The sequence below is a fragment of the Streptomyces sp. V3I8 genome (genome assembly GCF_030817535.1).
In the GTDB taxonomy this organism is placed as follows: domain Bacteria; phylum Actinomycetota; class Actinomycetes; order Streptomycetales; family Streptomycetaceae; genus Streptomyces.
The window spans coordinates 6,221,537-6,277,548 of sequence record NZ_JAUSZL010000002.1 but is presented as its reverse complement, the minus strand read 5'-3'; the positions used below and the strand labels follow the sequence as shown (position 1 = coordinate 6,277,548).

General features: G+C 71.7%; 50 protein-coding genes and 2 pseudogenes (2 of these 52 running past the window's edge). 24 read left to right on the top strand and 28 right to left on the bottom strand.

Translation table 11 applies throughout. From position 1 onward, the window contains the following. A protein-coding gene (locus tag QFZ75_RS27675; RefSeq protein WP_307541113.1) for a bifunctional [glutamine synthetase] adenylyltransferase/[glutamine synthetase]-adenylyl-L-tyrosine phosphorylase crosses the window boundary here: on the bottom strand, positions 1-1,646 show its 5' portion. 1,351 nt of this gene lie to the left of the window's left edge; 1,646 of the gene's 2,997 nt are visible here — the first part of the coding sequence; it begins with the start codon at positions 1,644-1,646; its stop codon lies off the left edge, out of view. Positions 1,647-1,816: 170 nt separating this feature from the next. Here QFZ75_RS27675 and QFZ75_RS27670 point away from each other — a divergent pair, with 170 nt between their 5' ends. Beyond that, entirely contained in the window at positions 1,817-2,254 is a 438-nt protein-coding gene (locus tag QFZ75_RS27670; RefSeq protein WP_307541110.1) for a VOC family protein, read from the top strand. A 70-nt stretch (positions 2,255-2,324) separates the two neighbouring features. On the opposite strand, the gene QFZ75_RS27665 is transcribed toward QFZ75_RS27670, so the two are convergent. The 4 genes from QFZ75_RS27665 to QFZ75_RS27650 form a co-directional block, all read right to left on the bottom strand. After that, positions 2,325-3,236: a hypothetical protein gene (locus QFZ75_RS27665; RefSeq protein WP_307541108.1), complete on the bottom strand. Its 912-nt coding sequence runs from the start codon at positions 3,234-3,236 to the stop codon at positions 2,325-2,327. Between the two features lie 94 nt (positions 3,237-3,330). Beyond that, positions 3,331-4,494, bottom strand: a complete 1,164-nt coding sequence (locus QFZ75_RS27660) for a C40 family peptidase (protein ID WP_307541106.1) — start codon at positions 4,492-4,494, stop codon at positions 3,331-3,333. 193 nt (positions 4,495-4,687) lie between these two features. After that, a complete protein-coding gene (locus QFZ75_RS27655) occupies positions 4,688-4,951 on the bottom strand; it encodes a DUF397 domain-containing protein (protein WP_307541104.1) in 264 nt (87 codons plus the stop codon). Further along, positions 4,948-5,823: a helix-turn-helix transcriptional regulator gene (locus QFZ75_RS27650; protein WP_307541102.1), complete on the bottom strand. Its 876-nt coding sequence runs from the start codon at positions 5,821-5,823 to the stop codon at positions 4,948-4,950. The genes QFZ75_RS27655 and QFZ75_RS27650 overlap by 4 nt, the downstream gene beginning before the upstream one ends. A gap of 436 nt (positions 5,824-6,259) precedes the next feature. Here QFZ75_RS27650 and QFZ75_RS27645 point away from each other — a divergent pair, with 436 nt between their 5' ends. Beyond that, positions 6,260-6,733: a hypothetical protein gene (locus tag QFZ75_RS27645; RefSeq protein ID WP_307541101.1), complete on the top strand. Its 474-nt coding sequence runs from the start codon at positions 6,260-6,262 to the stop codon at positions 6,731-6,733. 52 nt (positions 6,734-6,785) lie between these two features. Here the strand turns inward: QFZ75_RS27645 and QFZ75_RS27640 are convergent, their stop codons facing one another. Together QFZ75_RS27640 and QFZ75_RS27635 are read right to left on the bottom strand one after the other, a co-directional pair. Then, entirely contained in the window at positions 6,786-7,481 is a 696-nt protein-coding gene (locus QFZ75_RS27640) for a hypothetical protein (RefSeq protein ID WP_307541099.1), read from the bottom strand. 255 nt (positions 7,482-7,736) lie between these two features. Beyond that, positions 7,737-7,823: pseudogene (locus QFZ75_RS27635) on the bottom strand (glutamine synthetase); the annotation flags it as partial. 307 nt (positions 7,824-8,130) lie between these two features. On the opposite strand from QFZ75_RS27635, the gene QFZ75_RS27630 reads away from it, so the two are divergent. Beyond that, positions 8,131-9,501, top strand: coding sequence for a PIN-like domain-containing protein (locus QFZ75_RS27630; protein WP_307541095.1), 1,371 nt, complete (start codon positions 8,131-8,133; stop codon positions 9,499-9,501). 368 nt (positions 9,502-9,869) lie between these two features. Continuing rightward, positions 9,870-10,079 (top strand): annotated as a pseudogene (locus tag QFZ75_RS27625) (hypothetical protein); the annotation flags it as partial. Positions 10,080-10,197: 118 nt separating this feature from the next. Here the strand turns inward: QFZ75_RS27625 and QFZ75_RS27620 are convergent. After that, positions 10,198-11,559, bottom strand: a complete 1,362-nt coding sequence (locus tag QFZ75_RS27620) for a glutamine synthetase family protein (RefSeq protein WP_307541094.1) — start codon at positions 11,557-11,559, stop codon at positions 10,198-10,200. A gap of 356 nt (positions 11,560-11,915) precedes the next feature. Here QFZ75_RS27620 and QFZ75_RS27615 point away from each other — a divergent pair, with 356 nt between their 5' ends. Continuing rightward, positions 11,916-13,115 (top strand): globin domain-containing protein, encoded by a 1,200-nt coding sequence (locus tag QFZ75_RS27615; RefSeq protein WP_307541091.1) that lies wholly within the window; start codon positions 11,916-11,918, stop codon positions 13,113-13,115. A 73-nt stretch (positions 13,116-13,188) separates the two neighbouring features. On the opposite strand, the gene QFZ75_RS27610 is transcribed toward QFZ75_RS27615, so the two are convergent. Then, the gene (locus QFZ75_RS27610) at positions 13,189-13,623 is read right to left on the bottom strand and encodes an Rrf2 family transcriptional regulator (RefSeq protein WP_307541089.1); all 435 of its coding nucleotides are present in this window, start codon (positions 13,621-13,623) and stop codon (positions 13,189-13,191) included. 155 nt (positions 13,624-13,778) lie between these two features. Between QFZ75_RS27610 and QFZ75_RS27605 the strand changes: the two genes are divergently transcribed. After that, complete coding sequence (locus QFZ75_RS27605; RefSeq protein WP_307541087.1) at positions 13,779-14,450, top strand: DUF3105 domain-containing protein; 672 nt, start codon at positions 13,779-13,781, stop codon at positions 14,448-14,450. Beyond that, on the top strand, positions 14,447-15,079 hold the full coding sequence (locus QFZ75_RS27600; RefSeq protein WP_307541085.1) for a DUF305 domain-containing protein: 633 nt from the start codon (positions 14,447-14,449) through the stop codon (positions 15,077-15,079). Before QFZ75_RS27605 ends, QFZ75_RS27600 begins: the two co-directional genes overlap by 4 nt. A gap of 20 nt (positions 15,080-15,099) precedes the next feature. Here QFZ75_RS27600 and QFZ75_RS27595 read toward each other — a convergent pair whose 3' ends face one another. Further along, positions 15,100-16,023, bottom strand: coding sequence for an alpha/beta fold hydrolase (locus tag QFZ75_RS27595; protein WP_307541083.1), 924 nt, complete (start codon positions 16,021-16,023; stop codon positions 15,100-15,102). Further along, positions 16,020-16,796, bottom strand: a complete 777-nt coding sequence (locus QFZ75_RS27590) for a DUF998 domain-containing protein (protein ID WP_307541081.1) — start codon at positions 16,794-16,796, stop codon at positions 16,020-16,022. The genes QFZ75_RS27595 and QFZ75_RS27590 overlap by 4 nt, the downstream gene beginning before the upstream one ends. A 231-nt stretch (positions 16,797-17,027) precedes the next feature. On the opposite strand from QFZ75_RS27590, the gene QFZ75_RS27585 reads away from it, so the two are divergent. After that, complete coding sequence (locus QFZ75_RS27585; protein ID WP_307541079.1) at positions 17,028-18,782, top strand: NAD+ synthase; 1,755 nt, start codon at positions 17,028-17,030, stop codon at positions 18,780-18,782. A gap of 152 nt (positions 18,783-18,934) precedes the next feature. Here QFZ75_RS27585 and QFZ75_RS27580 read toward each other — a convergent pair whose 3' ends face one another. The 4 genes from QFZ75_RS27580 to QFZ75_RS27565 all read right to left on the bottom strand — a co-directional run bounded on the left by QFZ75_RS27580 (position 18,935) and on the right by QFZ75_RS27565 (position 23,920). Next, positions 18,935-20,167, bottom strand: a complete 1,233-nt coding sequence (locus QFZ75_RS27580) for an MFS transporter (RefSeq protein WP_307541077.1) — start codon at positions 20,165-20,167, stop codon at positions 18,935-18,937. 87 nt (positions 20,168-20,254) lie between these two features. Then, a complete protein-coding gene (locus tag QFZ75_RS27575) occupies positions 20,255-21,292 on the bottom strand; it encodes an endonuclease/exonuclease/phosphatase family protein (protein ID WP_307541076.1) in 1,038 nt (345 codons plus the stop codon). A gap of 223 nt (positions 21,293-21,515) precedes the next feature. Then, entirely contained in the window at positions 21,516-22,172 is a 657-nt protein-coding gene (locus QFZ75_RS27570) for a TetR/AcrR family transcriptional regulator (RefSeq protein ID WP_307544826.1), read from the bottom strand. A gap of 173 nt (positions 22,173-22,345) precedes the next feature. Then, positions 22,346-23,920, bottom strand: coding sequence for an MFS transporter (locus tag QFZ75_RS27565; RefSeq protein ID WP_307541074.1), 1,575 nt, complete (start codon positions 23,918-23,920; stop codon positions 22,346-22,348). A 259-nt stretch (positions 23,921-24,179) separates the two neighbouring features. On the opposite strand from QFZ75_RS27565, the gene panB reads away from it, so the two are divergent. From panB to QFZ75_RS27550, 3 genes are all read left to right on the top strand, one after another. Beyond that, on the top strand, positions 24,180-25,046 hold the full coding sequence (gene panB, locus QFZ75_RS27560; protein WP_307541072.1) for a 3-methyl-2-oxobutanoate hydroxymethyltransferase: 867 nt from the start codon (positions 24,180-24,182) through the stop codon (positions 25,044-25,046). A 180-nt stretch (positions 25,047-25,226) separates the two neighbouring features. Next, positions 25,227-26,273, top strand: a complete 1,047-nt coding sequence (locus QFZ75_RS27555) for an ATP-binding cassette domain-containing protein (RefSeq protein ID WP_307541070.1) — start codon at positions 25,227-25,229, stop codon at positions 26,271-26,273. After that, entirely contained in the window at positions 26,270-27,097 is an 828-nt protein-coding gene (locus QFZ75_RS27550) for an ABC transporter permease (protein WP_307541068.1), read from the top strand. The genes QFZ75_RS27555 and QFZ75_RS27550 overlap by 4 nt, the downstream gene beginning before the upstream one ends. 16 nt (positions 27,098-27,113) lie before the next feature. Here QFZ75_RS27550 and QFZ75_RS27545 read toward each other — a convergent pair whose 3' ends face one another. Continuing rightward, entirely contained in the window at positions 27,114-30,515 is a 3,402-nt protein-coding gene (locus QFZ75_RS27545) for a BTAD domain-containing putative transcriptional regulator (protein WP_307541066.1), read from the bottom strand. A 179-nt stretch (positions 30,516-30,694) separates the two neighbouring features. Here QFZ75_RS27545 and QFZ75_RS27540 point away from each other — a divergent pair, with 179 nt between their 5' ends. Beyond that, positions 30,695-31,495 carry a site-2 protease family protein gene (locus QFZ75_RS27540; RefSeq protein ID WP_307541064.1) on the top strand — a complete coding sequence of 267 codons (801 nt, stop codon included), beginning with the start codon at positions 30,695-30,697 and terminating at the stop codon, positions 31,493-31,495. Here QFZ75_RS27540 and QFZ75_RS27535 read toward each other — a convergent pair. The 3 genes from QFZ75_RS27535 to QFZ75_RS27525 all read right to left on the bottom strand — a co-directional run bounded on the left by QFZ75_RS27535 (position 31,485) and on the right by QFZ75_RS27525 (position 33,673). Then, the gene (locus tag QFZ75_RS27535) at positions 31,485-31,673 is read right to left on the bottom strand and encodes a hypothetical protein (protein WP_307541062.1); all 189 of its coding nucleotides are present in this window, start codon (positions 31,671-31,673) and stop codon (positions 31,485-31,487) included. The genes QFZ75_RS27540 and QFZ75_RS27535 overlap by 11 nt on opposite strands. 148 nt (positions 31,674-31,821) lie before the next feature. Beyond that, positions 31,822-32,526, bottom strand: coding sequence for an NADPH-dependent F420 reductase (npdG, locus tag QFZ75_RS27530; protein WP_307541061.1), 705 nt, complete (start codon positions 32,524-32,526; stop codon positions 31,822-31,824). 67 nt (positions 32,527-32,593) lie between these two features. Further along, positions 32,594-33,673 (bottom strand): exo-alpha-sialidase, encoded by a 1,080-nt coding sequence (locus tag QFZ75_RS27525; RefSeq protein WP_307541060.1) that lies wholly within the window; start codon positions 33,671-33,673, stop codon positions 32,594-32,596. A 118-nt stretch (positions 33,674-33,791) separates the two neighbouring features. On the opposite strand from QFZ75_RS27525, the gene QFZ75_RS27520 reads away from it, so the two are divergent. Together QFZ75_RS27520 and QFZ75_RS27515 are read left to right on the top strand one after the other, a co-directional pair. Then, positions 33,792-34,406, top strand: coding sequence for a hypothetical protein (locus QFZ75_RS27520; protein WP_307541058.1), 615 nt, complete (start codon positions 33,792-33,794; stop codon positions 34,404-34,406). 162 nt (positions 34,407-34,568) lie between these two features. After that, positions 34,569-35,846, top strand: coding sequence for an MFS transporter (locus QFZ75_RS27515; protein ID WP_307544824.1), 1,278 nt, complete (start codon positions 34,569-34,571; stop codon positions 35,844-35,846). A 110-nt stretch (positions 35,847-35,956) separates the two neighbouring features. Here the strand turns inward: QFZ75_RS27515 and QFZ75_RS27510 are convergent, their stop codons facing one another. Continuing rightward, positions 35,957-36,187 carry a hypothetical protein gene (locus QFZ75_RS27510; RefSeq protein WP_307541056.1) on the bottom strand — a complete coding sequence of 77 codons (231 nt, stop codon included), beginning with the start codon at positions 36,185-36,187 and terminating at the stop codon, positions 35,957-35,959. Between the two features lie 58 nt (positions 36,188-36,245). Between QFZ75_RS27510 and map the strand changes: the two genes are divergently transcribed. Both map and QFZ75_RS27500 read left to right on the top strand, forming a co-directional pair. Next, positions 36,246-37,103, top strand: a complete 858-nt coding sequence (gene map / locus QFZ75_RS27505) for a type I methionyl aminopeptidase (RefSeq protein WP_307541054.1) — start codon at positions 36,246-36,248, stop codon at positions 37,101-37,103. A 190-nt stretch (positions 37,104-37,293) separates the two neighbouring features. Further along, a complete protein-coding gene (locus QFZ75_RS27500) occupies positions 37,294-37,953 on the top strand; it encodes a heme oxygenase (biliverdin-producing) (RefSeq protein WP_307541052.1) in 660 nt (219 codons plus the stop codon). Between the two features lie 148 nt (positions 37,954-38,101). On the opposite strand, the gene QFZ75_RS27495 is transcribed toward QFZ75_RS27500, so the two are convergent. From QFZ75_RS27495 to QFZ75_RS27485, 3 genes are all read right to left on the bottom strand, one after another. Continuing rightward, entirely contained in the window at positions 38,102-38,746 is a 645-nt protein-coding gene (locus QFZ75_RS27495; RefSeq protein WP_307541050.1) for a PhzF family phenazine biosynthesis protein, read from the bottom strand. 96 nt (positions 38,747-38,842) lie between these two features. Further along, positions 38,843-40,354 (bottom strand): HtaA domain-containing protein, encoded by a 1,512-nt coding sequence (locus QFZ75_RS27490; RefSeq protein ID WP_307541048.1) that lies wholly within the window; start codon positions 40,352-40,354, stop codon positions 38,843-38,845. A gap of 70 nt (positions 40,355-40,424) precedes the next feature. Further along, on the bottom strand, positions 40,425-41,924 hold the full coding sequence (locus tag QFZ75_RS27485) for an HtaA domain-containing protein (RefSeq protein ID WP_307541046.1): 1,500 nt from the start codon (positions 41,922-41,924) through the stop codon (positions 40,425-40,427). 234 nt (positions 41,925-42,158) lie between these two features. Between QFZ75_RS27485 and QFZ75_RS27480 the strand changes: the two genes are divergently transcribed. The 7 genes from QFZ75_RS27480 to QFZ75_RS27450 all read left to right on the top strand — a co-directional run bounded on the left by QFZ75_RS27480 (position 42,159) and on the right by QFZ75_RS27450 (position 50,203). Next, positions 42,159-43,145: a hemin ABC transporter substrate-binding protein gene (locus tag QFZ75_RS27480; protein WP_373466064.1), complete on the top strand. Its 987-nt coding sequence runs from the start codon at positions 42,159-42,161 to the stop codon at positions 43,143-43,145. 428 nt (positions 43,146-43,573) lie between these two features. Further along, positions 43,574-44,584 carry an iron ABC transporter permease gene (locus QFZ75_RS27475; RefSeq protein WP_307544822.1) on the top strand — a complete coding sequence of 337 codons (1,011 nt, stop codon included), beginning with the start codon at positions 43,574-43,576 and terminating at the stop codon, positions 44,582-44,584. An 11-nt stretch (positions 44,585-44,595) separates the two neighbouring features. After that, the gene (locus QFZ75_RS27470) at positions 44,596-45,450 is read left to right on the top strand and encodes a heme ABC transporter ATP-binding protein (protein ID WP_373466063.1); all 855 of its coding nucleotides are present in this window, start codon (positions 44,596-44,598) and stop codon (positions 45,448-45,450) included. Positions 45,451-45,683: 233 nt separating this feature from the next. Next, positions 45,684-46,844, top strand: a complete 1,161-nt coding sequence (gene efeO / locus QFZ75_RS27465) for an iron uptake system protein EfeO (RefSeq protein ID WP_307541041.1) — start codon at positions 45,684-45,686, stop codon at positions 46,842-46,844. 8 nt (positions 46,845-46,852) lie between these two features. Continuing rightward, the gene (efeB, locus tag QFZ75_RS27460) at positions 46,853-48,265 is read left to right on the top strand and encodes an iron uptake transporter deferrochelatase/peroxidase subunit (protein ID WP_307541039.1); all 1,413 of its coding nucleotides are present in this window, start codon (positions 46,853-46,855) and stop codon (positions 48,263-48,265) included. A 3-nt stretch (positions 48,266-48,268) separates the two neighbouring features. After that, the gene (efeU, locus tag QFZ75_RS27455) at positions 48,269-49,123 is read left to right on the top strand and encodes an iron uptake transporter permease EfeU (RefSeq protein ID WP_307541037.1); all 855 of its coding nucleotides are present in this window, start codon (positions 48,269-48,271) and stop codon (positions 49,121-49,123) included. A gap of 156 nt (positions 49,124-49,279) precedes the next feature. After that, complete coding sequence (locus QFZ75_RS27450) at positions 49,280-50,203, top strand: hypothetical protein (protein ID WP_307541035.1); 924 nt, start codon at positions 49,280-49,282, stop codon at positions 50,201-50,203. A gap of 107 nt (positions 50,204-50,310) precedes the next feature. On the opposite strand, the gene QFZ75_RS27445 is transcribed toward QFZ75_RS27450, so the two are convergent. Next, on the bottom strand, positions 50,311-51,042 hold the full coding sequence (locus QFZ75_RS27445) for a bifunctional DNA primase/polymerase (RefSeq protein ID WP_307541033.1): 732 nt from the start codon (positions 51,040-51,042) through the stop codon (positions 50,311-50,313). A 169-nt stretch (positions 51,043-51,211) separates the two neighbouring features. Here QFZ75_RS27445 and QFZ75_RS27440 point away from each other — a divergent pair, with 169 nt between their 5' ends. Beyond that, positions 51,212-52,090 (top strand): glycerophosphodiester phosphodiesterase, encoded by an 879-nt coding sequence (locus tag QFZ75_RS27440; RefSeq protein WP_307541031.1) that lies wholly within the window; start codon positions 51,212-51,214, stop codon positions 52,088-52,090. Here QFZ75_RS27440 and QFZ75_RS27435 read toward each other — a convergent pair. From QFZ75_RS27435 to QFZ75_RS27420, 4 genes are all read right to left on the bottom strand, one after another. Further along, the gene (locus tag QFZ75_RS27435) at positions 52,069-52,683 is read right to left on the bottom strand and encodes a TetR/AcrR family transcriptional regulator (protein ID WP_307541029.1); all 615 of its coding nucleotides are present in this window, start codon (positions 52,681-52,683) and stop codon (positions 52,069-52,071) included. The genes QFZ75_RS27440 and QFZ75_RS27435 overlap by 22 nt on opposite strands. 240 nt (positions 52,684-52,923) lie before the next feature. Then, entirely contained in the window at positions 52,924-53,925 is a 1,002-nt protein-coding gene (locus tag QFZ75_RS27430) for a small ribosomal subunit Rsm22 family protein (protein ID WP_307541027.1), read from the bottom strand. An 83-nt stretch (positions 53,926-54,008) separates the two neighbouring features. After that, on the bottom strand, positions 54,009-55,187 hold the full coding sequence (locus QFZ75_RS27425; RefSeq protein ID WP_307541025.1) for a serine hydrolase: 1,179 nt from the start codon (positions 55,185-55,187) through the stop codon (positions 54,009-54,011). After that, on the bottom strand, positions 55,139-56,012 hold the 3' portion of the coding sequence (locus QFZ75_RS27420; RefSeq protein ID WP_307541023.1) for a multidrug effflux MFS transporter. 455 nt of this gene lie beyond the right edge of the window; the window shows 874 of its 1,329 coding nt (coding positions 456-1,329); its start codon lies beyond the right edge, outside the window; the stop codon is at positions 55,139-55,141. The genes QFZ75_RS27425 and QFZ75_RS27420 overlap by 49 nt, the downstream gene beginning before the upstream one ends.

Here is a 56,012-nt window from a genome sequence, read left to right as displayed (position 1 = left end):
TCGGCGGAGTCGGCGAACCAGCCCAGCAGGACGGGCAGCAGGGTCCGCTGGATGGCGGCCTTGCGGGAGACGCCGGAGGCCAGCGCCTCCAGGTGGCGCAACGCGGCGGCGGGGTCCGCGTAACCGAGCGCGACCAGCCGTTCCCGCGCCGCGCCGGGGCTCAGCCGGCTCTCGCCGGGCGCGAGCTGGGCGACGGCGTCGAGCAGCGGCCGGTAGAAGAGTTTCTCGTGCAGGCGCCGTACGACACCGGCGTGGCGCTTCCACTCCCGGTTCAGCGAGGTGACGGGATCGTTGCGCAGGCCGAGCGAGCGCCCCAGACGCCGCAGGTCCGCCCCGTCCTCGGGCACGAGGTGGGTGCGCCGCAGCCGGAAGAGCTGTATGCGGTGCTCCATGGACCGCAGGAACCGGTAGGCCTCGTCGAACTCGACGGCGTCGGCGCGTCCCACGTACCCGCCCGCGGCCAGTGCCTTCAGGGCGTCGAGCGTGGTCCCGCTGCGCAGTGACGTGTCGACGCGGCCGTGCACCAACTGCAGCATCTGCACCGCGAACTCGACGTCCCGCAGTCCACCGGGCCCGAGCTTCAGCTCCCGCTCGACCTCGGCGGGCGGAATGTTCTCGACCACGCGCCGCCGCATCCGCTGCACGTCGGTGACGAAGTTCTCCCGCTCGGCGACCTGCCACACGAGCGGCGCCAGCGTGTCGACGTACTCCTGGCCCAGCTCGGCGTCGCCCGCGACGGGCCGGGCCTTCAGCAGGGCCTGGAACTCCCAGGTCTTGGCCCACCGCCGGTAGTAGGCGAGGTGACTGCTGAGCGTCCGCACGAGCGGCCCGTTGCGTCCCTCGGGGCGCAGGTTGGCGTCGACGGGCCAGATGGATCCCTCGACGGTGGTCTCGGAGCAGATACGCATCAGATGGGCCGCGAGCCGGGTGGCGGCCCGCAGCGCCTTGGCCTCGTCGGCGCCGTCCACGGCCTCTCCGACGAAGATGACGTCGACGTCGGACACGTAGTTCAGCTCGTGGCCGCCGCACTTGCCCATCGCGATCACCGCGAGCCGGCACATCGCGGCGTCCTCGGGCGCGGCCGCCTGTGCGAGGGAGAGCGCGGCCCGCAGCGTGGCGGTCGCGAGGTCGGCGAGCTCCGCGGCGACCTGTGCGATGTCGGTGGTGCCGCACACGTCACGGGCGGAGATGGACAGCAGGCACCGCCGGTAGGCGACCCGCAGCGACACCGGGTCGCAGGCCTCGGCGAGCCCGCGCTCGAACTCCGCGACCCCGGGGTGCAGGTCCTGCGGCTCGTACGTCACGAGGGCCTGCCAGTCGAGCGGGTGGCGCGCGAGGTGGTCGCCGAGCGCGTCGGAGGCCCCCAGCACCCCGAGCAGCCGGTCGCGCAGCGGCTTCGACGCGATCAGCGTGTCGAGCAGTTCGCGCCGCCCCGCGTCGTCCTCCTGCGCCTCGACGATCCGGACGAGCCCGAGCAGCGCCAGGTCCGGGTCGGCGGTGGCGCCGAGCGCGTCGAGCAGCACCGGGTCGTTCGTCACCGCCGCGAGCTCCGGGCTGTCGAGCAGCCGCTCGGCGGCCGACGGATCGGTGAAACCGTGCCGCAGCAGCCGCGAGAAGGTACTGCTCCTGCGCCCCGGCACCGTCATCCCAGGCCTCCGTCGTCCCACGCGATCGATCAAGGTCGTACGGCCATGAGCCTAACCGGAGAGGGCGGGGGAAGCGCATGGACGGTCTTCGTCGACTCGGTGGCGCCCGGGGCCGTTTTCCGTTTCGGTGGGGGGAGCCGTTTGCTTCCTTACGACGAAGGAGTCGTTCCATGGACATGGCCCTTGAAGTGATCATGCTGCCGGTCACCGACATCGACCGGGCGAAGGCCTTCTACCAGGACAAGGTCGGTTTCCACGTCGACCTCGACTCGGAGGTGATGCCGGGCTCGCGCGTGGTGCAGCTCACACCGCCCGGCTCGGGGTGTTCGATCGCGCTCGCCCAGGGCGTGCCGAGCCCGACGGGGACATCGCAGCCGGGCACGTACCACGGTCTGCAGCTGGTGGTCGCGGACGCCAAGGCGGCGTACGAGGAGCTGACCGCGCGGGGTCTGGAGATCAGCGAGCCCGTCCAGTACGCGCCCCAGGACGGCGGCACGTTCATGCACTTCACCGACCCGGACGGCAACGGGTGGGCCGTCCAGGAGTACCGCGAACGCGCCGCGAAGCCCCTGCACCGGCTGATGGCCGAACTGGCGGCACAGCAGTAGCGGAGCGGGCCCGTCCGGACCGACGGGCCGGGGGCCGGGGTCGGGGGGCGGCGGGGTCGGCGGGGTCGGGCTAGGAAGCCGCCCCGGCGGACCGGCCGGGCCACCGGGTGAAGCGCCGCATCCCGCGTCGCGCGGGCCTGAGCGGCTGGTCCTCGGGAGCGAGCACACCCGGACCGGCGGTCGTCGGCGCCTGTCCCGTGCCCCGCCCCTGCCCCGGGGGCAGGGCGGGAACCGCGGACGGCGCCCGCACGGAACTCCCGCCCTGTGCGAGCCGGCCCTGGACGGCGCGGGCCATGGCCTGGTGGGACGGTTCCAGCAGCAGGCCGCCGGCCGACAGTTGCTCCCACATGCGCAGCAACTCCTGTCCCCGGGTGGCCACCTGTGCCTGGTCCTCCAGTCGCTGCCACGCCGCCGTGGCACGGGCCACGTCGGGCGCCGCCCGGTTCAGGTCGGTGCGGCAGCGGATGCGTGCGACGGTCAGCGCGAGGGTGATGGAGAGGGTGTAGTCACCGCGCAGGTACGCGAGGTACGCCTCGATCGCCCGTGCCTCCAGGGAGAGTTCGTCCTCCGCGCCCCTGCGCAGCGTGAGGTGCTCCCGCAGCGCGCTGGCGAGGACGAACGCCGCGTGCAGCTCCTCGCGCTGCGCGTGCTGGATGACCCGCTCGACCCGGGCGAGCGGGGGGAACGCCGCCTCCTCCGCGGCGGTGCGCTCGTGCCCGGGCGGCAGGTCGTCCTCGTCGGCGATGGTCCGGCTCGACCCGTCGGGGTACACCCGCACGCGGGCCACCTGCATCACGGTCCGGTCGATGACGGTGGCCGCCACCGGCGCGCCCAGGGTCCGGGCGAACATGGCGACGGCGTCGAGGATCGCCTCGTTCGGCGGCCGGGTGCCGCCCATCTGCAGCAGATGGCCGTTGACCACCGTCGACCCGTCCTCGGCCACGTAGGCGTCGAGACGGATCAGCGGCGGTGCGCTGAGCACGGGCAGGTTCCCCTGGTGGCGGGGGACCGGCGAGTTGAACGCCGATGAGGACGACGAAGGGGACGGCGAGGGGGACGACGAGTGGGGCATCCGCTCAGGCTCCAGGTCGGACGACACCGAGGATGGACATGGAGGCGGCCGGCGCGGTCGTGATCGTACGTCCGGGCCGCGGTGCGTGGACGATCTTCCCGCCCCCGATGTACATGCCCACGTGCGTGGCGTCGTTGAAGTAGATGATCAGGTCCCCGGGCCGCGCGGAGGACAGACTCACCCGGGTCAGTCCCGCCCACTGCGCCTGCGACGTACGGGGGATGGGGTGCCCCGCCCGCGCCCACGCCACGGAGGTGAGTCCCGAGCAGTCGTACGCCGAGGGGCCCACGGCGCCCCAGCCGTACGGTTTGCCGATCTGCGCCATGGCGAAGGAGACGGCCTGCGCCGCCGCCCCGGTCGCCTGCGTGCCGCCGCCGACCGAGCCGCCACCGCCGCCGCCACCGCCGTTGTTGTCGGAGCCACCGGCCCCGGAGCCGCCCGCGCCGGTCCCGGTCGAGGTGCCGCCGCCCGCGCCGGAGCCCGTCCAGCGGGCCTCGGCCTCCTTGGCCTTGTCCTTCTCCAGCCGGGCGAGCCTGCGGGCCTCGTCCGCCTTGAGTCCCGCCTCGACCTGTTCGGCCTCGGCGATCTTCCCCTCGATCTTCTTCTTCGACTCGGCCTTGTCCGCGCGGCTGTCCTCGAGCTTTTCCAGCTCCTTCTCGGCGCTGTCGGTCTGCCGGTCCAGTTCCGCGCGGGCGGTCTTCTGGGTCTCGGCCACGTTGACCAGGCTCCGCAGTGCCTGCCGGGCCTGGGACGCATCGTTCAGGGCCTGGTCGGGGTGGTCGCCGAGCAGCAACTGGATGCCCGTGGCGGCGAGGCTGCCCCCGCGGTACTGCGTACGGGCCGCCGCGCCCGACAGCTCCTGCAGCTCGTCCACCCGGTCCTCGGCACGGGCCAGGCCCTTGCGGAGGGACTTCAGCCGCTTCTCCTGCTTGGTGGCCTTCTCGTTCGCGGCGTTGTATGCCTCGGTGGCCACCTCCGCCGTGCGGTAGAGGCCCTCCAGTTCGGCGTGGATCTCCTCGACGGACCTGCCCCGCGGGTCGGGTTCACCCGGAGCGGCGTAACTCGGCCCGGGCATCACGAACATCCCGGACATCAGGGAGATGGCGAGGACAAGGGTCGCTGTGGTGGCGCGGCTCCGCAGCCGTCTGCCGCCGGTCGACACGTTCATCAGCTTCACTCTCAGAGGTCGCGTGCAGGCGGCTCGGACGGACGGAGTGTCCGTCGCGATGGCCACCGCGGTTCACCCGGTGGACCGTTCAAGCCTCGAACACAGTACCTTCCCCCGAACCTCTGCCCCCTATGTCCCCACGGGTGTCAACGTGCCCGTGCGCAACGTTCTTATACCTGTAGGACGACCGACATCAGCGACGGGTTGCGTACGCTAGGAAACCGGCCCATGCGCCTGGGGAGACGGCGAGTTGGGGCCCGCGCCGCGCTTTGGAGTCACGGACGTGGACGGCGCCGGACCGGGCGGCCACCTCGACGCAGTCGCCGCTGCCGCTGCCGCTGCCGCTGCCGCTGCCGCTGCGACTGGACTTGCGCCAGGACAGGGCCACTTCGACGCAGTCGTCGCCCTGCGAGCCGCTGTAACTGCTCTTGAACCAGGCCAGGCCGGACGTGTTCATAGCGCTCCTCGCATTCGCCGCAGCAGGCCCAGCGAGTCCTCGGGCGTCAGGGCCTGTGAACGCATCTTGGCATAGCGCTGATGGAGTCGGCTGATCTCTTCCGGTGCGGTGATGAGCCGCCCGTTCTCCTGTCCTTCGGAGTACCCGAACCACCGGTTGTCCGGGGTCTCCGCCAAGCGCATCGGCCCGTCCAGTCCTGCGTGCACCGGCTGCCGCAGCGGCATGAGTTGGAACTCCACGTTCCAGTGCCGTCCGATCAGGTCGAGCAGGTGGTCGTACAGCTCCTGCGTGACCTCCGCGCCGCCCGTATGCCGCTCCAGGACCGCCTGCTCCACGATGAAACTGAACGCCGTCGGGGGCCTGCGGCTCGTCGCCAGCAATTCGTGCCGAGCCATGCGGGCCGCGATGCGCTCGTCCATCTCCTCCGCGGCGGGAAGCGGCGGCACGCTGAAAGACACCGCTCGCGCGTACCCTTCCGTCTGCAACAAGCCAGGTACCACCCGGCACTCGTAGGTGTACAGGCTCACCGCATCGGCCTCGAACCGCGCCCACTGACGGAACCAACTCGCCAGCCCGGGCCGCCGGGACACATGCCGGGCGGCCCCCCGCAGCGCCCCGAACGCGTCGAGCACCTCCTCCGCCCGCTCGACGAAATCCGGCGGCGGAAAGCGGCGCCCCTGCTCGATGGAGGCCACGGTCGGCAGCGAGTACCGCACTCTGGGCGCGAACTCCTCCTGCGTCAGCCCCGCCCGCTTCCGGAATGCCTTGACCACCTCGCCGAACGTCTTGAGGCTGTCGGACACCTCCGGCTCGCCGCTACCGCTACCGCCACCGCACCCCGGGGCACCCGCCCCACCCACGCCGTCCGCCATCCCAGCCCCTCCGTCGACCCACACCCACCAACTCCACCAAGTCACCTATGGTCACGGACGGTTACCCTTACCGTCCACCGCGTGACCCGTACGCCGGGCCCGCGTACGGGTGGTCGACAGCGCGCGCCGCAGGAGCCGGAGCTGGAGCCGGAGTCGTACTCGGCGGCGAGCGACACGTACCGCGCTCGTACGTCGAGAGTCGCGTCGAGGATCTCCGGAGTGGACGGCGCGAGAACCAGCCGCATCTGCCGGGTCCGCGCCGTGAGCGCACGGAGGATCCCGTCCGCCGCGGCCCGCCCGGCGCGACGACGATCGCCCCGGCCGTGCCGTCGGACAGGGCGCGAACCGGTGCGTGGATGCCGCACGCCTCCGCGTGGCTCGCGTGGCTCAGGAACCCTGGGCCGACTGTCAGAAGTGGCCGGTAGCCTCGGGCGCCATGGGCATTCAGATCGATGCAGTGGTGGGTTACCCGGTCGACGACGAGGTGGAGAGGGTGCTCGGACTGGCCGAGGCGGTCGGGGAGCCCGTCACGGTCACGTTCATGTGGGAAGGGCGTGAAAAGGCGGAACGCGTGGTGCTGGTGCCCGCGGCCACGCTGGCGCTCTGGGAGCACTGGGCCCCCACCGCCTACGCGACGAGGGACGTCGGTGCCGAGAACGGGGCTGTCTCGAAGGAGCCGGAACTGGCCCACCCGGCGGAGTTCGGGGCGTTCACGCTCCTTCGGCGTCGCGTGGGAGGGCGCACGGCGGTCGCCCGCGAAGGCGTGGTGGTCGCGGAGCTCCTGGACCCCGACGAGGCGCACTGGCTCCAGGAGAAGGCCCGCCATGTCCGTCAGGGCTTCATGGATCCGAAGCAGAAGGCGGCGTTCGAGGAGTTCCGTGCCCGCCAGGCATCCCTCGGCGAGAGGTGACACTCGGTCACACCGACGCAAATGCGTGCGGAGGACGTCCGTTCCGCCCCGCTCAGGCCAGCAGGACGTCCTCGCCCGCCGTCACGGGGACGACCTGCCCGGCCGGTGGCGCCTCGGCCTTCACCGGCGTCCCGAAGTCCGACAGTGTCATCGTCGTCACGGCCTTCATGCCGCCGAAGTAGGACAGCCGGGCCTGCACGGCGCGCCCCTTCCCGTCGACCCACACGTCCGCGTAGACGGGCACGTCCTCGCCCAGTTGCTCGCGTACGTCGTCCAGTCCCTGTTTCGTCTTCGTCGTCATCCGGAGCGTCGCGGTGGCATGGTCGATCGTGCCCCGGTAGTGCACCGCGGGGGCGTCGTTCACCTGCTCCTGGCCCTCCTTCGTCACCTGCCGCATCGCCTTCATCTGACGGAGCAGGTGCTCGGGGTCGTTCAGCGGCGCCCGCAGGAAGTAGCGGGTCAGGGCCTCGCTCCGGACGGCCGAGGCCCATGTGCCCTCGTCCACCGCCCGCGAGCCCCGCACATAGACGGTGTCGCCGACGAAGACCTCCTCGACGGGGTCCATGCCGCTGTCCTTGAGACCCACCGTGAGCCGGCCCCGGTCACCCGCCAGGTCGAAGGCGCCGGCGATCGTGAACACGTACGTCGTGGGACTGTCCGTGGACCGCATCTCGATCGTCTCGGCCAGGCGGGCGCTGTCCGCGCTCGTCCTCCCTATCGCGGCGCGCACGGCCGCCCCGTGGTCCACGGTTCTCTTCTCCTCTCCCTCCGAACCGCTGGAGCAGGCGGTGCAGAGCAGGAGGACGGCAACGGAAAAGAGATGGGCGCGGCGCATGGGCTCTCCGAGGAATCGTCACTGCGGCGGGGCGGAGCCCGAAAGGGCCTGTAGATCTTCGCATGGAGCCGGCGACGGGATCCGGGGACGCCGAAACGCCGTCGGGGCCGACGGTCCACGACCGCCGGCCCCCGCGACCAGACCGGCGGAACCCCCGCCGACCCGCCCCTACAGCACCGGCAGGTTCTTCCTCAGCTCGAACGCCGTGACCTCGGAGCGGTACTCCTCCCACTCCTGGCGCTTGTTGCGCAGGAAGTGACATCGGTCCGGAGCGACCTCACGCCATCGACGTAGGCACAACGCCGGCCTGTGGTCGAGCAGTCATCATCGGTCGTTGTTGGTCACTGTGGGCCACCCTTCGACGGCCCACAGACGGCCCGGCGACCTCATGGTCTGCTCCAGCCAGCGACCCTCTTGCTCGTGGTTTGGTCGAAAGCCCTCACAAACCGGCGAGTCGTTACTAGTCTACGACTGTAAGCCTTACCAGGGGGTTGGTTTGTCCACTTTCTTGCGTGCGTTTGACGGATTCTGGCGTCGCCCACCAGCAGAATACGAACACGCAGTGCATAACTATCGAATATCCGTCGACACTAATGTCCTACTCGAACTATATCGATTCACACCCAAATCCCGCGATGAGCTACTGAGCGTCCTTTATCTTCTCAAGGATCGACTATGGGTCACGCATCAAGTCGCATCGGAGTACTACGCCCGCCGCATATCCGCCGTAAAAGATCATCTAGGACTATACAAGACAACCTCGGCAGCACTTGAAGCGCACGAACGCAAGGTACTTCAAGAGGTTAATACTTTCGCAAAAAGGTGCTCTCTCAGCGGCGAGGAAAGAAATAAACTCACCGCCCCAATCAGTAAGGCATTCGCTGACGTTCGAGCTGAAATAGAAATGCACCGGGACACATTTGACCTGTCCCTTGAAACTGTTGTGAACTCCGATCCAATTTTGGCCAGACTAGGTGAGATCTTTGACGAGAGAACCGGTTCAGGATTCGAAGATGGAGAAGCTTCCCAGCTCGTAACTGAGTTCCAGCGGCGCGCCGCAGATGGAGTTCCCCCCGGCTATATGGATGCCGCCAAACCTGAGAATGCTCACGGTGATTTCTTCATATGGGAGCAGCTACTTCGTGACTGCAAGGAAGGTTCACACTCGGTTCTCTTCATCACGAACGACACCAAAGAAGACTGGGTCAGGAAGGAGTCCGATCTAATCGTTGGAGCACGCCCTGAGCTGCTATCCGAGTTCAGGAAAAGGTGCAACGCTGATTTCATGGTGACACAGCTTGGAAGATTTTTGCAGATAGCGAAGAGGGAGCTCGGCGCCGCGATTAGCGAATCAACTGTCGCCGAGGCCGAAAACCCTCCTCTCCGAGTAGGCGCGGAAGATATCTATCGCTACGAGATCCCTGAATCTCAGTACATCGAAATGGTGAGCACACTTCGCGAGTACATAGATATGACTCCCGAGGAAGTCGCAGAGCAAAGCCTGGCGCGACAGCGTCGACACTGGAGGATAATCGACGACGTCGAACGCATCGTCAACCATATAACCAAGAATCCCAGACTGTCTGGCAATGACGTAATTCTACATATGCCCCTCGGGGACTGGCAGCTCGCGTATTCCATGGTGCAAGACAAGCGGAAACGTCAATTCGGCCGTGACGCTCGAGATGATTTCGCAGCACCGCATGAGGTGTCACAAGCTTGGCTACACCTAAGTGCCCTTGAGGATGAGATCAAAACTCTGAGGAATCGGCGCGCCTCGCTATCAGTAATGAAAGAGCGCGAAGATGGCTCATCCCAAGTGCATCTAGCTGAACTTGACAGGCATATTCACACACTTGAAGAGAAACTCGACAGGGCCATTTATCGCATGCGGAATGAGCAACTCAGCGCCAACCAGAGGGAGGGTAAGTGAGTAAGTGCCCATGACTTTTCCGCAAATGGAGTTCATCCACTAACTGGCGGCTGGCCTTCGAGATCATGCTGCCCACGAGTGAGTTTTTACTCCAAACCGCTCTCGCGCGGGCTTCGGTTAGTCATCTGAGACCCCGTAACTCTCGGATCAGGGACCCGGACAAACTGTCCGGGTCCCTCTGCATACCGAGTCTCATACTCGTTCTGACGCAACAGGAGCAAGGTCATCTACCCCGCTTGACCACCTGTTTTGTACGGTGAGGTGGGCTCCTACAAGCAGCAGGAGGCGGCACTAAGAACTCGTAACACGATCTTGCTGGTGTGCAGCGGCTGATCGGGCGGTGGGACCCTTGGGTCGAGCTTAGCCAGGCACCAGTCGATACGTTCTCACCCTTCTGGCTTGCCGTACCAGTAGAGCGTTCAGCATTTTCTGAGGATGGCTCTGCAGTTCCCGTGTTCACGGTCGCTCCGGGTACTTGGTACCTCGCAGTTGAGGAGCGAGGCCCAACACTTGTCATACAAGAGCGGGACGGCCGTCGCGGAGTACTGCAGGACACAACGGGCATCCAAAAAGGTTAAGAGTTGAAGGCGTGACGGCCCAGAGACGGCCCAAGGGCAGTGAAAAGCTGTGGGGCCGACGGTCACTGACCGTCGGCCTCACATGCCGTTGCAGCGGGAAACCCCCGCCGACCCGCCCCTACAGCACCGGCAGGTTCTTCCGCAGTTCGAAGGCCGTCACCTCGGAGCGGTACTCCTCCCACTCCTGGCGCTTGTTGCGCAGGAAGAAGTCGAAGACGTGCTCGCCGAGCGTCTCGGCGACCAGCTCGCTGCGCTCCATCAGCGTCAGCGACTCGCCCAGGTTCTGCGGCAGCGGCTCGATGCCCATCGCGCGGCGCTCCGCGTCCCGCAGGGCCCAGACGTCGTCGTCGGCGCCCGGCGGCAGCTCGTAGCCCTCTTCGATGCCCTTGAGGCCGGCGGCCAGCAGGACCGCGTACGCCAGGTAGGGGTTCGCGCCCGAGTCGAGGGAGCGCACCTCCACCCGCGCCGAGCCCGTCTTGCCGGGCTTGTACATCGGGACGCGCACCAGTGCCGAGCGGTTGTTGTGGCCCCAGCAGATGTACGAGGGAGCCTCACCGCCGGCGCCCGCGGTGCGCTCGGAGCCGCCCCAGATGCGCTTGTACGAGTTGACCCACTGGTTGGTGATCGCGGCGATCTCCGCCGAGTGCTTCAGCAGGCCCGCGATGAAGGAGCGGCCGACCTTGGACAGCTGGTACTCGCTGCCCGACTCGTAGAACGCGTTGCGGTCGCCCTCGAAGAGCGAGAGGTGCGTGTGCATGCCCGAGCCCGGGTGCTCACTGAACGGCTTCGGCATGAACGTCGCCTGGATGTTCTGCTCCAGCGCCACCTGCTTCATGACCAGGCGGAACGTCATGATGTTGTCGGCCGTGGAGAGCGCGTCCGCGTACCGCAGGTCGATCTCCTGCTGGCCCGGGGCGCCCTCGTGGTGCGAGAACTCGACCGAGATGCCCATCGACTCCAGCATGGTGATCGCCTGGCGGCGGAAGTCCATGCCGACGTTGTGCGGGGTGTGGTCGAAGTAGCCGGAGTTGTCGGCCGGGGTCGGGCGCGAGCCGTCCGTCGGCTTGTCCTTCAGCAGGAAGAACTCGATCTCCGGGTGCGTGTAGAAGGTGAAGCCCAGGTCGGAGGCCTTGGCCAGCGCCCGCTTCAGCACGTACCGCGGGTCCGCGAAGGACGGTGAGCCGTCCGGCATCAGGATGTCGCAGAACATCCTGGCGGTACCGGGGGCCTCGGCCCGCCACGGCAGGACCTGGAAGGTCGACGGGTCCGGCTTGGCGATCATGTCGGACTCGTAGACGCGGGCGAAGCCCTCGATGGCCGATCCGTCGAAGCCGATGCCCTCGTCGAAGGCCTGTTCCAGCTCGGCCGGGGCCACGGCCACGGACTTGAGGAAGCCCAGCACGTCCGTGAACCACAGGCGTACGAAACGGATGTCGCGCTCCTCCAACGTACGGAGCACGAACTCCTGCTGCTTGTCCATCTTCCGCTTCCACCCAATCTTGCTGGTCAGGCCGCCTGCTCCCGTCCCAGGGAGGCGGTCGGGCACCTGTGCATCACACCACAACAGCATTTCATGCGCGTTGCGGGCCCCGATCCTCCGGCCGACCTCCGCCCGAACGCCTCACGTACGGCGCATGTACTGCTCCGACGCCCATCTTGCCCCCTGGGCGCCGCACATGAAATGGCCGACCACCGCCGCCTCCCCGCCTCCTCCTCCCTCGTCCCCCTCTCCCCGCCTTCTCCCCGTCCCCTCCCCCACGCTTCCCGCACACTCTATAACTTGCATTTCAGATGCAAGTTTCAATACGGTGCCGTCAGCCGAGCCGAGGAGCCCCGATGCTGTCCGAGCAGTCCGCCGCCACCATCCGCGCCACTCTTCCCGCCGTCGGCGGGGCCCTGCCGGAGATAAGCGACCGCTTCTACGCGGGCCTCTTCTCGGCCCACCCCGAGCTGCTGCGCGACCTCTTCAACCGGGGCAACCAGTCCTCCGGCGTCCAGCGCCGGGCCCTGGCGGGCGCCTTCGCCGCCTTCGCCACCCAGCTCGTCGAACGGCCGGACGTACGGCCCGACACGATGCTGAACCGCATCGCGCACAAGCACGCCTCCCTCGGCATCGCCCCCGAGCAGTACCCGGTCGTCCACACGTACCTCTTCGCCGCCGTCGCCGACGTGCTCGGCGAGGCGATCACGCCGCCGGTGGCCGCCGCCTGGACCGAGGTGTACTGGCTGATGGCGAACGCCCTCGTCGCCATCGAGAAGCGGCTGTACGCGGCCGCCGAGGCGGCCGGTCCGGGTGGCCGGCGCACCTGGAAGGTCGTCGGGCGCGTCGAGGAGACCGCCGACGTGACGACCTTCCTCGTCCGCCCGGCCGACGGCGCCCCGGCACCCGCCTTCCGGCCCGGCCAGTACGTCTCCGTACGCGTCGAACTGCCGGACGGGGCGCACCAGACGCGCCAGTACAGCCTGATCGGCGCGCCCGGTTCCGCCGTGCGCCGGATCGGGGTGAAGCGGGTGCACGGCGGCGGAGCCCCCGACGGGGAGGTCTCCCACCACCTCCACGCGCGTGTGCACGTCGGGAGCACGCTCGAACTGTCCGCCCCGTACGGCGATCTCGTGCTCGACGCCGGGGACCGGACACCGGTGCTGCTCGCCTCCGCCGGCATCGGCGTGACGCCGATGATCGCCATGCTGGAGCAGCTCGTGGCGAACGCGCACAGCGCCCCGGTGACCGTGGTCCACGCCGACCGCTCCCCCGCCGGGCACGCGCTGCGGAAGGAGCACGAGGCGTACACGGCGAAGCTCGCCGACGCGGCGGCGCACTTCTGGTACGAGCGGCCGCAGCCGGGGCACCCGGCCGACCGCACCGGTCTGGTCGACCTCTCCGGAGTGCCGCTCGCGTCGGGCACGCGCGCGTACCTGTGCGGCCCCCTCCCCTTCATGCGGGCCGTACGCACCCAGCTCCTGGAGAAGGGCCTGGCGCCGGCCGACATCCACTACGAGGTCTTCGGCCCGGACCTCTGGCTCGCCCAGGACTGAGAGAAGCAGCCCTGTCAGGGCAGCACCCCGTCCCGGCCCTGGCCCCGGCCGCGACCAAACCCCCGGGCCGGGCCTACCTCATGGTGATGCCCAGCAGCAGCGGCCCCGTCGGGGCGGCCACCATGTCCTCCACCGTCAGCGGGTCCAGCGAGACGTAGAACGCCTCCTGGGCCCGCCGCAGGGCGGCCCTCAGTCGGCATCCCGAACTCAGCGGGCAGGGCGCGGCACCGTCGCAGTCGACAACGTCCCCCTCCCCCTCGAAGGCCCGCACGACCGCTCCGACCGAGGCCGTACGCCCCGCTTCGGTGAGCGTGAGACCGCCGCCCCGCCCCCGCCGCGCGGCGAGGAGCCCGAGGTGCTGCAGCTCGGCGACCACTTTCGCGGCGTGCGTGTACGGCACCTCCATGGCGGCCGCGACATCACGGGTGGTCGGCGTCGTCGTCCCGTCGGCGACGGCGAGCCGCATCAGGACGCGCAGAGCCAGGTCGGTCGATCGCAACAGCCGCATACCAGCAGCGTAAATAATGCGCATCTCTCGTTCAAATTATCCGCCGGGGCCCTGGCCATTCGGCCAATCCCGTGGGCTTCTGGCCTACATCCGCTCCTCCCCCATTACGATCAGCTGACCACTCCACTGCCCCTTTCCCCCAGAAGGACCACCCCATGGGTTCCGCCAAGAAGACAGACACCACGTCGCGCAAGGCGCGGATAGAGGAGATGCGGCGCGCCGAGCAGTCCCGCGAGCGCCGCAACCGGATCCTCACGATCACCGCCAGCGCGATCGTCGTCGCCGGTCTCGTCGCCGGTGGCGCGTTCCTGATCACGTCGCAGTCCGACTCCTCCGACGACAGCGCGGCGAGCGACTCGAAGGCGGCCTCGGGGAAGTTCGTCACGGGCAAGGACGGGGTGAGGAAGTGGAGTACGAAGCTCACCCAGAACCACGTCGCCAAGGACGTGAAGTACCCGATGGAGCCGCCGGTCGGCGGTGACCACAACCAGGTCTGGATGAACTGCAACGGCGACGTCTACGACAAGGCGATCAAGAACGAGAACGCCGTGCACTCGCTGGAGCACGGCGCGGTCTGGGTGACGTACAACAGCAAGGCCCCGGACGCCGACGTGAAGGCGCTCGCCGAGAAGGTCAGGAAGACGCCGTACTCGCTGATGAGCCCCGTCGAGGACCAGCAGGACCCGATCATGCTCTCCGCGTGGGGGCACCAGCGGACCGTGAAGGCGGCGAGCGACCCGGACGTGGCCACGTTCTTCGAGACGTACGTCCAGGGCAAGCAGACACCGGAGCCGGGAGCCGCCTGCACCAACGGTCTGTCGAAGTGACCGGGACCAGGACCGCGGGCTGGATCGGCGGAGCCGCCGCGGCCGTCCTCGTGGCGGCCGGGGCGATCACGTACGCGGTCGCCGACGGCGACGACTCCGGGATGAGGCCTCCCGCGGCCGACTCCGCGGACGCGGGCTTCGCGCGCGACATGTCCGTGCACCATCAGCAGGCCGTCGAGATGTCGTACATCGTGCGCGACCTCACCGACGACGAGGAGGTGCGCCGCCTCGCGTACGACATCGCGCAGACCCAGGCCAACCAGCGCGGCATGATGCTCGGCTGGCTGGACCTGTGGGAGCTGCCCAAGGTGTCCGCCGACGAGCCCATGGAGTGGATGGGCATGGCCGGCATGGGGACCGGCGAGGACGGCGCGCTGATGCCCGGCATGGCGACCGACACCGAGCTGGACGCGCTGCGCAAGCTCGGCGGCAAGGCGGCCGAAGTGCGCTATCTGCAGCTCATGTACGCCCACCACGTGGGCGGTGTGCACATGGCCAAGGGGTGCGTGGAGCGGTGCCAGGTCGGTGTGGAGCGACGGCTCGCGCAGGGCATGGTCCAGGCCCAGGAGTCCGAGATGAAGCTGATCTCGGACCTGCTGGCGAAGCGCGGCGCCGAGCCGCGGAACTGACCCGGCACCGGGCCGGTCGGTCAGCCGGTGGCGGGGGGCGGGTGCCGTGGTGTGTCCAGGACCGCGTCCGCCACGTCCCCGGGGCGGTCGAGCATGACGAGGTGCCCGGCCGGGGCCACCGTCCGGAACGTGCCGCCGAGCCGGTCCGCGAGGCGTTCCTGGCGGTCGAGCCATCGTCGTGAGCCGCCCGCGTACGCGGCAAGCACGGTGACCGGCGCGGCGAGCCCGAGCCGCTCCCGGAGTGAGGCGAGCTCGGCGGCCTGGTCCCGGTAGCTCGCGTTCTCGGCGAGGACGGCCCGGAGGAAGCGGCTGGTGGAGTAGGCGCTCCGGACCAGGTCGTAGGGGGCGGGGTCGTACGCGGCCGGGTCGTACGCGGCCGGGTCACCGCCGCTGCGGAGTCCGGGCCGGTGTCCGATGTGGCGTCCGGCGCGGACGGCGGTACGGCGCAGGAGTGGTCCGAGGGCCCGTGGGAGGCCCGCGCCGGCCAGGAATGTGCCGCACGCGCGCGTGGCCGTGTTCCGCAGGGCCGGGGCCCTTCTCGGGCGCGGGTCCTCCTCGGTGCCGGAGTCGACCAGGACGAGCCCGGCCGTCCGCTCCGGGTACAGCCGGGCGAAGGCCTCGCAGTGGAGACCGGCGAGTGAGTGGCCGACCACAGTGACCGGTGTGCCGATCCCGGTGGCGTCGAGCACGCACGCGATGCGCTGCGCCTCGCCGGTGAGGGTGGGCCACGCGTGCGCGGGCGCGGGGCCGCTGAGTCCGAGACCTGGCCGGTCGAACCGGACGACCGTGCGGTACGGGGCGAGCAGCGGGACGACGGGGTCCCAGTCGAACCAGGACATGCCGAGGCCGACGCTGAGAAGGCAGGCGGGGCCCGGTCCGGAGCCGGTCCGGGGCCCGTCCACACGGATGTGGTGCGGGATTCCCCCCACGCGGACGAAGGTCATGGGCGCGTGCCGCTGTCCTGAAGGGTGGGGGTGGGGGTGGGGGTGGGGGTGGGGACGGGAGCGGGGGCGGAGGCGTGGCTGTCGGGTGGTGGGGAGGCCGCGGCGGCCCGTAGGAGGGTCACGGCCTGTGTGGCGAGCCACACCGCGATGACGCCGACCTGGAGACGCTGGGCGAGGCCCACGCCCCAGCCGTCGTGGCCGCCGCTCTCCAGCGCGGCGATCGCGGCGAGCGTCCAGGCCGTGGCCGCCGGTTCCAGCACCGCGAGGGCGAGGCTCGCGCGGGCCTGCGGGGACGTGGGCGCGTACCGGCGGGCGGTGCGGGTGAGGGCCACCATGGCGACGAGGACGCCGCACAGGGCGAGCGTGCTGCTCAGGGTGTGCGCGGTGTGGGCCGGCGGTACCAGGCCCGCCGTCTCCCTCGCGGCGCAGGCGGGGTCGGTGGTGGGGGTGCAGCTGAGGGGGAGGCGGGAGTCGATCGCGGTGGCCGCGCCGAAGAGGAGCAGTCCGGCCCGGCCGACCCGTGTCCACGGGCTCCTCCCGTGGAGTCCGGTCCGCGGCGCCGTCAGGGCGGCGGCGCAGACGAGCAGGCCCGCGGCCAGGTCCGTCGTGCGGAACAGGGTGCCGTACGGCTGGTTTGTCGCGGCCAGTTCGCTCACGTACGTGTGGGCCGGGGGGAGGCCGGTGTCGAGGACCGCCTCCAGGGTCCAGGCGGAGTAGGTGAGAGCGGCCAGGGTCAGGAGGGTGGCCGCTGTGGCGGTGCGGGGTGTCGTCATTGCTGACCATGGTGGGGGCGGGGGGCGGCTCGCGCATGTCTTGGACCGCGGGCCGGCCGGGGGGGGACGAGGAGGGATCGGCGTACGTCCTCGACCGCGGGCCGGCGGGGGCTTGTCGCGCCGCTGCCCGCGCCCCTGGCGGGGCGCCGCCGGCGAGGCGGTTCGGGCGGGGCGGCCGTTCCGGGGGCGCCCCGCCAGCCATCGCGTCGCATTGACGATTACACTGGTGGTGTGCCTCAACTACGCCTCGCTCTGAATCAGATCGACTCGACCGTCGGCGATCTCTCCGGGAACGCCGAGGCGATCGTCCGCTGGACCCGGCACTCCGCCGAGCAGGGGGCGCACCTCGTGGCGTTCCCCGAGATGATGCTGACCGGGTATCCCGTCGAGGACCTGGCCCTGCGGTCGTCCTTCGTGGAGGCCTCCCGCGCGGCCCTGCACGCGCTCGCGGCCCGGCTCGCCGACGAGGGGTTCGGGGAGCTGCCGGTCGTCGTCGGCTTCCTCGACCGTGCCGAGAAGGCCCAGCCCAAGTACGGCCAGCCGGCCGGTGCCCCGCGGAACGCGGCGGCGGTGCTGCACCGCGGCGAGGTGGTCCTCACCTTCGCCAAGCACCACCTGCCGAACTACGGCGTCTTCGACGAGTTCCGCTACTTCATGCCCGGTGACACCCTGCCGGTCGTACGCGTGCACGGCATCGACGTCGCGCTCGCCATCTGCGAGGACCTCTGGCAGGACGGCGGCCGTGTCCCGGCGGCCCGTTCGGCCGGGGCCGGTCTGCTCATCTCGATCAACGCCTCGCCGTACGAGCGCGACAAGGACGACTCCCGGCTGGACCTCGTGCGCAAGCGCGCGCAGGAGGCCGGCTGCACGACCGCCTACCTGGCCATGATCGGCGGTCAGGACGAGCTGGTCTTCGACGGCGACTCGATCGTCGTCGACCGGCACGGTGAGGTCGTCGCGCGGGCGCCCCAGTTCTCCGAGGGCTGCGTCGTCCTGGACCTGGACCTGCCCGCCGCCGCTCCCGAGCCGCCGTCGGGTGTGGTGGACGACGGTCTGCGCATCGACCACCTCGTCCTCTCCGACGAGCCGCTGCCGCCGTACGAGGCGGAGCTCTCCGGCGGGTACGCCGAGCGGCTCGACGACGACGAGGAGGTGTACTCCGCGCTCGTCGTGGGGCTGCGGGCGTACACCGCGAAGAACGGTTTCCGCTCGGTCCTGATCGGGCTCTCGGGCGGTATCGACTCCGCCCTCGTCGCCGCGATCGCCTGCGACGCGCTCGGCGCGCAGAACGTGTACGGCGTGTCGATGCCGTCCAAGTACTCCTCGGACCACTCCAAGGGCGACGCGGCCGAGCTGGCGCGGCGGACCGGGCTCAACTACCGGACCGTACCGATCGAGCCGATGTTCGACGCGTACATGGGGTCGCTCGGACTGCACGGTCTCGCCGAGGAGAACCTGCAGTCGCGGCTGCGCGGCACCCTGCTGATGGCCCTCTCCAACCAGGAGGGGCACATCGTGCTGGCGCCTGGCAACAAGTCCGAGCTGGCGGTGGGGTACTCGACGCTGTACGGCGACTCGGTGGGCGCGTACGGGCCGATCAAGGACGTGTACAAGACGTCGGTCTTCCGGCTCGCGAAGTGGCGCAACCGGGCCGCGGCCGAGCGAGGGCAGACGCCGCCGATCCCGGAGAACTCCATCTCCAAGCCGCCGAGTGCCGAGCTGGCGCCCGGGCAGGTCGACACGGACTCGCTGCCGGACTATCCCGTGCTGGACGCGATCCTGGAGCTGTACGTCGACCGGGACACGGGCGCCGACGCGATCGTGGCCGCCGGGTACGACCGGGAGCTCGTCACGAAGACGCTGCGGATGGTCGACACGGCCGAGTACAAGCGGCGGCAGTATCCGCCGGGGACGAAGATCTCGGCGAAGGGGTTCGGCAAGGACCGGCGGCTGCCGATCACGAACCAGTGGCGCGAGCGGTTGTGACGGCCTGCGCGTGAAGGGGCGCCCGGTGTTCGCCGGGCGCCCTCTTTTTTTCTGCCCGGCGGCGGCTCGTTCGCCTGCTGCAGGCCGGTGGGGGCCGGTCGCGCAGTTCCCCGCGCCCCTGAGAAGCCGTTGCCGCGTCGTTCCCCGCGTCCCTAACGGGTGCTCCTGGCTGTCGTCGGGGTTCTGTCGGTGGCCGGGGTGTGGGCCGCCACTATGCGGCCGGGGTGGAGCGTGCCGCGGTTGCGGTCCACGGTGTAGGCCACCGTCGCCACCGCCAGGCCCAGGACCGCGAGGGCCGCGCCCGCCAGGGCCGGGGACGTGACGCCGTGACCGGCGGCCAGGGCCAGGCCGCCGATCCAGGCGCCGCCGGCGTTCGCGAGGTTGAAGGCCGCCTGGTTGGCGGAGGAGGCCAGGGACGGGGCCGAGGACGCCTTCTCCATGACCATGAGGAGGAGCGGGGAACTGGTCGTGAACGCCGCCGCGCCGAGCAGGACCACGGCCAAGGGCGCGCTCCACGCCGTGCTCATCATGAGCGGGAACAGGGCCAGGACCGCCACCAGCGAGACCAGGCCACCGAACAGGGTGCCGCGCATCGAGCGGTCCGCCAGGCGGCCGCCGAGCAGGTTGCCCGCCGTCGCGCCCACGCCGAACAGCGCGAGCAGCAGGGTCACGCTGGAGTCGGCGTACCCGGCGGAGTCCGTCAGCATCGGCGTGATGTAGCTGTACGCCGAGAAGAGCGCGCCGAAGCCGGCGACGGTCGTGCCGAGGGCCAGCCAGACCGGGAGCGACCTGAGGGCCGCGAGTTCGCCGCGCAGCCCGGTGGCGGCGGAGTCCTGGCCGGAGGTCCGCGGCAGGAGCAGGGCCAGGGAGACGATGGCCGCCACGCCGATCACGCTGACGCCCAGGAAGGTGGCGCGCCAGCCGAGGTGCTGGCCCATGAGGGTCGCGACGGGGACGCCGGCGATGTTCGCGACCGTCAGGCCGAGGAACATCAGCGAGACCGCCCTGGCCTTGCGCTCGGCGGGGACCATGCCGGTGGCGACGACGGCGCCGACGCCGAAGAACGCGCCGTGCGGCAGACCGCTCAGGAAGCGGGCCGCGAGCAGGGAGTGGTGGTCGGGGGCGAACGCCGAGAGCGCGTTGCCCACGACGAACAGCACCATGAGCCCGATCAGGACCTTGCGGCGGGCCATGCGCGCGGTCACCGCGGCGAGCAGCGGGGCGCCGACGACGACACCGATCGCGTACGCGGAGACGAGGTGGCCCGCGGTGGGGATCGAGATCCCCAGGTCGTCCGCGACGTCGGGCAGCAGGCCCATCATCACGAACTCGGTGGTGCCGATGCCGAAGGCGCCCACGGCGAGGGCGAGCAGGGCCAGGGGCATGAGGGACCTTCCAAAGGATGAGCGGTGTTCCGTACGGAATAAGTTCAAGTACGGAACAAAGTATCCCGGTCCCGGTATTCCCGGAGGTTACGAGGTGGTTGCCGACAGCTTCACGCGGGCGGCGACCGGGAGATGGTCGCTGCCCGTCTCCGGGAGCGTCCAGGAGGTGACCGGCTCCAGGCCCTTGACCATGATCTGGTCGATCCGCGCCATCGGGAACGACGCCGGCCAGCTGAACCCGAAGCCGCTGCCCGCCGCGCCCTGCGTGGAACGCATCTGCGAGGTGACCGCGTTCAGCGCGCGGTCGTTCATCGTGCCGTTCAGGTCGCCGAGGAGGGCGATGTCCGTCAGCTTCTCGTCGGCGATGGCCTCGCCGAGCGCGTCGGCGCTCTTGTCGCGCTGCCGCGCGGTGAAACCGGCCTTCATCTTCACCCGAACGGAGGGCAGGTGCGCCACGTACACGGCGAGTTTCCCGCCGGGCGCGGTCACCGTCGCCCGCATCGCGCGCGTCCAGCCGAGCTTGATGTCGACCGGGGCGGCCGCGCTCAGCGGGTACTTGCTCCACAGGCCGACCGTGCCCTGGACGGAGTGGTACCGGTACGTCGCGGTGAGGGCCTTCTCGTAGACCGGGACCGCCGAGGCGGTCAGCTCCTCCAGGGCCACCACGTCCGCGCCGGAGGCGGCCACGTCGCGGGCCGTGCCCTCCGGGTCGGGGTTGTCCGCGTTGACGTTGTGCGTGGCGACGGTGAGGTCGCCGCCGGAGCCCGTGCGGTCGACGAGCAGTCCGCCGAAGAGGTTGACCCAGATGATCGCGGGCAGCAGCACGGCGATCAGCGCCGTCGCGGACCTGCGGACCAGCGCGAGGACGAGCAGCACCGCAACGAGGAGGCCCAGCCAGGGCAGGAACGTCTCCAGGAGGCTGCCGAGGTTGCCGAACCTGTTCGGGATCTGCGCGTGCACCGCCATCACCAGGGCGAGCACGAGCGCGAACGCGGCGACGACGATCCCCCGGCGCCAGATGCCCCGGTCGGTGCGGAGTTGCGTGAGCAGGCGGCGGATGCGGGTTCCTCTGCGGTCGGGCCCCTGGCCGCCGCTGCCCGTCTCCGTCATGTACGCCTGCGCCATACCGTCGCCTCACCAACTGCCGTTCACATCGTCCCCGCGCCTAAGACCCTAGGGGATGATCGCGATCGTTCCCGCCGCAGCGTCGCGGCCGTACGGGCACGAGGACGAGCGGGAAGGCGTCCGGAGTTCCGGCGGCGGGCCGAGTGGGGTGGTCTGTGACGCAACGCGCACATTCTCCCCGGCGCCGCTCGCGGTTCACCGCTCGCAGGTCACCTCTCGCAGTTCACCGCTTGCAGTTCACCGCTTGCGGCTCAGGGACGGTGGGGCCGAGGCCCGCCAGGACGGTGTCGACGATCCGTTCGGGCAGTCCCTCCTCCAGGTCGGCGTCCGGGCGGACGACGGCGCGCACGAGCATGGGGGCCATGAAGAGGTCGTTGGCCAGTGCGATGTCGACGTCCGCGCGGATCTCACCGTTCGCCTGGCCGCGCCGCAGTACGTCGAGCGACTTGAGGCGGCGCGGTTCGACGACGGCCGTGTGGTAGACCTTCCACAGCTTGGGGCTGCTCTTCATCTGCGCGTAGACGTTGTGCAGGATCACCGACGAGCGGTTGGCCAGCCCGCGCTGCCGCAGCGATTCGAGCAGGACGACCAGATCGTCGCGCATGGACGTGCCGGGGAGTTCCGGGTCGGGAGGCTCGGCGGTGCGCATCACGTCGCAGAAGAGCTCCTCGCGGCCGCTCCAGCGCCGGTAGATGGTGGCCTTGCCGACCCCGGCGATGCGCGCGACCCGTTCGATGGAGATGTCCGCGAGCGGGACACCCTCCTCCAGCAGCCGCATGACGCCCTCGACGATCGAGCGCTCCACCGCCTCGCTGCGCGGACGGCCCCTGGCGGGCCCGCGCCGTCCCGCCGCGCCCGCCTCCTGCTCCGCGCCGCCCACGTGTCCGCTCCGCTCTCTCGTGTGCCGTGCCGTCCCGCCGCGTACCGTGCCGCCGTACTGCCGGGTGCCGCCGTCCTGCCTCCGTGCCACGGTCGATTGTCCCCGGCCGGCGCGGGGTTCCGCGGCCCGCCCTCCCGAGCGGGCCGCGTCCCCCGTACGCGCCGGTGTCCGGCTCAGTGGTCGGCGCCGACCATCTCCGCGCCCTTGCCCGCCGGGTCCGGGGTGCGGCCCGGCAGGAACAGGTACACGACCAGCGCGCCCACCAGGGCGACTCCCGCGCCGCACAGGGCCGTCACGTGCATCGCGTGCAGGAAGGCGTCGTTGGCCGGGCCGACGAGGGCGTCCCCCTTCGGGCCGAGCTTCGCCGCGAAGCCGAGCGTCGCCTCGATGGACTCGCCCGCCTCGTGCCGGGCGGCCTCGGGCAGCTTGTCCTCGATGCCCGAGCGGTACGCGGCGGACAGGACCGAGCCGAGCACGGCGATGCCGAGGGCGCCGCCGACCTGGCGGAACGTGTTGCTCAGCGCGGAGGCGGAGCCGGCCTTCTCGCGGGGCAGCGCCTGCATGATCACGACGCTGGTGGGCGTCATGATGTGCGCCATCCCGGTGCCCATCAGGAAGAAGATGATCTCGAGGAGCCAGATCGGCGTGTCCGCCTCCAGCGTGGCGAACGCGGCCAGCATGGCGGCGATGATGAGCATGCCGCCGGTCGTGGTGGCCCGGTTGCCGAAGCGGTCCACGACGAGCCGGGCGCGCGGCGCGAAGACCAGCTGCGCGACGGCCAGCGGCAGCATCAGCAGTCCGGTCTGCAGGGGCGAGTAGCCGCGCACGCTCTGGGTGTAGAAGACCGAGAAGAAGGTCACGCCCATCAGCGCGAAGAAGACCAGCGCGATGGCGGAGATCGCCGCGGAGAAGACCTTGTTCCTGAAGTAGTCGACGTCGATGGACGGGTGGTCGCTGCGCTTCTCGTACACCACGAAGCCGACGAGCACGGCGAGTCCGGCGCCGATGGTCGCGAGGACCTTGGCGTCCGTGAAGTCGGCGAGCTGGCCGCCCTTGATGATGCCGTACACGAGCAGGACGAGGCCGATGACGGAGAGGACCACGCCCACCAGGTCGATCCGGCCGGGCTTCGGGTCGCGGGAGTCGGGGACGAGCCAGACCATCAGGCCGAGCGCCACGATCACGATCGGTACGTTGATCAGGAAGACGGAGCCCCACCAGAAGTGGTCCAGCAGGATCCCTCCGGTGATCGGGCCGATGGCGATGGCCAGGCCCACTCCGCCCGCCCAGATGCCGATCGCCTTCGGCTGCTCGTCGCGCTCGAAGACGTTCATCAGGACGGCGAGGGTGGCCGGCATCACGAAGGCGGCGCCGAGGCCCATCACCGCACGGAACGAGATGAGTTCGACCGGGGAACCGGAGGAGGCGGCGAGCGCCGAGCCGACGCCGAACACGAGGAGGCCGCCGAGCAGGACCTTCTTGCGCCCGAGCCGGTCACCGAGGAGACCGGCGGAGAAGAGCAGACCCGCGAAGACGAGGGTGTACGCGTTGATGGCCCATTCCAGCTCGCTCTGGGTGGCCCCCAGGCCGGTCGGGGCGGGCGTCGAGATGGTTTTGATCGCGACGTTCAGGATCGAGTTGTCGAGGACGACGATCAGCAGGCTGAGCATCAGGACACCGAGAATCGCCCAGCGTCGCCGGTGCACGGCTTCCGGTATACGGGAGGCGGGATCGGCAGGAGTTGTCATGCCGAAAAGGCTAGAGGAGATTCGATACGAGACCGTCTCGTATCGGAGTCCTTTACCGAGACCTTACGAGCTCTGGAGACGGACTTGGCTCCTGCGGTGACCGCGCCGGGACCCGGTGCGGTCCCGGCGGGAAACCCGGCCGGGGGCGAGACGAGGCCCACGGTGGACCCCCTAGCCGTTCCATGGCACGAGGTGCCACCATGGAGGTGATCCGGGGACGCCGTCAGGGCGCCTCGAGATGACTGAAGGAGCCGTTGCCATGACGCAGCCCCCGGCTGCCCCGAAGCCCGCCGACAGCAGCAGCAAAGCACTGTACGGAGGCAAGGGCACCCGCCGTATCACCGTCCGCGACATCACGGTGGCCAAGGAGCGCGGCGAGAAGTGGCCGATGCTCACCGCGTACGACGCGATGACCGCGTCCGTCTTCGACGAGGCCGGCATCCCGGTCATGCTCGTCGGCGACTCGGCGGGCAACTGTCACCTGGGGTACGAGACGACCGTCCCCGTCACCCTCGACGAGATGACCATGCTGTCGGCGGCCGTCGTACGGGGCACCTCGCGCGCCCTCGTCGTCGGCGACCTGCCCTTCGGGTCGTACCAGGAGGGGCCGGTGCAGGCCCTGCGGTCGGCGACCCGGCTGGTGAAGGAGGCCGGGGTCGGGGCCGTCAAGCTGGAGGGCGGTGAGCGCTCGCACGGACAGATCCGGCTGCTCGTGGAGTCCGGCATCCCCGTGATGGCGCACATCGGGCTCACGCCGCAGTCCGTGAACTCCATGGGATACCGGGTGCAGGGGCGGGGCGAGGAGGCCGCGCAGCAGCTTCTGCGCGACGCCAAGGCCGTGCAGGACGCGGGCGCCTTCGCCGTCGTGCTGGAACTCGTGCCGGCCGAGCTGGCCGCCGAGGTGACGCGGACGCTGCACATTCCGACCGTCGGGATCGGGGCGGGGGCCGAGACGGACGCGCAGGTCCTTGTGTGGACCGACATGCTCGGGCTCACGGGCGGGAAGATGCCGCGGTTCGTGAAGCAGTACGCCGATCTGCGGCGGGTGATGGGGGACGCGGCGAAGGCGTTCGCCGACGATGTGACCGGCGGAACGTTCCCTCAGGAGGAGCACTCCGTCCACTGATCCACTGCGGCACAGAGGCAGCCCGCCGATTCCCCCGTCGGCGGGCTGCCGTATTTTTCCGCCTCCGCCGCCCCTTCCCGTCCCCGGACCCCGCTCCTCGGACGCCGGGGGGCCGGAGGTCCGGGAGCCTGTCGGCCGGCTGTCGGTGGTTTGTCGGTGGGGCGTGGGAGTTTGGTCGGCATGACGCGAATCGACAAAGATCCCCGGCAGGACGGCACGGGCCGTCCGCACGCCGTCACCGTGCGGGGGCTGGTCAAGCACTACGGCGAGACCAAGGCACTGGACGGCGTGGACCTGGACGTGCGCGAAGGCACCGTCCGCGGCGTGCTCGGCCCGAACGGCGCGGGCAAGACGACCCTCGTACGCATCCTCTCCACCCTGCTCGTCCCCGACTCGGGCCGGGCCACGGTCGCCGGCTTCGACGTCGTGCGCCAGCCCCGCCGCCTGCGCCGGGTGATAGGCCTCACCGGTCAGTACGCCTCCGTGGACGAGAAGCTCTCCGGGCGCGAGAACCTCTACCTGATCGGCCGGCTCCTCGACCTGCCCCGCAAGGACGCCCGCACCCGTGCGGACGAACTCCTGGAGCGCTTCTCCCTCACCGACGCGGCCAAGCGGCCCGCAAGCACGTACTCCGGGGGCATGCGCCGCCGCCTCGACCTCGCCGCGTCCATGATCGGCAGCCCGACCGTCCTGTTCCTGGACGAGCCGACGACCGGTCTGGACCCGCGTACCCGCAAAGAGGTGTGGACCGAGGTCAAGCGGATGGTCGGCGACGGTGTGACCGTCCTGCTGACCACCCAGTACATGGAGGAGGCCGAGCAGCTCGCGAACGAGCTGACGGTCATCGACCGCGGCAAGGTCATCGCGAACGGCGCCATCGACGAGTTGAAGGCGAAGGTCGGCGGCCGCACCCTGCGCATCCGCCCGGCCGACCCGCTGGAGCTGCGCCCGACGGCCACCGCGCTCGACGAGTTCGGCCTCACCGGTCCGGGCAGCGCCACGGTGGACGCCTCCACCGGCACGGTCCTCGTCCCGATCCTCAGCGACGAGCAGCTGACCGCGGTGGTCGGCGCGCTCACCGCCCGCGGCATCACCCTCGCGGGCCTCGCCACCGAACTGCCCAGCCTGGACGAGGTGTTCCTCTCCCTCACGGGCCACCGGGCCACCGATCCGACCGACCCGCGTGACGCCCCGGCCGACCGCTCCTACGAGGAGGCCGCCGTATGAGCGCCGCCGTGCTCGACTCCCCCGCCGCCGTCGCCGCCGACGACGCCCCCCGGGTCGGGCTGCGCGCCCACCTGCGGCACATCAGCGCCCTGGTCCGCCGCAACGTGCTGTGGATCCGGCAGGACCCGGAGTCCATGTTCGACGTCATCCTGATGCCGATCGTGTTCACGCTGCTCTTCGTGTTCGTCTTCGGCGGCGCGATCGCCGGCAAGGGCAACCAGGACGAGTACGTCAACTACGTGGTCCCGGGCCTCATGGCGATGATGGGCATGAACCTCGCCATGGGCGTGGGCACCGGCTTCAACCAGGACTTCCAGACGGGCGTGATGGACCGCTTCCGGTCCCTGCCGATCTCCCGTGCCTCGGTCCTGATCGCCAAGATCGCGGTCGAGATCGGCAGGCTGTTGCTCGCCATCGCGATCCTGCTCTCGGTCGGTTTCCTGATCGGGCTGTCCGTGTCGAACGTCCCCGGCCTGTTCGCTGCCATCGGCCTGGCCCTGGTCTTCGGCTCCTCCATCATGTGGATCTTCCTCACCATGGGCGTGATGATGAAGAACGCCCAGGCCATCCAGGGAATGGGGTTCCTCGTGCTGATGCCACTGCAGTTCGGTTCGTCGATCTTCTCGCCGCCGTCCACCATGCCGGGCTGGCTGCAGACGTTCACCGACTACAACCCGCTGTCGTCCCTCGCGGACGCGGCCCGGGGCCTGATGAACGGCGGGCAGCCGATCGCCCACGACGTCACGACCACCCTGCTGTGGTCGGTCGTCATCACCGTGGTGATGGCCCCGATCGCGATCCACAAGTACCGCACCAAGAGCTGAGCCGGGCCACCCCGGGTCAGACCAGGGCGGCGGCCTCCTCGCAGGAGAGGCCGTCGCCCTCCGCGTACGCGCTCTCGTACGCCGCGTCGCCGAGGACCGCGCGCGCCGCCGTCTCCGCCCGTGCCCGCATCTCGCGCTCCATGACGACCCGGAAGTGCGCGGGCGGCAGCAGCCCGTCGGCGGCGCCCAGGCAGCGGGCGGCGTCCGGGGCGCGCCGGCCGCCGTCGGCCCCGGCGAGCGCGAGGGCGGCGGTGGTGAGGTGCGCGGAGAACATGTGCGGGGCGATCAGCTGCGCCAGCGGGTCCTTGGCCCGGTCCAGGGCGCTGCGCACCTTCGTCAACGCCTCCTCGTACAGGCCCTCCATCGAGTCCAGCCAGGCCTCCACGCCCCATACGAACCCGTCGAAGATCATGACCCTGACGGCGCCGAAGTCGTTGCGCAGCCGCTCGATCTGCATGCGGGCCTCGGGGATCCGGCCGGTGCGGCCCAGGCACATCGCGAGGAAGAGCCGGGCCCCGGGCATCGCCTCGTTGTGCGTGCCGTCGCCCTGTTCCAGCACGTCGCGCAGCAGCCGCTCGCCCCGCTCGGTCAGGCCCGCGTCGATGAGGACGCTGCCGAGGCGGGCGCTGAGGACGGCCGCCTGGGCGCGGGCGCCGAGGAGCTCGGCGTGGGTGATGGCCGTCTCGTAGTCCGCCGCCGCGAGCTCGTACTCACCCCGGCGCTCATGGGCCTCGCCCCGCGCGGAGAGGGCCTCGGCGGCGCCCCAGCCGTCCTCCAGCCCGACGAAGAGCTCCAGCGACTCGTTGGCGTCGCGGGTCGCGTCACCGGCCCAGTCGGCACGGTTGGCGAGCATGTTGGCGCGCATCTGCAGGGCGACGGCCAGCTCCCAGGTGTAACCGAGTTCGCGGCAGGTCTCCACGCTCGCGTCGATGACCTCGCGCAGCCGTTCGATCTTCCCGGTCATCAGCACGGCGTAGAACCAGAGGTAGCCGGGGTTGCGGCAGACCTGCGGGAAGCCGGGCTCGTAGGTGCCGGTGATGCGGCTCAGCCTGGCCTCGGCCTCCGGTGTCTGCCAGCTGTCCGTCTCCAGGTCCATGTGCGCCATGTTGAGCAGATGGACGCCGCGCCGGGCCTCGGCGAGGACCTCCGGGCTCATGGGCGGCGGGGCCGCGATGCAGGACTCGTACAGCGGGACGGCGCGCTCGGCGCCCGGCGCGAACGGGTCGGGGCCCAGCGCTATGGCCTCCCGCGACCAGTTGCGGGCGACCATGCGCACGTCGCGGATCTGCCAGTACCAGGCGAGGGAGAGGACGAGGCAGAGCGCCTCCTGCTCGTCGCCCTCGGCGACGGCGTGCTGCAGTGCGGCGCGGGTGTTCTCGCTCTCCAGCTGCAGCAGTTCGATGGCCGCGCGCTGGCCGGGACCGCGCAGCAACGCGTCGGTGGTACGGGCGAGTTCGCGGTAGTACGTGAGGTGGGCGCGCTCGGTCGCGGAGCGTTCGCCGCTCGCGTCGAGCCGCTGTCCCGCGTACTCGGCGACGGTCTCCAGGAGCCGGTAGCGCATCTCGCCCTCGCTGCCCGAGGGGGCGGCCACCACGAGGGACTTGTCGACGAGGGAGCCCAGGGCCTCCAGCGCGGCGGGGCCGCAGACGGCCTCGGCGGCGGCGAGGTCGCAGCCGCCCGCGAAGACGGACAGCCGCCGCAGGACGTCGCGTTCGTCCTCGTCCAGCAGGTCCCAGGACCAGTCGACGACCGCACGCAGGGTCTGCTGGCGCGGCAGGACCGTACGGCTGCCCGAGGTCAGGAGGCGGAAACGGTTGTCCAGGCGGTCGGCGATCTGGCGCGGGGTGAGCATCCGCAGCCGGGCGGCGGCGAGTTCGATGGCGAGCGGCAGTCCGTCGAGGCGCCGGCAGATCTCGGCGGCGGCCTCCGGGTCGTCCTCGACGCGGAAACCGGGCCGGGCGGCGGCGCCCCGGTCGGCGAGCAGCTTCAGCGCGTACGGCTCGGGCAGCGGCTCGACCGGCCGCAGCAACTCCCCGGGTACACCGAGGGGTTCGCGGCTGGTGGCCAGTACGGTCAGGCCGGGGCAGCGCTCCAGCAGTTGCTCGACGAGCCGGGCGGCGGCGTCGATGACGTGCTCGCAGTTGTCGAGGACGATCAGCATGCGGCGTTTGCCGCAGTGCTCGGTGAGCCGTACGAGCGGGTCGTCCTGCCGGTCGGTGACGACCCGCAGCTCCTCGGCCCCGGCGCTGCGCAGCACGGTCTCGCGTGCGCCGACGGCGGTGAGGACGGCCTCGGGGACGGCCTCCGGGTCGTCGACGGGCGCCAGTTCGGCCAGCCACACCCCGTCGGGCACGGAGTCGGCGACGCTCTCCGCCGCCTCCTGCGACAGCCGGGTCTTGCCGGCGCCGCCCGGCCCCAGCAGGGTGACGAGCCGCGCTCCCGCGAGGTCCCCCCGGATGGTGGCCAGATCCGTGTCCCGGCCCACGAAGGAGGTGAGCCGGGCCCGCAGGTTCCCGCGCGACACGGGCCGCTCGCGCGGGGCGGCCGCGGCGCCGGGGCCTGCGGGGCCGGCGCCTGCGGGGTCGTACGGGGCGGACCCGGGGCCGCCGCCGCGCGGGAGCGGCCCGGTGGCGTCGCCGTGCGGGGGGCCCGGGCGGTGGCCGTCCGGGGGCGGGCCCTGCCCGGACGGGGTGCCGTTCAGCAGCTCTCCGTGCAGGGCGCGCAGGTCCGGGCCCGGGTCGGTGCCGAGGCGGTCGGCCAGCAGGCGGCGCACGGTCTCGTAGCCGGCCAGGGCCTCCGCCGCGCGGCCCGCGTCGCGCAAGGCGCGCAGGCGCAGCAGTTGGAGGGGCTCGTCCAGGGGGTGGGCGTCGCAGAGCGCGGTGAGGTCGGGCAGGCACTGTTCGGCGTGGCCGAGGGCGAGGGCGGCGGTGAGACGGGCGCGCCGGACGTCGAGGCGGCGGGTCTCCCAGCGGGCCGACTCGGCCGAACGGTCCGGGAGGTCGGCGAGCGCGGGGCCCCGCCACAGGGCGAGGGCGTCGTCGAGGACGACGGCCGCCTTGCCCGGGTCGCCGTCGGCCAGCGCGCGGAGGCCCTCGCCCGCGAGCCGTTCGAAACGGTGCAGGTCGACGTCGTCGGCCGCCGCGCGCAGCCGGTAGCCGCCCTCGGCGGAGCCGATCGTGTCCGCGCCGAGGGCCCGGCGCAGCCGTCCCACCAGGGCCTGCAGCGCGCCCGGGGCGTCGGACGGGGGGTCGGCGCCCCACACCTCGTCGACCAGCACGGGCGCGGAGACGGTCCGGCCGGGGCGCAGGGCGAGCACGGTCAGCAGAGCGCGCAGCCGCGCCCCGCCGACCGGTACGAGGGTGCCGTCGGTACGGAGTGCCTGGGTGGTGCCGAGGATGCGGTAGCGCACGCGCACCATTGTCCCTGTTGACGGACCGGGCCCGCTCCGGATTTCGGACCGGCGTGGACAGCGGGTGCCCGGGAAGGGGCGGGGAGCCGTAGGAACCTCCGACCCTGGGTAGGACGTTCTCCTCGCACCACCGGTACGGTCGACCCGCCACACCCAGCCCGTTCGAGCATTCCAGGGAGCCCCACCCCATGACCACCGCCACCAACCGGCACAGCGACCGGCAGATCAGCCCGGTGTTCATCGGGATCGTGGCCGTCGCGGCGGTGACCGGCTGGGCCACCTGGACGGGCTTCGCCGAGCAGCCCGGCATCGCCGTCTTCCTGTTCGTGACGGCCGCGTGGATCGTCTCGCTGTGTCTGCACGAGTACGCGCACGCGCGCACGGCCCTGCACAGCGGCGACATCTCGATCGGCGCGAAGGGCTACCTGACCCTGAACCCGCTGAAGTACACGCACGCGCTGCTCAGCATCGTGCTGCCGGTGATCTTCGTCATCATGGGCGGTATCGGCCTGCCCGGCGGCGCGGTGTTCATCGAGCGCAACCGCATCCGGGGCCGCTGGAGGCACAGCCTGATCTCGGCGGCGGGTCCGCTGACGAACGTGCTGTTCGCCGTCGTCTGCACGGCCCCGTTCTGGCTGGACGCGCTGGACGGCGTACCGGTGGAGTTCCAGTTCGCCCTCGCGTTCCTGGCGATGCTGCAGGTCACGGCCGCGCTGCTGAACTTCCTGCCGATCCCGGGCCTGGACGGCTACGGCGTGATCGAGCCCTGGCTGTCGCACGGCGTCCGTCGCCAGGTCGAGCCGTACGCGCCGTTCGGACTGCTCTTCGTCTTCGCGATCCTGTGGATCCCCGAGGTGAACCACCAGTTCTTCGACGCGATCGACGCGCTGCTGCGCACCCTGGGCATCGACGAGATCCGTACGTACTGCGGGCAGAACCTGTACCGGTTCTGGACGGAGACCGACCAGTACTGCTCGGTCAGCCGGTGACGGAGGGCGCCCGGCGCCGCATCCGGTCCCGGCGCAGGTAGTACCAGGTCATGTTGGACGACAGACCTGCGAGCAGCACCCACACGATCCCCAGCAGGCTGCCCTGGACGAAGGAGACGACGGCCGCCGCGACGGCGAGGACGCAGACGACGAGGGCGTAGAGGGCGAGTCGGGACATGCGGTCGGCTCCTGTCGGGGTCGGGGAGCTCCGGGGCCCGGCGGAACGCGCGGATCCCGGAGGGGGACACTCGCCTCCAGTGTCCCCCACCCCCGGAGCCCGCCCGCACGGGCACGCCCGCAGCCGCGCGCTCCCGGACCCCGCACTGCTACAGGTCGGTGAGCCGCAGGCCCGCGTGGGCCTTGTAGCGCCGGTTCACCGAGATCAGGTTCGCCACCAGCGACTCGACCTGGTGGGCGTTGCGCAGCCGTCCGGCGAAGATGCCGCGCATACCGGGGATGCGGCCGGCCAGCGCCTGGACGAGCTCGACGTCCGCCCGCTCCTCGCCCAGCACCATCACGTCGGTGTCGATCTCCTCGATCCCGGGGTCCTGGAGCAGGACGGCCGACAGGTGGTGGAAGGCGGCGGTGACCCGCGAGTCCGGCAGCAGGGCGGCGGCCTGCTCGGCGGCGCTGCCCTCCTCGGGCTTCAGCGCGTACGCGCCCTTCTTGTCGAAGCCGAGCGGGTTGACGCAGTCGACGACGAGCTTGCCCGCCAGTTCCTCCCGCAGCGACTCCAGGGTCGCGCCGTGCCCGTCCCACGGCACGGCGACGATCACGATGTCGCTGCGGCGGGCGGTCCCGGCGTTGTCGGCGCCCTCGACACCGTGTCCGAGTTCGTCGGCGGCGGCCCGCGCGCGCTCCGCGGCCCGCGAACCGATGATCACCTTCTGCCCGGCCCGGGCCAGCCGGTAGGCCAGTCCCTTGCCCTGTGGACCGGTGCCGCCGAGCACGCCGACGACGAGCCCGGAGACGTCGGGAAGGTCCCAGGGGTCCTTGGCGGGGGCCTTCTGTGCGCTGTCAGTAGAGGTCATGGGCCGACCTTACGTGCGGGTCCGCGGTGCCCGCCGCCCAGGTGAGGTCCGCTCGGACGTCCGCCGCTCAGGTGAGGGCCGCCACCGGGATCCGCCGGAAGGTGACCGTCTCGTACGCGCCGAAGTCGCCCGTCTCGTAGAGGAGCCCGACCGTGCCGTCGTCCACGCGCACGAGGTCGGAGTACGCGGCGGGCAGTCCGTCCACGGTGTGGGCCGTCCGCCAGGTGACGCCGTCGTCGAGGCTCGCCCGGATCGTCATCAGGGCGCGGAAGCCGGGGTCGGCGGGGCCCGAGTAAAGGAGGACGTCGGGGTCGCGGAGCTGGAGCACGCTGCCCTCGACGACCGGGCCGGTGAGGCCGGCCTGCGGGCGGAACGGCTTGACCAGGGTGCGGCCGCCGTCCCGCGAGTACGCGTCGGCGCGGGTGCCGGGGGCGGTGGAGTCGGTACGGGTGTTGAAGTAGACGCGGCCGTCGGGGAGTTCGGCGGCGGTGGTCTCGTTCACGTTGACGTAGCCGTCGGGGGTGTCGTCGACGTACCCGATCCGCCAGGTCCCGCCGCGGTCGTCGCTGAGCAGGCAGTGCCCGCCGTTGTACTTGCCCTCGGTGCCGTTGTCCGTGCCGGCCGGCGGCAGGGAGTGGTTGGCGGGTACGACGACCCGTCCGGTGGAGAGCTGCAGGGCGTGGCCCGGGGTGGTGGCGTACCAGCGCCAGGCCGTCTTCCTGGTCTGCTTCGTGACCTCCTTCGGGGCCGACCAGGCGGCCCCGTCGTCGTCGCTGTGCCGGACCCAGACGCGGCGCCCGTCGGCGGCGCCCACCTTGCCGCGGCGGATGGCGTCCTCGGTGGCGAGGGCGGCGTTGCGGATGTGGACGAGCAGGATCCTGCCGGTGTCGAGGACGACGGGGGCCGGGTTGCCGGCCAGCGCCTCGCCGTTCTCGGCGGCGACCTGGAGCGGTCCCCAGGTCAGCCCCCCGTCGGTGGACCGCTTGAGCACGATGTCGATGGTGCCGAAGTCGTCACGGGAGCTCTTCCTGCCCTCGCAGAAGGCGAGCAGGGTTCCCCGCGCGGTGGCGACGACGGCCGGGATGCGGAAACTCGCGTAGCCCTCCTGTCCGGCGCGGAACGGCACGGACGTCTCGCTGCTGGTCATGGAAACCCTCTCCCTGTCGGTCGGGGTCGATCCGGTGAGCGGTACACCCTGCCCAGGTCGGGCGAATTCGTGGTGAACTCCAGCTGACGGGTGGCCGGTTGCGGCAGGATGCGTGCGCATGGATGCCGTACGGGTGGCCCTGTTGCGCGACGTGCTCGCCGGGACCGGGTGGCCGGACGCCACGCGGCGGTTCGCGGGGACGCTGCGGTCGTCCGTGCTGCCGCACGGGGGCGGGCTGCTGCTGGTGGGAACGGCGCGGTACGAGCCATGGCACCTGGCCGCGCATCTCGTCGACGAGGCCGCCTGGTCGGGCACGCCCGAGCTGGCACCGACGCTCGTACGGCACGGGGCGCGGCCCGGTGATCCGGCGCACCTGGCCGTGGGGCTCGGCCGGATCGAGGCGGCCCGGCGGGGCGAGACGCTGCTCGTCGTGGCGCCGGACGCGCCCGGGGCCCCGCTGCTGGAGCGGGTGCACGACGCGCGCCGGGCCGGGGCGACGGTCCTGGCGCTGGGCCCGGGCGACCGGGAGCTGCACGCGATGGCGCACGAGGCGCTCACGGTACCGGCCGGACCGGACTGCGACGCGGGCCTCGACCTGGACACCGTGCAGCATCTGGTCAGTGCGGCGGCCGGGGAGAACGCGCTGCCCGCGCCCCGGGGGCGCCGGCGTCTCGCGGACCGGTTGTCGCGGCTGGCGGACCGGCTGACCGCTCCGCCGCCGGCCCGCTGGTGACCTGACGGCCCGCCCTCCGGAGGCTGCCTGCCGTCCCTGGTCGAAAAAGCGTTTGTACCCGGCGGGTTCCACGACGGACCATTCTCCGTCGTGACGGAACCGACCGAGCCCGAACCCGATGCCCATGCCGCCGCCCCCGCCTCCGGGGGCGGTGTTCCGCGCCTGCGCGCGCTGCTGCCCGATCTCGCGCCGTGGCGGACCTCGCCCGACTTCCGGCGGCTGTGGGTGGCGGGGCTCATCACCAGCTTCGGCAGCTTCCTGACGTTCGTCGCGCTGCCGGTGCAGATGAAGGAGCTGACCGGTTCCGCGGTGGCCGTCGGGGCGATCGGCGCCGTGGAACTCGTCCCGCTGATCGTGTTCGGGCTGTACGGCGGGGCGCTCGCCGACGCCCTGGACAAGCGGAAGCTGATCCTGTGGACAGAGGCGGGGCAGGGGGTGCTCTCGGCGGTCCTGCTGGTCAACGCGCTGCTGCCGGAGCCCATGGTGTGGCCGCTGTACGCCGTCGCCGCGCTGTCCTCCGCGCTCGTCGCGGTCCAGCGCCCCGCGCTCGACGCGCTCACCCCGCGCATCGTCCGGCACGAGCACCTGCCGGCGGCCGCCGCGCTGAACTCGCTGCGCTGGACGGTCGGCGGGGTCGCCGGTCCCGCGGTCGCCGGGCTCGTCGTGGCGTACGCGGGACTGGGCTGGGCCTACGCCGCGGACCTGGCCACGTTCGCCGTCTCGCTCGCGCTGGCCGTGGGGCTCGCCGCGTCGCCCGCCGCGCACGAGGCGGCCAAGCCGTCGCTGCGGTCGATCGCGGAGGGCGCGCGGTACGCGTGGAGCCGCAAGGAGCTGCTGGGGACGTACGCGGTCGACCTGGCGGCCATGTTCTTCGCCTTCCCGCTCGCCGTGCTGCCCTTCCTGGCCGACGAGCTGGACGCCGAGTGGTCGCTCGGGCTGATGTACGCCGCGCTGCCTGCCGGGTCGCTGCTGGTGAGCCTCACCAGCGGGTGGACCTCGCGGATCCACCGGCACGGGCGGATGGTGGTGCTGGCGGCAGCCTGCTGGGGGCTCGCGATGGTCGCCGCCGGCGCGGCGCACGACGTGTGGCCGGTGCTGCTGTTCCTGACGCTCGCCGGCTGCTGCGACATGGTCAGCGGGATCTTCCGGGCGGCGATGTGGAACCAGACGATCCCGGACGAGCTGCGGGGGCGGCTGGCCGGGATCGAGTTGCTGTCGTACTCGGTGGGCCCGCAGCTGGGACAGGTGCGGGCCGGCGGGATGGCCGCGTTCCTCTCCGTGCGGGCCTCGGTGTGGACCGGGGGTGTGATGTGCGTGGCCGCGGTGGGGGCGCTGGCGGTGTGTCTGCCGAAGCTGATGGCTTACGACGTACGGACGAATCCGCACGCGGTGCGGATGAAGTCCTTGCGGGAGGGGGAGGGGGTGGCCGGGGAGCGTTGACGACTGCCGGCCGGCGGGGGCCGAGCGCGCAGTTCCCCGCGCCCCTGGGTGGTCGGGGTGCGGGGAACCGGGTCGAGTGCCCTTGTACCGGGCGGGTGGGGAGAAGGGGTTCAGTTGTCGTCCGCGCCCCGCGGAGCGGCGTCGTGCCACTTGGGGTCCGTCTCCCAGTCGAGGTTGCGCTCGCGGGCCGTGTCCATCGCCTGCCGGGCCTCCTCCCGGGACGCGTACGGGCCGAAGCGGTCCTTCGCGGGGCACTCGGGGCCCTCTTCGACCTTCTTGTGCTCCAGGCAGTAGAACCATTCGCCCGGTTTACCGACCGTCCGCTTCTTGAACAGCGCCATGACCAGCTCCTCTCGCCACCGACATGTTCCCCCATCCCCGCTGGTTAGACTCGCTGGCATGTCTGGCCAGTCGCTGCTCGTCCCAGGGGAGCTGTCCCCCATCCGTTCGGTGCCCGGAAACATCCGCCGCCCCGAGTACGTCGGCAAGCCCGCGCCGACCCCGTACACCGGGCCGGAGGTGCAGACGCCCGAGACGATCGAGGCGATGCGTGTCGCCGGCCGGATCGCCGCGCGGGCCATGGCCGAGGCCGCGAAGCTCATCGCGCCCGGCGTCACCACGGACGAGCTGGACCGCGTCGCGCACGAGTACATGTGCGACCACGGCGCCTATCCGTCCACGCTCGGCTACCGCGGCTTCCCGAAGTCCCTGTGCACCTCCGTGAACGAGGTCATCTGCCACGGCATCCCGGACTCCACGGTCCTGCGGGACGGCGACATCATCAACCTCGACGTGACGGCGTACATCGGGGGCGTGCACGGCGACAACAACGCCACGTACCTCGTCGGCGACGTGGACGAGGAGTCGCGGCTGCTGGTCGAGCGGACCCGCGAGTCGCTCGACCGTGCCGTCAAGGCGGTCCGGCCCGGCCGCCAGATCAACATCATCGGCCGGGTCATCGAGTCGTACGCGAAGCGGTTCGGGTACGGGGTCGTGCGGGACTTCACCGGGCACGGCATCAACTCGTCGTTCCACTCCGGGCTGATCGTCCCGCACTACGACAGCCCGCACGCCACGACGGTCATCCGGCCGGGGATGACGTTCACGATCGAGCCGATGCTGACGCTGGGCTCGTACGACTACGACATGTGGGACGACGGCTGGACGGTCGTGACGAAGGACCGGCTGCGGACCGCGCAGTTCGAGCACACGCTGGTCGTCACCGACAGCGGGGCCGAGATCCTCACCCTGCCGTAACCTCCGGCCCCGCACGCACGCCGCCCGCTCGGTTCCGAGCGGGCGGCTTCTTCATGTTCCCCCTGGGGGAACGGTGGGGATCCGGGGTACGGTTTTACCGACAGGGCGTCGGAAAACCTTTGACTTAGGTAAGCCTAACCATAGAAGATGGGTCCGGCTCCCGTCTCCCCCCTTCGCCCCCGGAGGTCCCATGAACCCGTCGAGCACCCCGTTCTCGACGCTCATCCGCACCGCGTCCCACGAACAGCATGTGGAGGCGGAGACCTCGACGTTCATGAGCGATCTGCTCGGCGGCAGGCTCGGCGTGGACGCGTACGCGCGCTACACGGAACAGCTGTGGTTCGTGTACGAGGCACTGGAGTCGGGCGTGCGTGAGCTGTCCGGCGATCCGGTGGCCGGCCCGTTCATCCAGCCCGAGCTGATGCGGCTCGCCTCGCTGGAGCGCGATCTCGCCCACCTGCGGGGGCCGAGGTGGCGTGACGGCCTCACCGCGCTGCCGGCGACGCGGGAGTACGCCGGGCGGGTGGCCGAGTGTGCCCGTACGTGGCCCGGTGGATACGTCGCGCACCACTACACGCGTTATCTCGGCGACCTCTCCGGTGGGCAGATCATCCGGGGCAAGGCCGAGCAGACGTGGGGGTTCGCGCGCAAGGGGGACGGGGTGCGGTTCTACGTCTTCGAGGGCATCGGGAATCCGGCCGCGTTCAAGCGGGGGTATCGCGAGCTGCTCGACGGTCTTCGCGTGGACGATCTGGAGAAGCAGCGGGTCGTCGCCGAGTGCCGGCGGGCGTTCGCCCTGAACACCGGGGTGTTTCGGGCGCTGGGGGAAGAGTTCCGCATCAGCGCGTAGTCGTTCCACCGGGGTGCGCGGTGTCGGGTGCGCGTTGTCGGTCGGGTGCGGGTGCGTCGTGGCTGGTCGCGCTGTTCCCCGCGCCCCTGGAAGACAACGGACTGCGCCGTTCCCCGCGCCCCCGGAAGTAGGGGCGCGGGGTTTGGGGTCAGTGTTCCAGGAGGACCCTGCCGCCCAGTTCCGTCCAGCCTTCCGGTTGGGGGGCCGTGAGGAGTTGGGAGCCCTTGCCCTGGATGATGTTCAGGGCTCTGCCCAGCCGGGCCGTCAGTTGCAGGGCCGCGGCGCCCGTCGCCTCGTCCTCCTCGACGCCGTCGCCCCGGCCGGGGAAGCCCCTGGCGCGGACACGGCCCGCCGCCTCGTCCTCCCAGGCCCAGGCGTACAGCCACTCCCCCGGCGGCGGTACGGGAAGTGCGTCCACCTCGGCCGCCGTGGCGTACCGGCGCAGGGTACGGGGCCCGGCCCACTCCGGACGGGCCTCTATCCAGGTGAACTCGCCGTCGAGCCGGGTGCCCACCACGCCCGCGGGCGTGACGAGTTCGGGTATGTCGAGCAGCCAGGCCGCGCCCACGCAGGGGTGTCCGGCGAAGGGCAGCCGCGCACCGGGCGTGTAGATGTCGATGAACCCGCGCTCGGGATCGTCCACGAACACCGTCTCGCTGAAGCCGAGTTTGGCCGCGAACGTCTGCCGGTCGTCCCGCTCCGGCAGTACGGAACCCTCCCGTACGACCCCGAGTTCGTTGCCGTACTCGCCACGGGGTCCGCAGAAGACCCGTAGCACGTCGTAATCAGTCACGCGGGCATCCAACACCATGGCACCGACAGTCGTGGACACGCGCCCGGCCGCCGGCCCCGGGAAGGGGCCGGCGGTCGAGCGCGTGCCGCGTCCCGGTCAGGCCCGGGCCGCGTCCGTCATACGGCGGCGGCGTACGGCGAACACCACACCCGCGCCCGCCGCGACGGTGACCGCGGCGGCCGCCCCGAGCGCGCCGACGGGCACGTCGGAGCCGGTGGAGGCGAGGCTGCCGGCCACGTCGCCCGTGGTGGAACCGGTCGTGCCCGCACCGCCGGTGGTTTCGCCGGTGGTTCCGCCGGCCGTGTCGCCCGTGCTGCCACCCGTGCCGCCCGTGCCACCGCCCGAGGCCGGGTCGGCGTCCGGGAGTTCGGCGTCCTCGGTGAGGGCCACCGCGAGGTCGACCGGGTCGAGTTCGGCGCCGGCCCGGTAGAAGCCGCCGAAGGCCTTCGCGCCCGCCTCGGTGAGGGTGGCGGTGACGCCGCCGACGGTGATGACGTCGTCCTTCGCGGTCAGGTCGGCCGACTTGGGCCCGAGCTCGGCGAGGGTCACGTCGCCGGACTTCTCACCGAGGCTGTCGACGTCGGCGGTCAGCTTGCCGGAGCCGCCGTCGATCTCCGCCTTCAGGTCGCTGAGGGTGAGGTCGAGACCGTAACCGCCGTTGTCCTCGTGGCCCTTGAAGTTGACCGAGCCCTTGAAGGAGGCCTTGAGGGTGTCGGCGTCCGTGTCGTAGGTGCCGGTGGCGTCGGGGAAGGTGAAGACGCCGTTGCCGGACGCCTGCGCCGCCCCGCCGGAGACGGTGACCTTCCCCTTGGCCACGCCGTCCACGACGTACGTACGGAAGGACTGCTTCACGCCCCAGCCGAGCGTGCCGTAGCTGATCCTCCCCTTGGTGGCGGCCTCGGTGGGCGAGGGCTTCGGGCTCGTGGAACCGGTCGGATCCGTGGAGGGGGAGGGGGTGCTGGACGGCGTGGCCGGGGGAGTCGTCGAGGGGGCGGTGGAGGGGGTGTTCGTGGGGGTGCCCGAAGGGGGCGTGGGGGTCGGCGACCCGGTCTTCTTCTCCACCACCGTCAGGGGGTCGCCGGCCGCGCCCGTGTACGAGGCGCTGCCGAAGACGTCCCCGGCCTCCTTGGTCAGCCTGGTCGGCATGTCCGCCATGGTGCGGGTGACGGTGACCTCGGCGAGCGGCACATCCTGCCGGGTCGCGCTCGCCCTCGTCACGTCGGCCGTGATCGTGGCCGCCCTGCTGTCGAACTTCAGGTCGGACAGCGAGAGTTCGAAGCCGTGCGCCTTGGAGACGATACCCAGGGAACCCTCGAAGCCGAGAGCGACGGTGTGGGCCTCGGAGTCGTAGCTCCCGGTGCCGTCGACGAAGGTGAAGACACCGTTGCCCTCGGCCTGCGTGGCACCGCCCGCGGGCGTGAAGGCGCCGGCCGCCGTGCCGGTGACGTAGGTGCGGTACGACTCCTTGATGCCCCAGGTCAACTCGTAACCCTTGAGCGGCACTTCGGCGGCGGAGGCGGATGTCGCGGCGAGCGCGGTGGCGCCGAGCGTGACGGCGGTCGCGCAGGCTGCGGCGAGGACGGTGGGGCGGCGGCGGTTGGCGGCCATGATCGTGGATCTCCTGGAGTCAGCGTGCGGGAGTCCGCCCGGCCGGAACCGGCGGACGGCGAGGGGGAGTTCAGTTCTTGTCGGACGCGTCGGACGCGTCAGGTACGTGGGATGCGTCAGGTACGCGGGATGCGTCGGCCGCCGGGCTCGTACGGCGCCTGCGCAGGAGCAGGAAGGCGGCGGCGACCGCGGCCAGGGAGGCGGCCGTGAGGCAGATGGGCAGGACGGGGACGCCCGGGTCGCTCGCGGTGGCCTCGGTCTTTGGCCCGGCCGCCTTCGGCTCGGCGGCGGCCTTCGGAGTGGCCGACCCGGTGCTGCCCAGGTCGGGCAGGGCGGGCAGTTCGGCGTCGGCGGTCAGGGCGGCGGCGAGGGAGACCGGGTCCATCTCCGTGCCCGCCCTGTACATCCCGCCGAAGGCCTCGGCACCGGCGGCGGTGAGCTTCGTGGGTGCCTCGGTGATCCGGGCGAGGCCGTCCTTCGGTGTGAGGTCCTCGGCGGCGAAGGTGACGAGCGGCACCCTCTTCCGCGTCTTGCCCGCGCTCACGACGTCGGCGTACAGCGTGCCTTTTCCGTCGTCCGTGACCTCGGCGCGGATCCCGCCGAGCCTCAGGTCGAGGCCCTGTGCGCCGGTGAAGCGGACGGCTCCGGCGAAGGTCGCGTCCAGGGTCCGCCCCTTCTCGTCGTACGTGCCCGTGCCCGCGGGGAAGCGGAAGAGCGCGCCGCCGTCCTGCGCGCCGCCGGTGAGCTTCCACCCGCCTTCCGCGATCGCCCCGGTGACGTACTCGCGGAAGGTCCTGCGCACCCCCCAGTCGACGGCGCCGCCCTTGATCCGGCCCGAAGTCTCCTTGTCCGACTTCGACTTCGGCTTCGGCTTCGACTTCGGCTCGGACTCGGCCGAGGACGGGGACGGGGTGCGCGTCGGCCCGGCGGCCGCCGCCCGCACGTCCGCGGAGAGGCTGACCGGGTCCAGGGCGGTGCCCGCCGTGTAGTACCCGGCGAAGGACTTGGCGCCCTGGGCGGTCAGGGTGGCGGGCAGGTTGTTCAGTTGGACGGCGTCGCCACCGCCCTTCATGTCGATGCCGCCCAGGGAGAGGGAGGCGAAGGGCACCTGCGAGGACGTCGTGACCGCCCCGGTGCCCTTCGCCTTGCTGGTGATGTCGACGTAGAGGGTGCCGCCGTCGCCGGCCAGGCGGACGGTGGGGCGGCTGATCGTCAGGTCGAGCTGGTGGGTGCCGTTGCCCTGTTCGTGCCCGAGGAAGTGGACCCCGCCGGAGAAACCGGCGGTGAAGGCACCCGTGGAACCGTCGTACGTGCCGGTCGCCGAGTGGAAACGGAACTGGCTGCCGCCGACCGTGGCCGCTCCCCCGGTGAGGGAGAAACCGCCGTTCGCTGTCGGGCCGGTGACGTAGCTCTGGAAGGAGGATTTGATGCCCCAGTCCAGGCGGCCGCCCTGCACGGTGCGACTCGCCGCGTGGGCTTGGGCGGCCGGGAGCAGCGTCGCGAGGACCGCTGCGAGGACCGCTGCGCAGAGCAGGGGCACGTAGGCGCGTGGCTGGGGGCGGGCTGGCATGTGTCCTCCGGACCGGGCGGATCTGGCCGCTTCCTGGGAAGTAAGGCAAGGCTAACCTAAGCTATGTTCGCTGTTGCGGGAAGCGGTGGATGAGCCGGAGGGGCTGCGGGTGCTTTCGCCCGACCGTTCGTTGTGGCTGGTCGCGCGGTTCCCCGCGCCCCCGACGGGGCGCAGCCCTCCGGAAGGTCTCGCTCCACCAGTCAAGCGAAAGGAACTACGCGGCCGATGCGACGCATGCGTGGACGAGTGGCGGGTGCGCTGCTTGCGGTACTTATGGTGGCGGGCTGCAGCTCGCAGGAGGCGGTGCCCGAGCGGCCGGCCGCGAAGGCGGGCGCCGTCGCGGACCGGGTCGAGCCCCTCGCGGACACACCGGAGCCCCGGCTCCCGGTCACCGTCCGCTCGTCCGACGGGCACGACGTGACGGTCCGGGACGCCGAGCGCATCGTGCCGCTCTCCGGCGGCCTCAGCGAGATCGTCTTCACCCTCGGCCTCGGCGACCGGGTCGTCGCCCGTGACATCACCGCCACCTTCGCGCAGGCGGAGGAACTGCCGGTCGTCACCCGCAACCACGACGTCTCCGCGGAGAGCGTGCTCTCCCTCAAGCCGGACCTGGTGCTCGCGGAGGCCGCCACCGGGCCCGCGGAGGCGATGGGCCAGATCCGCGACGCGGGCATACCCGTCCTGGTCGTGGCCCCGGCGCGGGGTCTCGACGACGTGGGCCCGCGTATCCGGGCGGTGGCCCGCGCCCTCGGCGTGCCGGCCGCGGGCGAGGAACTCACGAAGCGTTCCGCGCAACGGCTCGCCGCCGTGCGCGAGGACGTCCCGAAGGACACCGACGAACCGCGCGTCGCCTTCCTGTACCTCCGCGGCTCCGCCTCCGTCCATCTGATCGGCGGCAGGGGCTCGGGGGCCACCTCGCTGCTCGAAGCGGCGGGTGCCGTGGACGCGGGCGCCGCGTCGGGTCTGGAGAAGGACTTCACCGCGATCACCACGGAGGCCCTCGCGCGGGCGGCCCCCGACGCGATCCTCGTCATGTCCAAGGGGCTGGAGTCCGTCGGCGGCGTCGACGGACTCGTCAAGATCCCCGGCGTGGCCCAGACCCCCGCCGGGACGGACCGCCGGATCGTCTCGGTCGAGGACGGCGTCCTGCTGAACTACGGGCCCCGCACGGACGCCGTACTGAAGTCCGTCGTCAGCCAGTTGTACGGGGACACGAAGTGACCGCGCCCGGCCCGGCCTCGGCGGACCGGATCGCGGTGGCCCGGGTCGCGCCCGCCGCACCGGACGTCGCCACGCCGGACGCCATGGCACCCGCCGCCCCCGCGCCGGAAGTCGCCACACCCGCCGCCTCCGCGCTGGACGCCTCCGTGCCCGCCGCCTCCGTGCCCGATGTCCCCGTGCCCGCCGCCTCCGTGCCCGATGTCCCCGCGCCAGACATCCCCGGACCCGACGTTCCCGCATCCGATGCCCCCGTCCCTGACGCCGCCGCGCCGGACGCCCCCGCATCCGATGCCCCCGCACAGGACAGGGCGTCCGCCGAGGAGCCGGGGCCGGGGAACCGGGACGCCGGGAAACGGGCCTCCCCGGCTTCGGCCGCCTTCGCCCGTGGCCTCACCGCCCGTCCCCGCCCCCGTCGCAGTGTCCCCTGGCTGCTCACCGCCGGACTGGCCGTCCTGCTCCTGCTGCTCACCCTCGCCTCCGCCGGGCTCGGCGCGTACGAGATCCCGCCCGGCGACGTCCTCTCCTCCCTCGCGCACCGCGCCGGTCTGGGCGGCGGCGCGCTGGACCGCGTGCCCGAGTCCGTGCTGTGGAACGTGCGCTTCCCGCGGATCGTGCTCGCGCTGCTCGTCGGTGCCTCGCTGGGCTGCGCGGGCGCGCTGATGCAGGGCGTGTTCGGCAACCCGCTCGCCGAACCGGGCGTCATCGGCGTCTCGTCGGGCGCGGCCGTCGGCGCGGTCGCCGCGATCTCGCTCGGCCTCGGCTTCCTCGGCACCTGGACGGTCCCGGCCTTCGCCTTCGTCTCGGGGCTCGGCACGGCGCTGCTCGTGTACGCGATGTCCCGCTCGGGCGGCCGTACGGAGGTGGTGACGCTGATCCTCACCGGCATCGCGGTGAACGCCTTCGCGGGCGCGCTGATCGGCCTGTTCATCTTCCTGGCCGACACCGCGGCGGTGAACCAGATCACCTTCTGGCAGCTCGGCTCGCTCTCCCAGGCGACCTGGCCGAAAGTGCTGGCCGTCCTGCCGTGCGCGGTGGCCGGCCTCACCGTCGCACCTCTGTACGCGCGCAAGCTGGACCTGCTGGCCCTGGGCGAGCGCCCGGCCCGGCACCTGGGTGTGGACGTCGAACGGCTCCGGATCGTGCTGGTCCTGGTCGTCGCGCTGCTCACCGCGGCGGCCGTGAGCGTCTCCGGCGTCATCGGCTTCGTGGGCCTGGTCGTCCCGCACCTGCTGCGCATGGCGGCGGGCCCGGGCCACCGTTTCCTCCTGCCCGGGAGCGCCCTGGGCGGTGCGGTGGTCCTGCTGGCGGGCGACCTCGCGGCGCGCACCGTCGCCGATCCCGCCGAGCTGCCGCTCGGTGTGCTGACCGCGCTCTTCGGCAGCCCGTTCTTCTTCTGGCTGCTGCGCAGGACCCGTCGCAGACAGGGAGGCTGGGCATGAAGTCGCCACGCATGAAGTCACTGGACCCGAGGGCGCCGGGCGGCGGGTGGCTCCGGACGAGGACCGTGTCGCCGGGGCCGGTGGCTCCCGGCGACGTGCTCGCCGAGGCGTCGGCCCTGCGGGTCGGACTCGGCGGCCGTGAGGTGCTGGCGGGCGTGGACGTCGTGGCCCGCGCGGGCGAGGTGCTGGCACTGGTCGGCCCCAACGGGGCCGGGAAGTCCACCCTGTTGGGCGCCCTCGCCGCCGATCTCCCGGCCGCCGCCGGTGTCGTACGCGTCCACGGGCGCCCCGTGTCCGGCTGGTCGGCGCACGAACTGGCCCTGCGCCGGGCGGTGCTCCCCCAGTCCGCCTCGCTCTCCTTCCCGTTCCCGGTCGAGGAGGTCGTACGGATGGGGCGGGCGCCCTGGGCCGGACGGCCCGAGGAGGCCGAGGACGACGCGGCGGTGGCTTCGGCGATGGCGGCGACGGAGGTGACCGGGTTCGCGGACCGGCCCTTCTCCGCGCTGAGCGGCGGCGAGCGGGCCAGGGTCGCGCTCGCCCGGGTGCTCGCGCAGCGCGCCCAGCTGCTGCTGCTCGACGAACCGACGGCCGCGCTGGACCTCAGGCACCAGGAGCTGGTGCTCCGGGTGTGCCGGGAAAGGGCGCGCGCGGGGGACGCGGTGGTCGTGGTGTTGCACGACCTGGGTCTCGCGGCCGCGTACGCGCACCGGGTGGTGATCCTGTGCGCCGGGCGCGCGGTCGCCGACGGGGCGCCCGCGGAGGTGTTCACCGACCGACTGCTTTCGGACGTGTACAAGCAGCCGGTGGAGGTGTTCCCGCACCCGCGCACGGGTGGGGTCGTGGTGGCGCCGGTGAGGGGCTCTTGACCCGCGTTTGACTGTTTCGTGGGGGTGGGATTGAGCCGCCGTGACCGGACCGTGCTCATACACCGTCCATGAGATCCGAATCACTGGACGAGCGGCTTTCAGTCAGGTAAGCCTCAGATAAGTTAGGCCAGCCTCACCAAGCACCGAACCCAAGCACCGAACCCGCGCCCCGTCCCCGCGTCACCCGCGTCACCCGTGCCACCCGCGTCCTCCCCGTGAACTCTGGAGCCTGCATGCGAGCCGTCCGACTCTCCGTCGTCACCGCCGCCGCGACCGCGGCGGCACTGGCCGCCGTCACGGGATGCACCGAGAAGAGCGGCGCGGCCGGCGGGGACCGGGTCGTCGAGGTGACGGCCACGGACACCGGGTGCGAGGTGTCGAAGAAGGAGTTCCCGGCCGGGCACGTCCAGATCGACGTGACCAACAAGGGCTCCAAGGTCACCGAGGTCTACCTCCTCTTCCCCGACGACCGGATCGTCACCGAGCGCGAGAACATCGGCCCCGGCACCAGCCAGAAGGTCACCGCCGAGGTGAAGGCCGGCGACTACCGGATCGCCTGCAAGCCCGGCATGAAGGGCAAGGGCATCCGGCAGGACGTCACGGTCACCGGCGCCGGCAAGGTCGCGAAGCGCGACCCGCGGCTGGACGCGGCGGTCGCCTCCTACCGGCAGTACGCCCAGGAGCAGGCCGACGGGACGCTGCCCGAGGCCAAGGTCTTCACGGATGCCGTCAAGGCCGGTGACGTCGAGGCCGCGAAGAAGGCGTACGCGCCCTCGCGCATCGGCTGGGAGCGGACCGAGCCGGTCGCCGAGTCCTTCGGTGACATCGACCCGAAGGTCGACCTGCGCGAGGACGGTCTGGAGGAGGGGCAGGACCTGGAGAAGGACTGGACGGGCTGGCACCGCCTGGAGCGCTCGCTGTGGAAGGACGAGAAGCTCACCGACCGGGACTCCGAGCTCGCCGACCAGCTGATGAAGGACCTCACCGACTGGCAGAACCGCGTCGGCAAGGCGGAGATCACCCCGACCTCGATGGCCAACGGCGCCAAGGAGCTCCTCGACGAGGTCGCCACCGGCAAGGTCACCGGCGAGGAGGAGCGCTACTCGCACACCGACCTGGTCGACTTCAAGGCGAACGTGGAGGGCGCCGAGAAGTCGTACGAGCTGCTGAAGCCGGTCGCCTCGGAGAACGACGCGGCGCTGACGAAGGAGCTCGACACCCAGTTCGCGGCGCTCGACACGCTGCTGGACAAGTACCGCAAGGACAAGAGCTCCTACGAGTTCACGTCCTACGACAAGGTCGGCAAGGCGGAGCAGAAGGAGCTCTCGGACGCGGTGAACGCGCTCGCGGAGCCGCTGTCGAAGCTCGCCGCCGCCGTCGTCGCGACGAAGTAGGGACGGCCATGACGGACACGCCCTCCGGGAAGACCGGACAGGTCGCGGCGGCCGGGGAGCAGCCGGCGGGCGAAGAGCGCCCGGTGGCCGGGGGAGCCGCGGCGGCAGGGGAATCCACGGTGGCCGAGCAGGCTGCCGCGGGTGCTCCCTCGCGGCGCTCGGTGCTCGGCTGGGGCGGTGCCGGGCTCGCGCTGGGCGCCGCCGCGGCCGGTGGCGCCGTGGCGGTGGCCCGGGCGGGCGACGACACCCAGCCGGCCGCCGCGGAGTCGGGTGCGGCGGTCGCCTTCCACGGTGTGCACCAGGCGGGCATCGCCACCCCCGTGCAGGACCGGCTGCACTTCGCCGCGTTCGACGTGCGGACGACCGACCGGGCCGTGTTCGTGCAGCTGCTGAAGGACTGGACCGAGGCGGCCCGGCGGCTGACCGCGGGGCAGGCGGTCGGCGAGGGCGCGTACGGCGGACTGGCCGAGGCGCCGCCGGACGACACCGGCGAGGCGCTCGGCCTCAAGCCGTCCCGGCTGACCCTGACCATCGGCTTCGGCCCCTCCCTGTTCGAGAAGTTCGGCCTCGCGGACCGGCGCCCCGAAGCCCTCGTCGACCTGCCGAAGTTCGCCGGCGACAACCTCGACCGCGCCCGCAGCGGCGGCGACCTGTGCGTGCAGGCCTGCGCGGACGACCCGCAGGTCGCCGTGCACGCGATCCGCAACCTCGCCAGGATCGGCTTCGGCAAGGTCGTCATCCGCTGGTCCCAGCTGGGCTTCGGCAAGACCTCGTCGACCACTCCGGACGCCCAGACCCCCCGTAACCTCATGGGCTTCAAGGACGGCACCCGCAACATCGCGGGCACCGAGACCGGCCGGCTGAAGAAGTTCGTGTGGGTCGAGGACACGGACACCGGCCCGGACTCGGCCTGGATGACGGGGGGTTCGTACCTGGTGGCCCGCCGCATCCGGATGAACATCGAGACGTGGGACCGGACCTCGCTGCAGGAGCAGGAGGACATCTTCGGCCGTGACAAGGGCGAGGGCGCCCCCGTCGGCCGGGCGAAGGAACGCGACGAGCCGTTCCTGAAGGCGATGAAGCCCGACGCGCACGTACGGCTCGCGCACCCCGACACCAACGCCGGTGCCACCCTCCTGCGCCGCGGCTACTCCTTCACCGACGGCACCGACGGGCTCGGCCGCCTGGACGCGGGCCTGTTCTTCCTCGCCTACCAGCGGGACGTGCGCAAGGGCTTCGTCCCGGTCCAGCGGAGCCTGGCGGCCGACTCGCTCAACGAGTACATCCAGCACGTGGGTTCGGCGGTGTTCGCGATCCCGCCCGGCGTCCGCGACAGGGACGACTGGTGGGGCCGTGCGCTGTTCGCGGCGGCTCCCGGCGACGGTACGAATTCCGCCGGTACGAATTCCAAGGAGGCGTAGGCCGTGTTCGGCAACTATCTGATCGGCCTGCGTGAAGGGCTCGAGGCGAGCCTCGTCGTCTGCATCCTCATCGCCTACCTGGTGAAGACCGGCCGCCGGGACGCCCTGAAGCCCGTCTGGGCCGGCATCGGCGTCGCGGTCGGGCTCGCCCTTGCCTTCGGCTTCGCGCTCGAATTCGGGTCCCAGGAGCTGACGTTCGAGGCACAGGAGGCGCTCGGCGGCTCCCTGTCGATCGTCGCGGTCGGCCTGGTGACGTGGATGGTCTTCTGGATGCGGCGCACCGCCCGGCACCTGAGGGCCGAACTGCACGGCAGACTCGACGCGGCCCTGCTGATGGGCACGGGCGCACTGGTGGCGACCGCCTTCCTGGCCGTCGGACGGGAGGGCCTGGAGACGGCCCTGTTCGTGTGGGCGTCCGTGCGCGCGTCGAACGACGGCACGCAGGGTCCGCTGATCGGCGTGCTGCTGGGCATCCTGACGGCGGTGGTCCTGGGGTGGCTGTTCTACCGCGGGGCGCTGCGGATCGACCTCGCCAAGTTCTTCACCTGGACCGGCGGCATGCTGGTGGTGGTGGCCGCGGGGGTCCTCGCGTACGGCGTGCACGACCTCCAGGAGGCCGACTTCCTGCCGGGCCTGACGGACAAGGCCTTCGACATCAGCACCACCGTCCCGCCGGACAGCTGGTACGGCACGCTCCTGAAGGGCGTCTTCAACTTCCAGCCCGATCCGACGGTCGTCCAGGTCCTCGTGTGGATCGCGTACCTGGTACCGACGCTGGCCTTCTTCCTGGCGCCCTCGCGGCCGCGGTCCGGCCGGAGCGCGGCCGGGGCATCCGCGCCGGTGCGCGAGGAGGCGTGAGACCGGTCGCGGTAGGGTTCGCCTCCGGGATTCGGGGATTCGGGAAGCGGAAGGTGACGGGACTCGATGAGCAGGGATCGCGGCCCTCGTAGGCCTCGGAGGCCTCGTGGTCTTGGCCGGAGCGCGCTGGCGGCGGCTTCGGTGACCGTGCTGTCGGTGACGGCGAGCGGGTGCGTGGTGGTGCACGGGGAACGGGAGATCCTCCCCGGGGCCACGAAGTCCGAGGCGGCGCGTGCCCTGTCGGACTTCACCGCCGCCTACAACAAGGCGAACGGCGCCAACGACCCGACCCTGGACGCGGACCGGGTCACGGGCGCGCTCGGGGACATCGACGGGGCGAAACTGCGGGCCGGCGGCAAGAACCAGCCGGGCGGCAATCCGAACTACGTGCCCCTCGAACTGACCGACACCGAGTTCACCATTCCCGAGAAGGCGGGCTGGCCGCGCTGGTTCGTCACCGACTCGAAGGCCAACAAGGGGCGCGGCGAGGACCGTTGGCTGCTGGTGTTCACCCGCGGCGACGCGAACGAGCTGTGGCAGGTGTCGTACCTGACGATCGCCGCCGCCAAGGACATACCGGAGTTCGCGAAGGACGAGGACGGCTGGGCCCAGCCGGTCGCGGCAAACGCGGCGGACCTGGCGGTCGCTCCGGGAAAGCTCCCGCAGCGGTACGCGGCCTACCTCAAGGACGGCGGCGACGCTTTCGCGGCCGGCGCGCACACCACCCGGTGGCGCTCCGACCGGAAGAAGAACGCGGCCCGCCCCGGCCTCGCCCAGCAGTACATCGACGAGCCGCTCGCCGCCGGCGACTACGCCCCGGTCGGCCTGCGCACCGCGGACGGCGGCGCCCTGGTCTTCTTCACCACCCGCCACTACCAGAAGCAGACGGCGGCCCCCGGCGTCCCCATCAACGTCACCAACGCCGACGTGAAGGCCTTGATGGCGGGCGACCCGAAACAGTCCCTGACCCTGGAGTCGACCAGCAACCAGGCGGTCCTGAACCCACTCCGATCAGCCCAGAACCCCAAGGTCCGGTTCGTGAGCCGGATCCAGGGCCTGACAGCGGCGAAGGGCGAATAGGAAACACGAAAAACGGCGCGGTCTTTTGCCTTTCACCCTTCAGGGGCGCGGGGAACGGCGCGACCAGCCACAACGCACCCGCAGACGATCGACCGCCCCGACGGGGGTCACCCCCGCAAAGGCCAGGCGGCCGCCTGCTCCCGCTCTCCCCCCACATACCGCGCACACTCGTCCGTCAGCACCTCGAGCAACGACAGCGGATCCGGCAACGGATGCTCGGGCCCCCGCAGCCACTGCACCGTCAGCTCCCCCGGCAGCCGCGCGGGCGGCACCAGCACGTACGACCCACGGCAGTGCCACCGCAGCCCCGGATGCTCGTCCATCGTCTCGGGATGGCAGTCCAGCTCGCACGGCCACCACTCGTCCTCGTCCTCCGGCGTCCCCCGCGTGGCGGTGAAGAAGAGCATCCGGTCGTCCCCGGACAACGCGACGGGCCCGACCTCGATCCCCGAGCCGAGCAACCGCTCCAGCGCCTCCCGCCCGGCCTCCACCGGCACGTCCAGCACGTCGTGCACCATGCCGGTCGCGGTGATGAAGTTGGCCAGCGGCTGGTGCCGCGCCCACCGCTCGATCTGCGAGCGGTCGGTCGTGGACTGCGTCTGCCAGGCGAAGGAGACGGGGTGACGCGCGGGGGTCGGACACCCGACGCGGTCGCAGGAGCACCGGTACGCGGAGGGATGGGCGGCGGGCGCGAGCGGCAGTCCGGCTCCGGCGGCGGCGAGCAGCAGTTCCTCACGGCCCGCGGAGTCGTCCGCGGCATCCGGTCGTGGGCGCCGGCCGCGCAGCCACTGGGAGATCCTGCCCTGCCCGCCGGAGCGGCCGTCCGTCTCTGCGCTCATCGATCCCCTTGCCTGGCTGTTGTGCGGGACTGCCTGTTCCATGCTGCCACCATCCTGCGCCCCGGGGGGCCGGAGCCCGCATCCGGGGTGGACGGGGCGATGCCCGCCCGCGGGGCTCATCGAGTGTCATTGCATACTTTGATGCGATTTACCGGCCTACGGTGTCGGCATGGTCACACGGACTGCGCTGACGGGTATCGCCGGTCTCACGTCCCTGGCCCTCGCGGGACAGGGCGGAGCGGTCGCCCCGCTGGAATGGGGCGCCGGCCCCCTCACGGTGTCCGCGCTGCCCCGCGTCGTCTACACGGCGCACCGCGGCGGCGCCCGCGAGGTTCCGGAGAACAGCATGACGGGACTCATGGCCGCGTACGAGCGCGGCACGGCCCAGGTCCTCGACCTGGACACCCGGATGCTGCGCGACGGCACGATGGTGGTCATGCACGACGCCACCCTGAACCGCACGACCTACACGGGCGGTCCGGTGCACGCCCTCGACCGGCACGACTGGCAGGGGGTCCGGCTGCGCCCCCGGGCCGCGCTGCCCGGCAGCTGGCGCTCGGAGCGGCCGCCGACGCTCGCCGAGGTGCTGGACCGTTTCGGCGGGCGGGTGGTGCTGATGCTGGAGGCCAAGGACCCGCGGAGCCTAGGGGCCGTCGCCGCCCTGCTCAGGGAGCGCGGCCTCACCCGCTCGGTGCTCGTCAACTCCAACCACCCGGCGCTGGCCCTGCGCACCCACCGGATGGGCCTGCTCTCGCAGTTGTGGCGTTCGGCCCGGCAGATGCGTACGGACCGGCCCGAGCGGTGGCGGCCGTTCGTGGACGTCCTCGACGTGGACCACCGGGCCCGCGACCGCGATCTCGTACGGGCCGTGCGGTCCGGCATCCCCCGCGTGTGGGCGCACACGGTGGTGACGCCGGCGCAGCGCGACCGCGTCCTCGCGCTCGGCTGCGACGGCGTCATCACGGACGCGCCGGGACGCCTGGCCCGTGCCCGTGCCCGCGCCCGTGCGCTGACGCGGGCCAGGGGTCAGCGAGGGGCGATGCCGTAGAGGGCGTACTCGACGAGCGTGTTCGCGTACGCGTGGTCGAGGGGGCCTGTCCCCTGCAGCCAGCGCTGCGCGAGCGGCGCGACGAAGAGGTCGCGGGCGATGTACGGGTCCACGTCCTGCCGTACCTGGCCGGCCTCCCGGGCCGCCCGCAGGCGCCGTGCGTACAGCTCCAGCGAGGGCATGAGCAGGGTGGCCACGAACTCCCGCGCGAAGACCGGGTCGCTCACGCCCTCCGCGGCGAGCGCGCGGGCCGGGGCGTCGTACCGCGGGTCGTTGAGCTCGTCCACGGTGGCGCGCAGGACCGTCTTGAGGTCGGCCTCCAGGTCGCCGGTGTCGGGGATGCCGTCGTCTTCGGCCCAGCCTTCGGCCCCGGCCGCCTCGGCCGCCTGGGCGCCGAGGTCGACGAAGGCCTCCATGAGGACCTCGGCCTTCGACGACCACCAGCGGTAGATGGTCTGCTTGCCCACGCCCGCGCGGGCCGCGATGCCTTCGATGGTGGTCCTGGGGTAACCGATCTCGCCGACGAGGGCGAGGGCGGCGGCGTAGATCGCGCGGCGGGACTTCTCGCTGCGGCGGGTGGAGTCGGGGGGCATGCACCGAACCTACCAGCCGGGCAAGACGACGCGTCTCGCCAGAACGTTCTCCGCCCCCGCCGCCCCTTCCCGTCCCGACCTCGGGGGCTCCGCCCCCGAACCCCCGGTCCTCAAACGCCGGACGGGCTGAAAAATTCAGCCCGTCCGGCGTTTGAGGACGAGCGCGCAAGCGCGATTGCGGGGGTCTGGGGACGGCAGCCCCCAGGGACGGGACGGGAAGGGGCGGCGGGGGCGAGGAAACTACGCCGGCGGCCACCCGTCGCCCCAGGACGCGTCCCGGGCCTCCTTGTAGAGGGCCCCCTGCCGCTTCGTCACGGTCGAGCGGACGATCCGCTCCCCGGTCGAACACAGATCCAGCAGCACCTGCCCCTTACGGATCTGCGGCCGCCGCACCACCCGCGAGGAGACCGGCGAAGCCGGAAACCGCGTCGCCGCGACATAGCTGAACTTCTCGTCCTCGTACGCCAGCGAGCCCCCCTTCACCTGCCGGTGCAGCGACGACCGGCTCACCCGCGCCGAGAAGTGGCACCAGTCCTCCCCCGGCACGATCGGGCACGCGGCGCTGTGCGGACAGGGCGCGGCGACCCGGAACCCGGCCCCGATGAGCCGGTCGCGGGCCGCGATGACGCGGGCGTACCCGTCCGGCGTCCCGGGCTCGACGATCACGACGGCCTGCGCGGCGGCCGCGGCGGCGTCCACGACCTCGGCGCGCGCGGTCTCCGTCAGCTCCCCGAGCACGTACGACACCGTGACGAGATCACTGCTCCCGATCGTGAGCGCCGCTCCGATCCGGGAGCGCCGCCACTCGGCGGACCGCAGCAGCGCGTTGCTCGACGCCAGTTCGCGGCCCAGGGCGAGCGCCGGGTCGGCCCAGTCGAGCACGGTCACCGGCCGTTCCTCGGGCCAGGTCGCGTTCACCGCCCAGGTCGCCGCGCCCGTACCGCCGCCCACGTCGACGTGGCTGCCGGGCACCCACTCGGGCACGGCGTCCGCGAAGGCGTCGAGCGCGGCCCGTACGGCCTCGAAGGTCGCGGGCATCCGGTACGCGGCGTACGCGGCGACGTCCGCGCGGTCGCGCAGGATCGGGGCGTCGGTCGGGGTGGTGCCCCGGTAGTTCGCGATCAGCCGGTCGACGGCCTGCGCGGCCACCTTCGGAGGCAGTCCGTCGAGCAGTCCCGCGAGGGCGGCGCGCAGGATCTCGGCCGGGGAGCCGGCGGAGGCGTGGGAGACAGGGGCGTTCACGAGGGGAGTCTACGAGGCCCGTACCGGCCTCGGCGCACCCCGCGGGCACCCCGCACGCGCCCGTACGTACCCCGCAGGCGTCCTCACGCTCCCCGGACCGCCCTGGCCAGCCGTGTGGCCGCCGCCGCCCGGGGCCCGTGGTCGGCGGGCCGGCGGCGCGGGTGGACCGTGTTCGCGAGGAGCACCAGGAACGTGTCGGTCGACGGGTCCAGCACCAGCGACGTGCCCGTGAAGCCCGTGTGGCCCGCCGCTCCGCGCCCGGCGAGGGCGCCCATGAACGACGGCCGGTCCAGGGCGAAGCCGAGGCCGGGCGGGGACAGGAGCAGTTCGACGTAGTCGGGGCCCAGGATGCGGGCGGTGCCGTAGGAGCCGCCCGCGAGGAGGGTGCGGCAGAAGACCGCCAGGTCGCCCGCCGTGGAGAAGAGGCCGGCGTGGCCCGCGACTCCGCCGAGCGCCCACGCGTTCTCGTCGTGGACCACCCCGCGCAGCATGCCCCGGTCGGCCTTGGCCCAGGGCCGCCGCTGGTCCTCCGTGGCGGCCGCGCCCGGGCAGGGCCCGAAGGCGGTGGCGGTCATGCCGAGCGGCCGGGTGATGCCGTCCCGGACGAGGGCGTCCAGCGGGCGCCGGGTGATGCGTTCCAGGACCTGCTGGAGCAGGAGCATGTTGAGGTCGGAGTAGCCGTACGCGCCGCCCGGCGCCGTCACCGGTTTCTCGGCCCGCAGGAGGGCGAGCCGCGCCCTGTCGTCCGGGCAGTCGTACAGCGGGAGGTCGGGACGCAGCCCCGAGGTGTGGGTGAGCAGGTGCCGCACGGTGATGCCGTACTCCGCGGCGGCGGTGAAGCCCGGCAGGTACGCCCCCACGCGCGCGTCGATGCCCAGCGTGCCGCGCTCCAGCTGCTGCACGGCCGCGACGCTCGTGAACAGCTTGGTGAGGGACGCCAGGTCGAAGGGCGTGCGCGTGGTGGTGGGCACCCGTTCCCGGCGCGGCAGTTCCACTCCCGCGTCCGCGTCCTCGTCGTAGGCGCGGTGGCGCACCGCCCAGCCCGCCGCCTCCTCGACGGCGACCACGGGCCCGCGCCCGGCGACCAGCACGGCGCCCGCGGCCCAGGGCCGGTCCCCGTCGGTGAGCCCGCGGAACTCCCTTACGAGACGGTCGAGTTCCCCGGGGTCGAGCCCGGCGCGCTCCGCCGTGCCGGGACGCAGTCTCGGTGCGCTCAGCTCCCCGCTCCCTTCGCTTCCGCCTGCTTCCGCCAGGGACGGCACAGTGCCATGAAGCAGCCGACGGCCACCAGGGAACACACGAGCTGGACGACGGCCATCGGGACGGCCGTGTGCTCCCCGGCGATGCCCACCAGGGGGGTGGCGAGCGCGCCGACGAGGAAGGAGGACGTGCCGAGCAGCGCGGACGCGGAACCCGCGGAGTGCCGGGTGCGCATGAGGGCGAGCGCGTTGGTGTTGGGCATGCACAGGCTCATCGCCGACATGAGGACGAACAGTCCGGCGGCGATCGGCACCAGCCCCACCTCGCCGAACACCCCGGCGGACATCAGGAGCAGCGCCGCCGACGCGACCGTGATGACCGCGAGACCGACCGCGAGCACCTTGTCGAGGCCGACCCGGCCGACGAGGATCTTGCCGTTGACCTGGCCGACGATCACCAGGCCGACGGAGTTGACGCCGAAGAGGATGCTGTACGTCTGCGGGGAGGCGCCGTAGATCTCCTGGATCACGAACGGCGACGCGGAGATGTACGCGAAGAGCGCCGCGCAGGCGAAGCCGCCGGTGAGCATGTAGCCGGTGAAGACGCGGTCGGCGAGCAGCGCGCGCATGGTGCGCAGGGCCTCGAAGGTGCCGCCGTCGTGGCGCTGCGCCGGCGCGAGTGTCTCGGGCAGCAGCCGCCAGACGACGGCGGTGAGCACGATGCCGATGACGGTCAGGACGTGGAAGACGCCCCGCCAGTCGGTGATCCGCAGCACCTGTCCGCCGATGAGCGGCGCGACGATCGGCGCGACGCCGGAGATCAGCATGAGGGTGGAGAAGAACCGCGCCATGTCCACGCCGTCGTACAGGTCGCGTACGACGGCCCGC

Coding starts and splice junctions, on each gene's coding strand:
- QFZ75_RS27670 (WP_307541110.1), top strand. CDS start 1,817: ATGGACATGGCCCTTGAAGTGATCATGCTGCCGGTCACCGACATCGAC.
- QFZ75_RS27660 (WP_307541106.1), bottom strand. CDS start 4,494: ATGAACGTGTCGACCGGCGGCAGACGGCTGCGGAGCCGCGCCACCACA.
- QFZ75_RS27655 (WP_307541104.1), bottom strand. CDS start 4,951: ATGAACACGTCCGGCCTGGCCTGGTTCAAGAGCAGTTACAGCGGCTCG.
- QFZ75_RS27650 (WP_307541102.1), bottom strand. CDS start 5,823: ATGGCGGACGGCGTGGGTGGGGCGGGTGCCCCGGGGTGCGGTGGCGGT.
- QFZ75_RS27645 (WP_307541101.1), top strand. CDS start 6,260: ATGGGCATTCAGATCGATGCAGTGGTGGGTTACCCGGTCGACGACGAG.
- QFZ75_RS27620 (WP_307541094.1), bottom strand. CDS start 11,559: ATGGACAAGCAGCAGGAGTTCGTGCTCCGTACGTTGGAGGAGCGCGAC.
- QFZ75_RS27615 (WP_307541091.1), top strand. CDS start 11,916: ATGCTGTCCGAGCAGTCCGCCGCCACCATCCGCGCCACTCTTCCCGCC.
- QFZ75_RS27610 (WP_307541089.1), bottom strand. CDS start 13,623: ATGCGGCTGTTGCGATCGACCGACCTGGCTCTGCGCGTCCTGATGCGG.
- QFZ75_RS27605 (WP_307541087.1), top strand. CDS start 13,779: ATGGGTTCCGCCAAGAAGACAGACACCACGTCGCGCAAGGCGCGGATA.
- QFZ75_RS27595 (WP_307541083.1), bottom strand. CDS start 16,023: ATGACCTTCGTCCGCGTGGGGGGAATCCCGCACCACATCCGTGTGGAC.
- QFZ75_RS27590 (WP_307541081.1), bottom strand. CDS start 16,796: ATGACGACACCCCGCACCGCCACAGCGGCCACCCTCCTGACCCTGGCC.
- QFZ75_RS27580 (WP_307541077.1), bottom strand. CDS start 20,167: ATGCCCCTGGCCCTGCTCGCCCTCGCCGTGGGCGCCTTCGGCATCGGC.
- QFZ75_RS27575 (WP_307541076.1), bottom strand. CDS start 21,292: ATGGCGCAGGCGTACATGACGGAGACGGGCAGCGGCGGCCAGGGGCCC.
- QFZ75_RS27565 (WP_307541074.1), bottom strand. CDS start 23,920: ATGACAACTCCTGCCGATCCCGCCTCCCGTATACCGGAAGCCGTGCAC.
- panB (WP_307541072.1), top strand. CDS start 24,180: ATGACGCAGCCCCCGGCTGCCCCGAAGCCCGCCGACAGCAGCAGCAAA.
- QFZ75_RS27555 (WP_307541070.1), top strand. CDS start 25,227: ATGACGCGAATCGACAAAGATCCCCGGCAGGACGGCACGGGCCGTCCG.
- QFZ75_RS27550 (WP_307541068.1), top strand. CDS start 26,270: ATGAGCGCCGCCGTGCTCGACTCCCCCGCCGCCGTCGCCGCCGACGAC.
- QFZ75_RS27545 (WP_307541066.1), bottom strand. CDS start 30,515: ATGGTGCGCGTGCGCTACCGCATCCTCGGCACCACCCAGGCACTCCGT.
- QFZ75_RS27540 (WP_307541064.1), top strand. CDS start 30,695: ATGACCACCGCCACCAACCGGCACAGCGACCGGCAGATCAGCCCGGTG.
- QFZ75_RS27535 (WP_307541062.1), bottom strand. CDS start 31,673: ATGTCCCGACTCGCCCTCTACGCCCTCGTCGTCTGCGTCCTCGCCGTC.
- npdG (WP_307541061.1), bottom strand. CDS start 32,526: ATGACCTCTACTGACAGCGCACAGAAGGCCCCCGCCAAGGACCCCTGG.
- QFZ75_RS27525 (WP_307541060.1), bottom strand. CDS start 33,673: ATGACCAGCAGCGAGACGTCCGTGCCGTTCCGCGCCGGACAGGAGGGC.
- QFZ75_RS27520 (WP_307541058.1), top strand. CDS start 33,792: ATGGATGCCGTACGGGTGGCCCTGTTGCGCGACGTGCTCGCCGGGACC.
- QFZ75_RS27510 (WP_307541056.1), bottom strand. CDS start 36,187: ATGGCGCTGTTCAAGAAGCGGACGGTCGGTAAACCGGGCGAATGGTTC.
- map (WP_307541054.1), top strand. CDS start 36,246: ATGTCTGGCCAGTCGCTGCTCGTCCCAGGGGAGCTGTCCCCCATCCGT.
- QFZ75_RS27500 (WP_307541052.1), top strand. CDS start 37,294: ATGAACCCGTCGAGCACCCCGTTCTCGACGCTCATCCGCACCGCGTCC.
- QFZ75_RS27490 (WP_307541048.1), bottom strand. CDS start 40,354: ATGGCCGCCAACCGCCGCCGCCCCACCGTCCTCGCCGCAGCCTGCGCG.
- QFZ75_RS27485 (WP_307541046.1), bottom strand. CDS start 41,924: ATGCCAGCCCGCCCCCAGCCACGCGCCTACGTGCCCCTGCTCTGCGCA.
- QFZ75_RS27480 (WP_373466064.1), top strand. CDS start 42,159: ATGCGTGGACGAGTGGCGGGTGCGCTGCTTGCGGTACTTATGGTGGCG.
- QFZ75_RS27470 (WP_373466063.1), top strand. CDS start 44,596: ATGAAGTCACTGGACCCGAGGGCGCCGGGCGGCGGGTGGCTCCGGACG.
- efeO (WP_307541041.1), top strand. CDS start 45,684: ATGCGAGCCGTCCGACTCTCCGTCGTCACCGCCGCCGCGACCGCGGCG.
- efeB (WP_307541039.1), top strand. CDS start 46,853: ATGACGGACACGCCCTCCGGGAAGACCGGACAGGTCGCGGCGGCCGGG.
- QFZ75_RS27445 (WP_307541033.1), bottom strand. CDS start 51,042: ATGAGCGCAGAGACGGACGGCCGCTCCGGCGGGCAGGGCAGGATCTCC.
- QFZ75_RS27440 (WP_307541031.1), top strand. CDS start 51,212: ATGGTCACACGGACTGCGCTGACGGGTATCGCCGGTCTCACGTCCCTG.
- QFZ75_RS27435 (WP_307541029.1), bottom strand. CDS start 52,683: ATGCCCCCCGACTCCACCCGCCGCAGCGAGAAGTCCCGCCGCGCGATC.